The organism is Porcipelethomonas ammoniilytica, assembly GCF_025567485.1.
GTDB classification, from domain to species: Bacteria; Bacillota; Clostridia; order Oscillospirales; family Ruminococcaceae; genus Porcipelethomonas; species Porcipelethomonas ammoniilytica.
The window spans coordinates 115,137-172,807 of the sequence record NZ_JAOQKH010000003.1 but is presented as its reverse complement, the minus strand read 5'-3'; the positions used below and the strand labels follow the sequence as shown (position 1 = coordinate 172,807).

General features: G+C 35.8%; 50 protein-coding genes (1 of these 50 only partly in view). 32 read left to right on the top strand and 18 right to left on the bottom strand.

The features are described from left to right. The 6 genes from murD to OCV67_RS03915 all read left to right on the top strand — a co-directional run. Positions 1-44 carry the 3' portion of a UDP-N-acetylmuramoyl-L-alanine--D-glutamate ligase gene (gene murD, locus OCV67_RS03940; RefSeq protein WP_147642558.1) on the top strand. It extends 1,345 nt beyond the left edge of the window, so the window shows 44 of its 1,389 coding nt (coding positions 1,346-1,389); the start codon falls outside the window, past its left edge; the stop codon is at positions 42-44. A 2-nt stretch (positions 45-46) separates the two neighbouring features. After that, positions 47-1,072, top strand: a complete 1,026-nt coding sequence (locus tag OCV67_RS03935) for a zinc-binding metallopeptidase family protein (protein WP_178084987.1) — start codon at positions 47-49, stop codon at positions 1,070-1,072. Further along, entirely contained in the window at positions 1,065-2,084 is a 1,020-nt protein-coding gene (locus OCV67_RS03930; protein WP_178084986.1) for a M42 family metallopeptidase, read from the top strand. Before OCV67_RS03935 ends, OCV67_RS03930 begins: the two co-directional genes overlap by 8 nt. Further along, a complete protein-coding gene (locus OCV67_RS03925; RefSeq protein ID WP_147642557.1) occupies positions 2,081-2,863 on the top strand; it encodes a GNAT family N-acetyltransferase in 783 nt (260 codons plus the stop codon). The genes OCV67_RS03930 and OCV67_RS03925 overlap by 4 nt, the downstream gene beginning before the upstream one ends. After that, positions 2,856-4,121, top strand: a complete 1,266-nt coding sequence (locus OCV67_RS03920) for a methionine gamma-lyase family protein (RefSeq protein ID WP_147642556.1) — start codon at positions 2,856-2,858, stop codon at positions 4,119-4,121. Before OCV67_RS03925 ends, OCV67_RS03920 begins: the two co-directional genes overlap by 8 nt. 204 nt (positions 4,122-4,325) lie before the next feature. Continuing rightward, positions 4,326-6,218: a protein kinase domain-containing protein gene (locus tag OCV67_RS03915; RefSeq protein WP_147642555.1), complete on the top strand. Its 1,893-nt coding sequence runs from the start codon at positions 4,326-4,328 to the stop codon at positions 6,216-6,218. A 123-nt stretch (positions 6,219-6,341) separates the two neighbouring features. Here the strand turns inward: OCV67_RS03915 and OCV67_RS03910 are convergent, their stop codons facing one another. From OCV67_RS03910 to OCV67_RS03895, 4 genes are all read right to left on the bottom strand, one after another. Further along, positions 6,342-6,521, bottom strand: coding sequence for a FeoB-associated Cys-rich membrane protein (locus OCV67_RS03910; protein ID WP_147642554.1), 180 nt, complete (start codon positions 6,519-6,521; stop codon positions 6,342-6,344). Positions 6,522-6,586: 65 nt separating this feature from the next. Next, positions 6,587-8,749, bottom strand: coding sequence for a ferrous iron transport protein B (gene feoB / locus OCV67_RS03905; RefSeq protein WP_147642553.1), 2,163 nt, complete (start codon positions 8,747-8,749; stop codon positions 6,587-6,589). Positions 8,750-8,809: 60 nt separating this feature from the next. Further along, positions 8,810-9,028, bottom strand: coding sequence for a FeoA family protein (locus tag OCV67_RS03900; RefSeq protein WP_147642552.1), 219 nt, complete (start codon positions 9,026-9,028; stop codon positions 8,810-8,812). Positions 9,029-9,047: 19 nt separating this feature from the next. Then, positions 9,048-9,260, bottom strand: coding sequence for a FeoA family protein (locus tag OCV67_RS03895; protein WP_147642551.1), 213 nt, complete (start codon positions 9,258-9,260; stop codon positions 9,048-9,050). Positions 9,261-9,605: 345 nt separating this feature from the next. On the opposite strand from OCV67_RS03895, the gene spoIIID reads away from it, so the two are divergent. The 8 genes from spoIIID (at position 9,606) to OCV67_RS03855 (ending at position 19,360) form a co-directional block, all read left to right on the top strand. After that, positions 9,606-9,887 (top strand): sporulation transcriptional regulator SpoIIID, encoded by a 282-nt coding sequence (spoIIID, locus tag OCV67_RS03890; protein ID WP_147642550.1) that lies wholly within the window; start codon positions 9,606-9,608, stop codon positions 9,885-9,887. A gap of 257 nt (positions 9,888-10,144) precedes the next feature. Continuing rightward, positions 10,145-10,360 (top strand): hypothetical protein, encoded by a 216-nt coding sequence (locus OCV67_RS03885; protein ID WP_147642549.1) that lies wholly within the window; start codon positions 10,145-10,147, stop codon positions 10,358-10,360. 253 nt (positions 10,361-10,613) lie between these two features. Further along, complete coding sequence (locus tag OCV67_RS03880) at positions 10,614-12,083, top strand: lipopolysaccharide biosynthesis protein (protein ID WP_147642548.1); 1,470 nt, start codon at positions 10,614-10,616, stop codon at positions 12,081-12,083. Beyond that, positions 12,076-13,569, top strand: coding sequence for a lipopolysaccharide biosynthesis protein (locus OCV67_RS03875; protein ID WP_147642547.1), 1,494 nt, complete (start codon positions 12,076-12,078; stop codon positions 13,567-13,569). Before OCV67_RS03880 ends, OCV67_RS03875 begins: the two co-directional genes overlap by 8 nt. A gap of 131 nt (positions 13,570-13,700) precedes the next feature. Then, entirely contained in the window at positions 13,701-15,635 is a 1,935-nt protein-coding gene (locus tag OCV67_RS03870; protein WP_178084985.1) for a cellulase family glycosylhydrolase, read from the top strand. Between the two features lie 77 nt (positions 15,636-15,712). Next, the gene (fliB, locus tag OCV67_RS03865) at positions 15,713-16,714 is read left to right on the top strand and encodes a flagellin lysine-N-methylase (protein WP_147642545.1); all 1,002 of its coding nucleotides are present in this window, start codon (positions 15,713-15,715) and stop codon (positions 16,712-16,714) included. A gap of 63 nt (positions 16,715-16,777) precedes the next feature. Further along, positions 16,778-18,709 (top strand): ABC-F family ATP-binding cassette domain-containing protein, encoded by a 1,932-nt coding sequence (locus tag OCV67_RS03860; protein WP_147642544.1) that lies wholly within the window; start codon positions 16,778-16,780, stop codon positions 18,707-18,709. Between the two features lie 30 nt (positions 18,710-18,739). Beyond that, a complete protein-coding gene (locus OCV67_RS03855; RefSeq protein WP_147642543.1) occupies positions 18,740-19,360 on the top strand; it encodes a C39 family peptidase in 621 nt (206 codons plus the stop codon). Positions 19,361-19,635: 275 nt separating this feature from the next. On the opposite strand, the gene OCV67_RS03850 is transcribed toward OCV67_RS03855, so the two are convergent. The 4 genes from OCV67_RS03850 to OCV67_RS03835 all read right to left on the bottom strand — a co-directional run bounded on the left by OCV67_RS03850 (position 19,636) and on the right by OCV67_RS03835 (position 26,912). Then, complete coding sequence (locus OCV67_RS03850) at positions 19,636-20,403, bottom strand: hypothetical protein (RefSeq protein ID WP_147642542.1); 768 nt, start codon at positions 20,401-20,403, stop codon at positions 19,636-19,638. Positions 20,404-20,598: 195 nt separating this feature from the next. Further along, positions 20,599-22,557 (bottom strand): M3 family metallopeptidase, encoded by a 1,959-nt coding sequence (locus OCV67_RS03845; protein WP_147642541.1) that lies wholly within the window; start codon positions 22,555-22,557, stop codon positions 20,599-20,601. A gap of 196 nt (positions 22,558-22,753) precedes the next feature. Continuing rightward, positions 22,754-24,019, bottom strand: coding sequence for a DUF1015 domain-containing protein (locus OCV67_RS03840; RefSeq protein ID WP_147642540.1), 1,266 nt, complete (start codon positions 24,017-24,019; stop codon positions 22,754-22,756). Positions 24,020-24,074: 55 nt separating this feature from the next. Then, complete coding sequence (locus OCV67_RS03835) at positions 24,075-26,912, bottom strand: RICIN domain-containing protein (protein ID WP_147642539.1); 2,838 nt, start codon at positions 26,910-26,912, stop codon at positions 24,075-24,077. Between the two features lie 246 nt (positions 26,913-27,158). On the opposite strand from OCV67_RS03835, the gene OCV67_RS03830 reads away from it, so the two are divergent. After that, a complete protein-coding gene (locus OCV67_RS03830; RefSeq protein WP_147642538.1) occupies positions 27,159-27,662 on the top strand; it encodes an RNA polymerase sigma factor in 504 nt (167 codons plus the stop codon). Positions 27,663-27,676: 14 nt separating this feature from the next. Further along, on the top strand, positions 27,677-29,710 hold the full coding sequence (locus OCV67_RS03825) for a beta-propeller domain-containing protein (RefSeq protein ID WP_178084984.1): 2,034 nt from the start codon (positions 27,677-27,679) through the stop codon (positions 29,708-29,710). Here OCV67_RS03825 and OCV67_RS03820 read toward each other — a convergent pair whose 3' ends face one another. Beyond that, the gene (locus tag OCV67_RS03820) at positions 29,711-30,721 is read right to left on the bottom strand and encodes a D-alanyl-D-alanine carboxypeptidase family protein (protein WP_147642536.1); all 1,011 of its coding nucleotides are present in this window, start codon (positions 30,719-30,721) and stop codon (positions 29,711-29,713) included. Positions 30,722-30,877: 156 nt separating this feature from the next. On the opposite strand from OCV67_RS03820, the gene OCV67_RS03815 reads away from it, so the two are divergent. Further along, positions 30,878-31,375 (top strand): VanZ family protein, encoded by a 498-nt coding sequence (locus tag OCV67_RS03815; RefSeq protein WP_147642535.1) that lies wholly within the window; start codon positions 30,878-30,880, stop codon positions 31,373-31,375. Here the strand turns inward: OCV67_RS03815 and OCV67_RS03810 are convergent. Then, the gene (locus OCV67_RS03810) at positions 31,366-31,989 is read right to left on the bottom strand and encodes a superoxide dismutase (protein WP_147642534.1); all 624 of its coding nucleotides are present in this window, start codon (positions 31,987-31,989) and stop codon (positions 31,366-31,368) included. The two genes, OCV67_RS03815 and OCV67_RS03810, sit on opposite strands and share 10 nt — an antisense overlap. 143 nt (positions 31,990-32,132) lie before the next feature. On the opposite strand from OCV67_RS03810, the gene OCV67_RS03805 reads away from it, so the two are divergent. After that, positions 32,133-32,603 carry a peptidylprolyl isomerase gene (locus tag OCV67_RS03805; RefSeq protein ID WP_147642533.1) on the top strand — a complete coding sequence of 157 codons (471 nt, stop codon included), beginning with the start codon at positions 32,133-32,135 and terminating at the stop codon, positions 32,601-32,603. A 69-nt stretch (positions 32,604-32,672) separates the two neighbouring features. Here OCV67_RS03805 and lysA read toward each other — a convergent pair whose 3' ends face one another. From lysA to lon, 3 genes are read right to left on the bottom strand one after another with little or no spacing between them, the layout of a single operon-like run. Further along, entirely contained in the window at positions 32,673-33,971 is a 1,299-nt protein-coding gene (lysA, locus tag OCV67_RS03800; RefSeq protein ID WP_147642532.1) for a diaminopimelate decarboxylase, read from the bottom strand. A gap of 32 nt (positions 33,972-34,003) precedes the next feature. Then, positions 34,004-34,603 (bottom strand): ribosome biogenesis GTP-binding protein YihA/YsxC, encoded by a 600-nt coding sequence (gene yihA, locus OCV67_RS03795; RefSeq protein WP_147642531.1) that lies wholly within the window; start codon positions 34,601-34,603, stop codon positions 34,004-34,006. Positions 34,604-34,612: 9 nt separating this feature from the next. Beyond that, positions 34,613-37,042: an endopeptidase La gene (gene lon / locus OCV67_RS03790; protein ID WP_147642530.1), complete on the bottom strand. Its 2,430-nt coding sequence runs from the start codon at positions 37,040-37,042 to the stop codon at positions 34,613-34,615. Between the two features lie 238 nt (positions 37,043-37,280). On the opposite strand from lon, the gene OCV67_RS03785 reads away from it, so the two are divergent. From OCV67_RS03785 to OCV67_RS03770, 4 genes are all read left to right on the top strand, one after another. Beyond that, positions 37,281-37,739 carry an FHA domain-containing protein gene (locus OCV67_RS03785; RefSeq protein WP_262644251.1) on the top strand — a complete coding sequence of 153 codons (459 nt, stop codon included), beginning with the start codon at positions 37,281-37,283 and terminating at the stop codon, positions 37,737-37,739. Then, the gene (locus tag OCV67_RS03780) at positions 37,740-39,026 is read left to right on the top strand and encodes an FtsW/RodA/SpoVE family cell cycle protein (RefSeq protein WP_147642529.1); all 1,287 of its coding nucleotides are present in this window, start codon (positions 37,740-37,742) and stop codon (positions 39,024-39,026) included. After that, on the top strand, positions 39,023-40,366 hold the full coding sequence (locus tag OCV67_RS03775) for a penicillin-binding transpeptidase domain-containing protein (RefSeq protein ID WP_147642528.1): 1,344 nt from the start codon (positions 39,023-39,025) through the stop codon (positions 40,364-40,366). The genes OCV67_RS03780 and OCV67_RS03775 overlap by 4 nt, the downstream gene beginning before the upstream one ends. A gap of 81 nt (positions 40,367-40,447) precedes the next feature. Further along, positions 40,448-42,175: a cellulase family glycosylhydrolase gene (locus tag OCV67_RS03770; protein WP_147642527.1), complete on the top strand. Its 1,728-nt coding sequence runs from the start codon at positions 40,448-40,450 to the stop codon at positions 42,173-42,175. Positions 42,176-42,224: 49 nt separating this feature from the next. Here OCV67_RS03770 and scfB read toward each other — a convergent pair whose 3' ends face one another. From scfB to OCV67_RS03745, 5 genes are all read right to left on the bottom strand, one after another. Continuing rightward, positions 42,225-43,595, bottom strand: a complete 1,371-nt coding sequence (gene scfB, locus OCV67_RS03765; protein WP_147642526.1) for a thioether cross-link-forming SCIFF peptide maturase — start codon at positions 43,593-43,595, stop codon at positions 42,225-42,227. 100 nt (positions 43,596-43,695) lie between these two features. Next, positions 43,696-43,833, bottom strand: a complete 138-nt coding sequence (scfA, locus tag OCV67_RS03760) for a six-cysteine ranthipeptide SCIFF (protein ID WP_147642525.1) — start codon at positions 43,831-43,833, stop codon at positions 43,696-43,698. 107 nt (positions 43,834-43,940) lie between these two features. After that, entirely contained in the window at positions 43,941-44,345 is a 405-nt protein-coding gene (locus OCV67_RS03755) for a TIGR04086 family membrane protein (protein ID WP_147642524.1), read from the bottom strand. 1 nt (position 44,346) lies between these two features. Next, the gene (locus tag OCV67_RS03750) at positions 44,347-45,615 is read right to left on the bottom strand and encodes a glycoside hydrolase family 10 protein (protein WP_147642523.1); all 1,269 of its coding nucleotides are present in this window, start codon (positions 45,613-45,615) and stop codon (positions 44,347-44,349) included. 123 nt (positions 45,616-45,738) lie between these two features. Beyond that, complete coding sequence (locus tag OCV67_RS03745) at positions 45,739-46,716, bottom strand: calcium/sodium antiporter (protein WP_147642522.1); 978 nt, start codon at positions 46,714-46,716, stop codon at positions 45,739-45,741. A 364-nt stretch (positions 46,717-47,080) separates the two neighbouring features. Between OCV67_RS03745 and panB the strand changes: the two genes are divergently transcribed. From panB to OCV67_RS03695, 10 genes are all read left to right on the top strand, one after another. After that, positions 47,081-47,926, top strand: a complete 846-nt coding sequence (gene panB, locus OCV67_RS03740) for a 3-methyl-2-oxobutanoate hydroxymethyltransferase (RefSeq protein WP_147642521.1) — start codon at positions 47,081-47,083, stop codon at positions 47,924-47,926. Between the two features lie 2 nt (positions 47,927-47,928). Next, complete coding sequence (gene panC / locus OCV67_RS03735) at positions 47,929-48,798, top strand: pantoate--beta-alanine ligase (RefSeq protein ID WP_147642520.1); 870 nt, start codon at positions 47,929-47,931, stop codon at positions 48,796-48,798. Beyond that, positions 48,779-49,162: an aspartate 1-decarboxylase gene (gene panD / locus OCV67_RS03730; protein WP_147642519.1), complete on the top strand. Its 384-nt coding sequence runs from the start codon at positions 48,779-48,781 to the stop codon at positions 49,160-49,162. Before panC ends, panD begins: the two co-directional genes overlap by 20 nt. Positions 49,163-49,181: 19 nt before the next feature. Continuing rightward, positions 49,182-49,964 (top strand): type III pantothenate kinase, encoded by a 783-nt coding sequence (locus OCV67_RS03725; RefSeq protein WP_147642518.1) that lies wholly within the window; start codon positions 49,182-49,184, stop codon positions 49,962-49,964. Further along, on the top strand, positions 49,958-51,145 hold the full coding sequence (coaBC, locus tag OCV67_RS03720) for a bifunctional phosphopantothenoylcysteine decarboxylase/phosphopantothenate--cysteine ligase CoaBC (protein WP_147642517.1): 1,188 nt from the start codon (positions 49,958-49,960) through the stop codon (positions 51,143-51,145). The genes OCV67_RS03725 and coaBC overlap by 7 nt, the downstream gene beginning before the upstream one ends. Positions 51,146-51,329: 184 nt before the next feature. Further along, complete coding sequence (locus OCV67_RS03715; RefSeq protein WP_147642516.1) at positions 51,330-52,205, top strand: hypothetical protein; 876 nt, start codon at positions 51,330-51,332, stop codon at positions 52,203-52,205. Between the two features lie 162 nt (positions 52,206-52,367). Beyond that, entirely contained in the window at positions 52,368-54,716 is a 2,349-nt protein-coding gene (locus OCV67_RS03710; protein WP_178084983.1) for an ABC transporter permease, read from the top strand. A gap of 16 nt (positions 54,717-54,732) precedes the next feature. After that, positions 54,733-55,506, top strand: coding sequence for an ABC transporter ATP-binding protein (locus tag OCV67_RS03705; protein ID WP_147642514.1), 774 nt, complete (start codon positions 54,733-54,735; stop codon positions 55,504-55,506). Between the two features lie 37 nt (positions 55,507-55,543). Beyond that, entirely contained in the window at positions 55,544-56,212 is a 669-nt protein-coding gene (locus tag OCV67_RS03700; RefSeq protein ID WP_147642610.1) for a response regulator transcription factor, read from the top strand. After that, on the top strand, positions 56,199-57,431 hold the full coding sequence (locus tag OCV67_RS03695) for a sensor histidine kinase (RefSeq protein WP_147642513.1): 1,233 nt from the start codon (positions 56,199-56,201) through the stop codon (positions 57,429-57,431). Before OCV67_RS03700 ends, OCV67_RS03695 begins: the two co-directional genes overlap by 14 nt. Positions 57,432-57,671 lie beyond the last annotated feature (240 nt).

The window sequence follows — 57,671 nt, the reverse complement described above, 5'->3', positions numbered from 1 at the left end:
AAGCACGTGGAATTCATTATAAGAATCTTGTAAAGGAGCTTTAATAATGAGTCTTGAACTGAAAAATGTAATATTTGATTTATCATCTGCTGACGGGGTGTCCGGAGAGGAAAGATTTGCAGCACAGTATGCTTTGAAATATCTGAAAAATTATACTGATAATTGTTATATTAAAAACGGAAATGTGATTGGTAATTTCGGAAATAGAAAAAACGGTACGCCTCATATATTAATTGATGCTCATATTGATCAGGTAGGATTGATAGTTACAAATATATATGAAAGTGGATTTATTGGATTTTCAAATGTGGGCGGAATAGACAGACGTCTTCTTCCGGCACAGCAGGTGTGTATACACGGGAAGAAAAAACTTGCAGGAGTTGTATGTTCAACTCCTCCGCATTTGTCAGGCAGTGATAATAAAATAAACAAAATTGAGGATTTTTATATTGATACCGGTATGAGCTTTGAAGCAGTGTCAAATATTGTTGAACCGGGTGATAGAATAACCTTTGCATCAATGCCAAAGGAACTTTTAAATGACCGTATTACAGGTCCGGCGCTGGACGATAGAAGCGGTGTGGCTTCAATTTTGTATGCGTTGGAGCTTTTAAGTGATCAAAAATACGAGTGTAGTTTTTCTGTAGTTTTTTCTTCTCAGGAGGAATTAGGGGAGAGAGGCGCTAAAATTGCTGCCTTTGATATTGATCCGGATATTGCGCTTGCAGTTGATGTAAGCTTTGCATACTGTATTGGCGATAAAGAATCTGAATGCGGAAAAATGGGACAAGGCCCTATGATCGGTATTTCACCGTCCCTTTCACGGGAGATATCTGATAAGCTTATAGAAATCAGCATAAATGAAAATATTCCTTATCAGTTGGAGGTCATGAACGGATTGACTTCTACAAATGCAGATCAGTTCAGTGTGAACAAAACAGGCTGCAAGGCATGTACAGTTTCAATACCGCTGAAATATATGCATACTCCGTCTGAGATCATTCAGATCGACGATGTTGAAAATACCGGCAGACTTATTGCCGCTTATATAAGGAGTGTAAGCAATGTTTGATAATTTAAAGGAATTGTGTCTGCTAAACGGTACATCGGGCAATGAAGATGCAGTACGGGAATATATAATTAATGAAATTAAAGAATATGCGGAGTATCACATTGATAATCTGGGAAATATAATTGCATTTAAAAAAGGTAAAAAAGTACCTCAGAAAAAAATTATGCTTGACGCTCATATGGATGAAGTTGCATTAATTGTTACGTCAATTCAAAGTGATGGGACACTGACAGTTGATACAGTCGGAGGAGTAGATGCTTCTGTTGTAATCGGCAGACAGGTAATAGTCGGCAGAGAAAAACTTGCCGGAGTGGCAGGAGCTAAAGCAATTCATAAGCTTTCAAAAGATGAACGTGAGAAAAAGCCTGAGATTGATAGTCTTTATATTGATTTTGGCGCTGAAAATGCAGATGACGCTAAGAAGTATGTAATGCCGGGCGATATAGTTTATTTTTCTTCTGATTATATTGAATTCGGAGATAACATGATAAAGTCAAAAGCGCTTGACGACAGGTTCGGATGCGCTTTGCTAATTGAATTGATAAAATCAGATCTTGAGTATGACGCATACTTTACATTTACGGTACAGGAAGAAATCGGACTGCGTGGTGCAAAAACAGCGGCATTCGGAGTAGATCCCGATATAGCAATAATCGTTGAAGCTACTACTGCAGCTGATATAGAAGGCGTTCCTGACAATAAAAAAGTTTGCAGATTGGGTGATGGCGCTGTAGTGTCATTTATGGATAGAAGTACTATGTATGACAGAGAGCTTTATAATTATGCGTTTGAAATTTCAAAGGAAAAAAATATAAAGTGTCAAACTAAAACTATGATTGCCGGAGGAAATAACAGCGGAGCAGTTCATGTATCGGGAAACGGAGTCAGAACCATTGCCGTTTCCGCACCGTGCAGATATTTACATTCGCCGTCATGCGTTGTTAAAAAGGATGATTTGGTGTCATGCTATGAAATGGTAAAAGCACTGTTGAAAAAGGTGGCTGTTTTATGATACGCCGTATTAGCGACAGGAATGATATTGACTGCAAAGCGCTTTCCAAAACGCATCTGGGGAAAAAAATGCTCAGCTATCTTGAAGCTTATGGAACGGATTACGATTTCTGCCGTTTTTATGTAAATGAGTCGGGTTCGGTATTGCTTATCATTAATTCTACTCTTCTTATAAGCGGCAGCAATTTTGAAAAAGAGGAGCTTTGCGGTTTTGCAGCTATGCATCAGCCATTTAGAATTGAGGGAAATCAGAACGCTTTAAATATGCTTTTTGGAATCGACGGCTATCACAGTCTGCACAGAACATGGTTCAGGCTTACCGGAGATAAAAATATTGATGTAGATGAAAACGATATTGAATTTGATCCGCCGCTTGATGAAGTTTATGAAATACTGTCAGAGGGATTTCCGAATCTTTTAGAATATCCGCTCTGGCTAACAGATACTTCTCATAGAGTGCGTCATGGTATAAGCCATGTATTTGTATATAAAAACAGTACTACAGCTTCAATAGTTTACGATATTGACGGTACTGTTTTAGTGGGACAGGTTGCTACCAGACTTTCAGCCAGAGGAAGCGGATATGCCCGTAAATTTTTAAAATGGCTGGCATGTTATCTTGAAAAACAAAATAAAACGGCATATTTAAATGCGCTTGATACACGGGAAAGCTTTTACCGTGAAATTGGATTTGAAGTAAATGCCAGCGAATATGTTCTTGAGAAGATAGACAATAAAAACGAAAGCGCTGAGAAAGGAAAATTAAATACTAATGACTAATAATTTTTTTGGATTTGATTCAAAGATCATTGAGCTTGCAGATAAAGCGGAGAAACTGTGTGATTTTTCCGTAACTGACAAAATAAAGGAATATAATACGGCTAAAGTTCTGTCGGCATTTATTAATAACAGAGTCAGTGAACAGTGCTTTTACGGAAGCTCAGGATATGGCTATGGCGATATGGGACGTGAAACGCTTGACAAGGTCTATGCACAGGCTTTCGGTACTGAGGATGCACTTGTAAGACATAATTTTGTGTCCGGAACTCATGCGTTGTCTACTGCATTATGGGGAGTTTTAAGAAGCGGAGATACAATGGTATCTGTTACGGGAGCGCCTTATGACACTTTAGAAGAAGTAATAGGTATTGCTGGAACTAAAGGCAGTGGTTCGCTTATAGATTATGGTGTTAAATATAAACAGGTTGACTTAATGTCAGATGGTAAACCTGATTTAGATAAAATTGCTTTAGAAATATCGGACGCTAAGGTTGCATACATACAAAGATCGAGGGGATATTCTCTTCGTCCGGCACTGAGTATTGACGATATAAAAGATATATGCAGGACTGTCAAGAATATAAATCCAAACGCAGTAATAATGGTCGATAACTGCTATGGTGAATTTGTTGACGTAAAAGAACCTACTGAAGTCGGTGCAGATCTAATTGTCGGTTCGCTTATAAAAAATCCCGGCGGCGGTATTGCCAGAACAGGCGGTTATATTGCCGGTAATAAGGATCTAGTGGAATTGTGTTCTTATCGTCTCACATGTGTGGGAATGGGCAAAGAGGTCGGCTGTACGCTATCTCAGAACCGTGAAATGTTTTTAGGATTTTTTATGTCTCCTGAAATAGTTGCGAATGCTGTTAAAACGGCAGACTTTGCCGCTAGTATTTTTTCATTGCTGGGATTTGAAAGCTTTCCGTCAAAAAGTGAAAAACGAAGCGATATTATTACCGCTGTAAAGCTAGGAAATCCTGAACTTTTGAAAGCCTTTTGCTGTGGTATACAAAAGGGATCGCCTGTTGATTCATTTGTGACTCCGGAAGCATGGGACATGCCCGGATATGAAAGTCAGGTTATTATGGCGGCAGGAGCGTTTACAATGGGAGCTTCTATCGAACTTTCAGCAGACGCTCCTATAAGAGATCCATATGCAGTATGGATGCAGGGAGGTATAACTTATTCAAGCGGAAAAACAGGAGTAATGCTTGCTGTACAGGAAATGGTAAATGATGGTCTTATAAAAATATAACTGATATAGTTTTACAAAATTTTCTTTTTTCTATTTATAAATGATTAAAAAAGATTACAGAATTAATACAATTCTTAAACAACTGAAGGTTTAGGCGGCTAAAATATTGACAACTAACCGGATAACTGATAAAATAATTTAGGGTATTGATAAAACACTAGAAATTAAACTGCAATAAATTAAATTTGCTTATGGAGGCTTTTAATGTCTGAGAATAAACTTTGTATGGGATGTATGGAATATAAGGGTACATCACGGGTTTGTCCGAAGTGCGGTTATGTTGAAAACACGCCGTATCTTCCTGCATATATAGCTCCTGAAACTATACTTCATGAAAGATATCTCGTAGGACAGCTTCTTAGTTCAAACGGACAAGGAGCAACGTATATTGCTTATGATACGGCAGTAAGCTGCAAGGTATTGCTTAACGAATATATGCCTGACGGACTTTGCGTGAGAGTAAAAGGGAAACCGACTATCAGTGTTAATTATAATAATCTTGCACAGTATAAAGCATTAATGGCTGAATATACTGAACTGAATAAGTCTTTAGCTAAAATGAGAAGCCTGAGCAGTCATCTGACTCCGACCTTGGATTTGTTTGCTGAAAATAATACAACATATGCGGTTTACGAATACATAGAGGGAGTTAAACTGGTTGATTACTTGAAAGAAAATGCAGGAGAACTTAGCTGGAGTGAAGTATCGGCAATGTTTCCGCCGCTGTTTACAACATTAAGTCTTGTACATAATGCCGGAGTTCTGCACAGAGGAATCAGTCCGGAAACTATTTATGTTACCGATAAAGGCGAGCTTAAGCTGACTGATTTTTGCATATCAGGTGTTCGGACTATAAATACTGAATTGAAAACGGAAATTTTCCCCGGGTACGCAGCGCCTGAACAGTATTCAGCTGCAAGTCGTCAGGGAACGTGGACAGATGTATACGGTATCTGTGCTGTATTGTACAGGATACTTACCGGTTCAAAACCTGATCCTGCAAATATCAGGCTTGAAGGAGATAATCTGTATACTCCTCAGGAGCTTAATCCAAATATACCAAAGCATGTTTCTGATGTTATTATGGACGGTATGAATATCCTCGGCGAAGACAGAATACCGACTATAACTGAGTTAGTAACAAGACTATTTGATCAGCCTGCTGCCGGATTCAGCAAGACTCAGACATTGTCGCTTTCACGTAACGGAATAATGGAAAGCAGTCAGGAAATGGCGAATAATGCTCCTTATGACGATTATAATCAGAATGATGAATATTATGATGACGATTATGATGATTACGATGACTATGATGATTATGACGATGGAGATGTCGAAGGCGGAGATGAAAATTTATCTGCGTTTGATAAAGTAAAAATGCCGATAATTATAGGCGTTTTGTTGGTTGCCATTATTCTTGTAATCATTGTAATTATGGTAAAGCTTTTCGGCGGTGGAAATGAGAATTCAAATATTCGTGATACAGTAAGCAGCATGACTGACAGCAGCTCCGTTACGGATAATATTGTAGAGATAACTGAGGAAGAAACAAAAGAAACGGAAGCTGATAATAAAATGCCTAGCCTTGTAAATAAAAAATATGAGGATATAAAGGAAAATTTTGAAAAGAAATATAATGTAACTTTAGAAGCTACTTATGAAGAAAATGCCGATTATCCGAAAGAAATTATTTTCTGGCAGGAAATTGAAATAGGTCAGCCTATTAAAGAAGGCATGACAATTAAAGTTAAGGTCAGCAGCGGTAAAACCAGAGCTTATGTTCCTGAATTTGAAAATTGGAAGCTTGATGATTATATTAAACTTGTAGAAGAACGTGGAATAGAGTATACTAAGGTTTCTGAAATCAATTTTGATTATGAAAACGGATATGTAATACGTGTTTCACCTGATCCGGGAAGTGAAATAGATTTGGATTCTGATGAAGTTCTGACGATTTATTATGCTGATAATCCTGAAGAAACAACAGAAGAACCTACAGAGGCTCCTACAGAAGAGCCAACGGAAGAACCTACAGAGGCTCTGGCTGATAATCCTGAGGAACCTGTGAACAATGATTCGCAGGCGGTAGTTGAGTAATTAAAACAAGCCCTTTATGGGCTTGTTTTTTTGTATACTATACGTTAATAAACATGAATAACATAAAAAATAGCTTGCAAACATAAATTCCGTAGTTTAGTTTGCAAGCATTTATTTATGATTTTAAGTTTTATCTATTTTATGACATATTCCCGCACTTGGACAATTTTCACATCCGCATCCGCAGGAGTTTTTGCCTTTCTTTTTATCTCTGATTAGTTTTGTTATAATTAAAGAAACGATTATTAAAATAATCAAGGCAACGATAATTGTGCCGATATTATTTACTAAAAAATTAATCATAATCTCACCTCTGAATATATGCTAAACGGACAGTAAAAATTACCGCCCGTTTATATAATTACTGTTTATGATTTGATTCTTACTTTTGCGGTAAGCTTATTGCTTTCCTTATACGGTCTTACTAGCATGTATATAATAAATGCTATAAGGATCAGTGCAACAATTAAACCGAAAACATTTACGTTTCCTGTAAAAATACTGCCTACCTGATAAATTATCAATGAAACAGCGTAAGCAAATACACATTGATATCCGATTGCGAACAATGTCCACTTAGCACTGTTCATTTCACGTTTGATAGCACCCATTGCGGCAAAGCATGGTGCACAGAGTAGATTGAATACTAAGAATGAGTAAGCTGAAAGAGCTGTAAAGTATGTTGAAACTTCACTCCAGATCTCATCACCGTTTTCCGACAGTTCTTCTCCTGCAAAGTGGAATAGCTGACCGAAAGTAGTGACAACATTTTCTTTTGCAATAAGACCTGTAACAGTAGCAACAGCAGCTTTCCATTCACCCCATCCAAGAGGTGCAAATATCCATGCAAATCCCTTACCGATTTTTGCAAGAACGGAATTATCAAGATCTTCGACCATGCCAAAGCCATTTTCCCATCCAAAGCTTTGTAGGAACCAAAGTACAATAGCTGAGAGGAGAATAACTGTACCGGCTTTTTTGATAAAGCTCCAGCCTCTTTCCCACATTGAACGAAGTACGTTTCCTACTGTTGGAAGGTGATATGCAGGAAGTTCCATTACAAACGGTGCCGGATCTCCAGCAAAAATTTTAGTTTTCTTAAGCATAATACCTGAAATTATAATAGCTGCTATCCCCACAAAATATGCAGATGCTGCAATTAAGCCGGAGTTATCGAAAAGTGCTCCTGCGATAAGTCCGATAATCGGTAACTTTGCTCCGCATGGAATAAAAGTAGTTGTTGTAATCGTCATACGACGGTCACGTTCATTTTCAATTGTACGGCTTGCCATGATTCCCGGAATTCCACATCCTGTACCGATAAGCATAGGAATAAAGGATTTACCTGAAAGACCAAATTTACGGAAAATTCTATCCATTACAAATGCAACTCTTGCCATATATCCGCATGCTTCAAGGAATCCTAAGAAAATAAACAGGACAAGCATTTGAGGTACGAATCCCAGTACTGCGCCCACACCGCCGACAATACCGTCAATTATTAAGCCATAAAGCCAGTCAGCACAGTTGAGCTTATCAAGCAAATTGCCCAGAAGTGTAGGAATACTCCAACTTTCTTCACCAAACAAACTGTCATTGGTCCAGTCAGTAGCCCAACCGCCTACTGTAGTAATAGATACATAATAAACGATAAACATAACTACTGCGAAAATCGGCAATGCAAGGAAACGGTTTGTTACTATTTTATCTATTTTATCAGATACGGTAAGTCCGCCTTTATTTTTCTTTTTGTAACAACCCTTTATTATTGAACTTATGTAAATATAACGTTCATTGGTAATAATGCTTTCTGCGTCATCGTCCATTTCCTTTTCGGCAGAAGCGATATCCTCTTCAATATGATTTTTGACATCTTCAGGAATTGAAAGCTGTTCCAGAACCTTATCGTCACGTTCAAATATTTTTATAGCATACCATCTCTGCTGTTCTTCAGGAACATTATGTAAAAATGCTTCTTCAATATGTGCGATCGCATGTTCAACGCATCCGCAGAAACTGTGCTGAGGAACAGTGCTTTCTTTAGCTTTTGCTGCTGCAACTGCTTTTTCTGCAGCTTCCTTAATACCGGTGCCTTTTAATGCGGAGATTTCGCAGACTGCACATCCAAGCTCTTTAGAAAGCTGTGCAATATTAATTTTATCTCCGTTTTTTCTTACAATGTCCATCATATTTACCGCAATGACAACAGGGATTCCCAATTCTACTAGCTGTGTTGTAAGATAAAGGTTTCTTTCAAGGTTTGTACCATCAATAATGTTCAAAATAGCGTCCGGTCTTTCTCCTATAAGGTAGTTTCTGGCTACGACCTCTTCAAGGGTGTAGGGAGAAAGTGAATATATACCCGGAAGGTCAGTAATAACAATATCTTTATGACCTTTTAGCTTACCCTCTTTCTTTTCAACTGTAACGCCCGGCCAGTTTCCCACAAATTGATTTGCGCCGGTCAGAGCATTAAAAAGTGTTGTTTTACCGCAGTTTGGATTTCCTGCAAGTGCAATTTTAATCTCCATAAATCAATATATCCTTTCTAAGTTAGTTTATACTAACTTGATATCAAAAATAAAACGGAATTATTCCGTTTCAATCATTTCAGCGTCTGCTTTTCTAAGCGATAGTTCGTATCCTCTGACTGTTACTTCAATAGGATCACCGAGCGGCGCTACCTTTCTTATGTATACTTCTGTTCCTTTTGTGATTCCCATATCCATAATTCTGCGCTTGACAGCGCCTTCACCGTTTAGTTTTTTTACTTTAACGGTTTGACCGACTTTAGCATTTTTTAATGTCATTTTTTCTCCTCCATTAAAATTATATCATAATTCTGCTTGCCATTTCTTTTGAAACCGCAACTCTTGATTCTTTAATATTAACTATTACGTTTCCGCCGGATTCATTTATCACCGTAACGGTACTTCCGGCAACAAAGCCAAGGTTTTCCAGAAATTTTTTCGTTTCCGGATTGCCGCCGACTTTTTTTATTATATTTTCTTCTCCTGCGTTTGCAAATGTTAAAGGCATCATTTTTTCCTCCTGATACAGCAAGCAAATTAATAGTTAGATTTTGCTAACCTTTGTACTATTTAGATTAGCATAATCTAACCAAAATGTCAAGTCCTGTACATATAAAGTATAATATTTTATATAAACTTTGGAAATTTGCATAAATTTAAAGAGTGTATTTATTAAAATTTTATGAGTTTTTAAAACTAAATATTATTTTAAATTACAATTATTTGGCATGATGATATTTGTGCTTAGGACTGTATTTTATGTTTGCGGACGGAAAGATGCCGTAAATTTTATCATTAATAATAAATTTCAAAACCGATGCATATAATTAACAAAAAGTGCATTGGAGTGAGTTGATTGAAGGGGCAGCCGAATGACAGAGCAATAATATTGGGACAATACATATTGGATAACAATGCTACCGTAAGGGCAACAGCAAAGAAATTCGGAATCAGTAAAAGTACAGTACATAAAGATGTGAGTGAGAGATTGATAAAAATACAGCCTCAGCTTTATTCAGAGGTAAAAAAAATACTTGAAAAAAACAAACAGGAGCGTCATATAAGGGGAGGAATGGCAACTAAGAAAAAATATGAGGAAATTGCAAGAAAAAATGAAAAAAACTGCGGTAATTATTAAATTACCGCAGTAAATATATATCAAAGCAGATGTTCGGTTCCGGACGCCGAAGCTTTTCTAAGGGCATATAAGCCACATCCGGTATCCTGAAGCGGAACGGAATACCTGCTTATTTTTAGTGTATGCTGAAAATCATAAATTGCAACATGGAAATATTTAAATTTTATTTAACAAAAAATTCCAAAAATATATTGTGCTTTTTGCCGAAATATGATACAATATAAAAGTAAGTTATAATTATTACAGGAGTATAAAATATGAATGAAGAAAATATATACTATATAATAGAAGTATGTGTAGGCGGAGAAAAGCTGTATATGTACTCTAAAAGAATAGCGGTTCATTTTCCGGATATATCTAAAAGGTTTGTACATAAAAGATCCGCCAGCCGATATTATAAGGATTCGGAATTTACTGAATGTTATCACCGTATACTTAAGTATGACAAAGAAAAGGATGAAATAATTTTGTGAGTTGTATTTATATATAACCACAGACGATGTCCTCTTGAGCGAGAATGTTTTTGGATTCAGACGGCTTACAGCAGTAAGCCGTCTGCGCTTGCAGGGAACAAAGTTTTAAAGACGGGTAAAACCGTCTTTTTTATTTTCCAAAAACAACATATTCATAATTTCTTGACATGAAAAGATTATATGTGATATAATAAACACCGTAAGTTCTAAATAAAAACAGAAATTTTGATAATATATTTGTATGGAGGTTAAAATGCGGGAGATAAAAAGAAAACAATCCTCAGATAAAACAGATGTCTGTTCTGTTTTATCTGCAAAGGACTTTTTTAAAAAATTAAAAAAGTATTTTATACCGTGGCTCATAGCTGCAATGGTGCTGGCAGCTGCTGTTTTAGGATATAGCATTACAATTAATATTATTAACGGACAGGTATCTGTTTTAGTTAATTTTAGTTATGACGGTATTGAAGCGGGAATGGATCCTTTGGGAAATAAATTTGATGTAAACGAGATAAAATCTAGAACTTTAATTGAAAAATGTTTAGATGATCTTGGAATGTCCGAAGCAGACCCTGAAGCAATCTATAATAATATTGCAATTTCAGGACTTGTACCTTCAGATGTTATTGATAGAATAACCAGTTATACACCGGTTTATGATTCTGATGAAATAGTTTCATCTAAAAATATTCAGGATAGTACATATTATCCTACCCAGTATTCCATTGAATTAGATTGCCGTAAGGCAGGATTGAGCCGTAAGGACAGCGTTTTATTTTTAAATCGTCTTACTGAAGAATACAGTAATCAATTTTTTGAAAACTATGGATATAATAAATCACTGGAAAATGCAGTGATTTCAATTGATTATAACGATTATGACTATGTAGACGCAGTATCGGTTTTTGATTCGTCGCTTAAGTCACTGAAGGAATATATTGATGATCTGGCTAAACACGATAATATTCGTTTTCGTTCAGATCAAAGCGGATATACTTTTGCTGATTTGTCGCAGTCTATTGAAACAATAAGAACAGAAGATCTGGATATGATTCTGTCATATATTGTTTATAATAATGTAACGAAGGATAAAGAAAATCTTATTGCAAATTATGAATTTAAGATTGAGGAGCTTACAAGATCAAAAAATATATATAAGGAAAGGCTTCAGTCAATCAATGATACTATCAGTAATTATGAAAAGAATTCTATTTTGATATTCGGCAATGCTACTGACGGTTCTAATGCGACTCTTAATCAATCGTCTGATACATATGATAATATGATAGATGATAAAGTAAGGGCAGAAACTAATTTATCAACATGCGAGCAAAATATAAGTCTTTATGAAAATCGTATAAATTCACTTAAAAGCGGAACACAAAAATCAGGAGTTTCTGAACTGGTCGAAAAAGATTTTGAAAAGTTGAATAATAAAATTCATACTATGTTGGAAGCCGTTAATATTACAGCTACGGAATATTTTGAAGAAGTTTTGTTTTCAAATGCATATAAAATATTATCGCCTGCTACAGAATCGGTGTTTTATGTAATAAAATCGTCTATAAAAGATTCTGTAAATATAATATTAGCTATTGAATTAATTCTCATAGCAGCATATCTAGTTGTTTCGGCAGCGGCAGTTTATATACCTTATGACAATATTATCGGTAATATTAAAAAGCACAAAAAGCGTAAGGGAGGGAAAAGAAAAAATGGATAATGAAAAAAATATTAGCGTTACCCTTAAACAGCAGGAAGATTCTTCTGATGAAGTAATTTTATCTCTGGGTACTATATCCAAACAGATAAAAAAATACTTATTTATATGGATAGTTATATCAGTGTTTATAGGAGCTGTTATAACAGGCGGAGTGTTGGCATTTAAAAGAAATACAAGTACAAGTAAGATTACCGCATTAGTAGGTTTTAATTATTCCGGTATAGAATCAGGTCTGGCTCCTGATGGGAATGAGTTTGATGTAAATAAAATAAAGTCTCCTAATATAATTGAGTCTGCATTGACAAATATAGACGAACCTTTATCGTATGTAGAAAATGTAAGAAGAAATATTTCCATTAAAGGCGTTATCCCAAGTGATGCACTTGATAAAATTTCATTATATCAAAGCGTATATTCCAAAGGCGGCAGCGCTGCTTTGGACGCTGTTAATTCTCTTTTGGAAATTGGATATTATCCCTCATATTATATTATAACATTTGATTATAATTTAGCGGGTATAGACCTTAATAAAGGCAAAAAGATATTGGACGGTATATTGGATTCGTATCAGGATTATTTCTTTAAAACGTACGGTTTTAATAAGGCTTTGGGAAATTCTGTTGTTGCAGTTGATTATAAAGATTATGATTATCCTGCAGCTGTTGATGTTTTTAATGAAACACTTGATGATCTGGATTTATATATCCAAAAACTGCAAAGAAACGATATGACAAATTTTCGTTCAAATGTAACCGGATATTCATTTAGTGATTTGCGTGCAGCTGTAAATACTATTAAATCTGCTGATTTAAGTTCGCTGTCATCATATATTACAATAAATAATATAACTAATGATAAGGAACAGCTTATTACTTATTATGAATATAGAATTGAACAGTTGGAACGTGAATTAAAAGTCAGTGAATCAAAGCTCAAATCTATTACTGACTCAATTGATGCATACGAAAAAGACAAGCTGCTGATTTTTGGAATGAACGATGAAAATACTGAGAATTCATATACTCAGGCTTCTAAAAAATATGATGACCTCATAGAAGAAAAACTGGAAGTTCAGGATTCTGTTTCCAGAAGCAAACAGAATATATCATATGTGAAAGACAGATTAAGCGCTCTTAAGGAAAATAATTCTAAGAAATCAGAAGATATTGAAAATGTTGAACAAAGACTTGAAGAAATATACAATAAAATTTTAAATATTATTGATATAACAAATACAACATCAGATGAATATTACGAAAATATAGTATTTGCAGAAGCTTACAATATACTTGTGCCTGCCACAGGAGAAGAGCCTAAGGTAGAAATTGGTAATTTTATTATGCCGCTTTTAATTTGTGAAGGTTTAATATTTGTTGTGTTTGCAGCGATAATCATTTTTTCTTCTATATCAATTGACAGTAATAAAAGAAAAGATAAAGTTAATACAGCAGAACAGCCGGAAGTAACAGACGTAAAACAAAAATAAGCAGTAAAGGGTATTATTTTATAATACCCTTTACTTTTTAAAAAGTTATATAAACGCTTGACAATTGTGAGAAAATAATGTACAATATTTATAGTAAAATTGGAAGTATACATTTTATTAAGGGGGAATTTATGATGAGTTTGAAGAAGAAAATTTTGTCGGTTATTACATCTGCTGCATGTATTATGTCTTGCGTATGTATGTTCGGCAATCAGGCAAATGACCAGTATACTGCGGAGGCGGTTGGGTTAACAGGACAGTCGGCATTTGATATTACATCTCAGATGGTAATTGGTTGGAATCTTGGTAATTCACTTGATTCTACAAATGACAATTTGACTATGGATTCTTCACCTAAAAAATTTGCAATGGCATGGGGAAATCCTGAACCTACTAAGGAACTTATTGAAGCAGTTAAAAACGGAGGATTCAATACTATTAGAATCCCTACCACATGGTATCAGCATCTGTATCTTGACGAATCAACAAATACTTATAAAATTGATACTAAGTGGCTGGCTTATGTAAAACAGTTTGTTGACTATGCTTATGATATGGATATGTTTGTAATTCTTAATGTGCATCATGAGAATTGGGTAAACGTAGCTAAATTTACTGACGAAACATATAATGACGCTTCTAAAAAGCTGAATGACATATGGTCGTGCCTGGCTGAAACATTTAAGGATTATGATCAGCATCTTGTATTTGAAGGTATGAACGAACCTCGTGAAACAAATAATCCAAGCAACTCTGAATGGGGAGACGGTGACGCTAATTCATGGAATTATATTAACAGACTCAATAAGGTGTTTGTTGATGCGGTAAGAGGTCAAGGTTCTTCATATAATAAAGAACGACTTCTGATGCTTCCGGGTTATCATGCAGGAAACAGCGTTTCAACTGTAAGGGCAATTGAAATTCCTGAAAATTCAGGAAATGTAGCATTGTCAGTTCATGCTTATAATCCTTATTTCTTCTGTATGGATACAAGTAATATGGCAAATCATACATATCCGGGTGCAAGCGGTTACGGCAGCGATTATAAAACTGAGCTTCAGACAATGTTTAACAGTTATAAAAGCATTATAGCTGAAAAGAATGTTCCAATTGTAATGGGTGAATTCAGTGCTTCTGACTTTAACAACACAGATTCCCGTATAAACTGGGCTAAGGATTATTTGTCAATGGCTAAGGATGCAGGTATTCCATGCGTACTTTGGGATAATAATGTTGTTGCGGACGGTAATAGCGATAATGGTGAGGCTCATGGTTATATTTACAGACTTACAAATACATGGTATCCTAATTCAGCGCCTGTAATTGCGGCTATGATGGATACTGTAGGAGTATCAGACTACAATCTTCCGGAATATAAAGAATATGTAGCACCGGAATTTTCATGGGATAATGTTAAAATAGGCGATGACTGGATCGAGTTGTATTATAATAAAGACGGAAATGCTTTGACTGCATGGACTCCTGATAAGGTATCAGGCTGGCAGCAGTATCTGAATGAGGATTATATGTATGCTATGGTATTTGATGCAATGATTGATCCTGCAATAGTTGCTCAAACAAGCAATGACGGATGGTACTATATATTATCTGATAATGATTTGAATTCTGATTTTGTTTTATATTATACATATGAAGATATAAAAAAAGTTTTTGATTCAAATTCTGCAGATATTGGCAGTATATCTGATTTGTACGTAAGTGCTCATGCCGGTGATGCAACAATTTATGGACTGTATGCTGTTCCGGTTAATTCAGTTCAACCATCTACTGAAGAAACTACAGAGGAGACAACAGAAGAAGTTAAACCTGATATTATTCCGGGCGATGTAAACGAAGACAAAAGGGTTAATGTATTTGATTCTGTTGCGCTTAGAAGAATGTTATTAAATAATTTAAGCCATCCAGTACCTATGGTTGTTCTTCCACCTTCTCCAAGTCCAGCTGATACAAACGGAAACGGAACAATCGAAATTGCCGATTTGGTACTGTTGAATCAGTGGCTTGTCGGAATGGATGTTAAATTAACAACTTATGTTCCTGAATAAACAAATTTACTCCTGCGAATGAACCTCGCAGGAGTTTTATTTTAAAATGAAATAAAAACTTATGAAAGGTAAAATATATGTTTGTAATGATACCGGAGTATTATAATAAATTTAAATGTATTGCGAGTAAGTGTTCTGATAATTGCTGTATAGGATGGGAAATAGATATTGATAGTAAAACATATGAAAAATACAAAAATGTTACGGGCAGTCTGGCAATGAGTTTAAAAAATAATATTGTATTATCAGAAGACGGCAGTTATTTTTTTAAGCTTACTGAAAATGAACACTGTCCGTTTCTTGATGAGAATAATTTATGTAAGCTTATAATTGAAAAAGGTGAGGATTTTTTGTGTGACATATGTAAAGAGCACCCCAGATTTCATAATTGCTTTGGCGATAAAAGGGAAACAGGCATTGGAATAGGCTGCATTGCAGCAGCAGAAATTATTCTGTCACAAAAAAATAAGGTTAAATATATTACATATCAAATTAATGAATCTGAGTATGAAATTGATTATGATCAAAATTTTTTAAAATACCTTACAAAAATACGAAATAAAATTTTTGAAATATTGCAGAATCGTAATAAAAATATGAATAGACGATTGATTGAAATGCTTTTATACGGTGAAAAAATTCAAGCTGAAATTGACGGTTATACTGAATTGGAAATACCAAAAAAAGAATACAAAGAAGCTTTTTTTGATAATTTTAAAAGGATACTTGAAGAACTTATTCCTCTTAATGAGCAATGGAAAAACGCTGTAAAAAACTTAAAATTTCAAAGTACATTGAAAATTAATATTACTGAGTATGAGCAACTAGCAGTATATTTTATATATCGTCACTTTTTGTCTGCAGTATACGACAGAGATATTATTTCAAGAATAAAGCTTACTATAATATTTTGTCTTACAATTTTATGGATTCCGGATAATTACAGTTTAATTGAAAAGGCATGTCTAGTGTCTAAAGAAATTGAATACTGTTCTGAAAATATTGATTTGCTTCTGGACTTTTCCTATACTGAAAAGCACTTGTCTATTGATTGTCTTATGAATATTTTGACAAATTAATTGCAATTTTTTTATTGATATGATATAATTAAAGCAATTGAACTGTAAACGGAGAAAATTACAATGTTAGTAAATTTAATAAATATAAATAAATACTATAATGGAAAACATATTTTAAAAAATATTAATTTAACTGTAAATGAAAAGGACCGTATAGGTCTTATAGGAATAAACGGATGCGGTAAAACAACGTTATTGCGTATTCTCACAGGAAAGGAGCTTCCGGATCGTTCTACTGAAAAAGACGGTATAGTATCATTCGCCTCTAAAACTTCGGTAGGATATTTGGAGCAAATGTCCGGTTTGGACAGGGACAGTACAGTTATAGATGAAATGAAAAGCGTTTTCAGTTATCTTGATTCTGTTTTGGAGAGAATGAAAGAACTGGAACATATAATGAAAGAATCTTCTGAAATCAACGAAGAAATTTCGGAGGAATATTCAAAGCTTTCGGCATATTATGAATCCAATGACGGATATACAATTGACGTTAAAATAAAAACAATTTTAAACGGTATGGGATTCAGCGAAAATGATTATAACCGAATTATCAGCGGATTCAGCGGTGGTGAAAAAACTCGTCTTGCAATTGCAAAACTTCTGCTTGAAGAACCAAATCTGCTTATATTAGACGAACCTACAAACCATCTTGATTTTAAAACTGTGCTTTGGCTTGAGGAATATCTTAAGGACTATAAAGGAGCGCTACTCATAGTATCTCATGACAGATATTTTCTTGATAAGGTAGTTACTTCTGTCTGCGAAATAGAATATGGCGTCCTTACAAGATATAAAGGTAATTATACGGCTTATACCTTATTGAAAAGTGACAGTGTAAAGCGTCAGCAAAAGGAATATGAAGCTCAGCAGAAAGAAATTGCAAAGCTTGAGGAATACATTGCTAAGAATAAAGTAAGAGCTTCAACGGCTGCAAGCGCTAAAAGCCGAGAAAAAGCTTTGGAACGTATGGAGCTTATTGAAAAACCAAGTATTGCGTCAAATAGCGCTAATATTAAGTTTGAATATAAAATTCAGCCGCCTTTTGATATACTTGACGTAAAGGATGTTGATATTAGAGTTGGCAGCGGTACCTCTGAAAAAATTCTTGCAGAGCATATTTCTTTTGAAATTAAAAGGGGAGAGAAGCTAGGAATTATTGGTGATAATGGAATCGGAAAATCATCTTTTCTGAAAGTACTTCAAGGGATTCTTCCTCATTCAGGAAAAGTGAGATGGGCGTCAAATGTAAAGATTTCTTATTTTGAGCAGGAAAGTGCAAATCTCGATCCTTGTAATACTGTAATTGACGAACTGCATAGGCATTATCCTTTGCTTACCGATCTTGAAATACGGTCTTTGCTTGGAAGTGTTGGAATTAAAGGTGAAAACGTTTTTAAGGAAACGGGAGTTATAAGCGGCGGGGAAAGAGCTAAAGTATGTTTTGCATTTATGATGCTTGAAAAAGGGAATGTACTTATTCTGGACGAACCTACAAACCATCTGGATCTGACTTCAAAAGAGTCGATAGAAAGAGCTCTTGACGAGTTTGACGGTACTGTTATATTCGTTTCTCATGACAGATATTTACTTAATAAAATTGCCGGAAAAATTTTGGAAATAAGAAGTGACGGTACAGAAATGTATAACGGAAACTTTGATTATTATCTTGAAATAAATAATAAAAGGGAACAGATTGCCCGTCAGGCGGTAGAAGCTGAAAACAAAGCCAAAGCTGAGCAGGAGTATAAAGAGAAAAATGAAAGAGCATATAAGTCTAAGGAGCAGCGAAGTCTTGAAGCCAAGAGAAGAGCCCGTGTAAGGGAACTTGAAACTTTGATTGAAGAAAAACAGTCTGAACTTGATAATTTGCAGGAGGAAATAACCAGAGAAGAAGTATACAGCGATTTTGAAGTTATGAATAAAAAATGTACGGATATAGAACAGTTAAAAAATGAAATAGATGAAATGTTTGATGAAATAGTTGAATTATGTTAAAATTACTTTTTAATTAATATAGGTGGTATTATGAAAATAAAAAATAAATTATTAATTGCTATATCAGTATTTATTTTATTAGCTATACTGAGCGTTACAGCGCTTTGTTTGTATAGGGACAGAAATGCTAAAACCATTAACTCTTCTGAGGAAATTACTTCCAATCCAATTGCATTTTATCAAAAAGATGATATATGGAAAAATGATTTTCTAGGTGATTCTGAATATCATATGGGTGATTCGGGTTGTTTGACTACGTGTATTGCTTCTCAGCTTTTAATGCAGGGAATATCTGTTGAAGAGGTTTCAGGTATTACACCGGGTACATTAAACGAATTTTTTTCAAAAAATAATGTATATGATTCAGAAGGAAATCTTCAATGGGACATTGCCGGTTCGGTATTAAAAATAAAATATATCAGGAAAGAAACCTCTGAAATTAGTGAAAGTGAATTAGAAACATTGATTAAAAATCGTATATATCCAATCGTTAGTGTTAAAATGCCAAAATCCGGAAACTATCATTTTGTACTTTTAGTTGGCTCTGATGAAAAAAACTTTTTGTGTATGGATCCATTAAACAAATACAATGAAATAGTGTCTTTGTCTGAATTTGGAAATAAGATTTATTCGGTAACGTACTGTGAATAAAAGGGTTATTTGTATATGTAAAATAAAAAATGGCTGACGTTTTTAAGTCAGCCATTTTTATATTAATTTTTTTGATATTCTTCGTAACCGGTCAATTCATTGTTAGAAAACGTTTCAACTTTATCTGCTTTGTTTTCAAAGGAAATATTCTCGGTATATATATAATCGCTTATTTCACCGTTATCATCATATCCAATATACTGAATTAATACACCGGTATTGACGTCCACCATTAGTTCAAAAGTTGATACATTAAACTTGCTGCCATAATCTTCTTAAGCTGTTCCGGAGATATGGTAACATAATTTATCATCAATTACCTTAGTACCATTTACGCTCCATAAATTTTGATTTGCCAAATAGCCGAATGTCATTTCCTGAGGGAAAATGCAGATACTTGCTTCGGGTACATTAGTAGGATTGGTTCGGTAATTATAGCAAGGTTCACCGTCAATTTCAGTGATTCTTTCATCATCGGGAATTTCACAAACAGCCTCTAATCCGATAGTGTCATATGAAAGTGTTTTATATGTTTTTTCTAAACAATTTAAGTTTATACTTTCATCAGCATTACAATAATATTTTTCATCCCAGACCAGATTGTCGGTATTCTTAGCTTCTAATGAAATATTTTCAATACTCTCAGCTGTGATGTTATCTGCATAAGCTTGCGAGTAGTGTGAGTATGCTTTCGTTTCAGACAATACACTTTGAAATTCAACAGTATTTACTAGATTTAAATCTCCCGGTGCAGGGAAATAAATAGTACCGGAAACTTTATCATAATAATCAATAGTATTAAGCATCATATGGTAAATATCATCCTTGGAAGCTATATTATAATTTACAGCAGTATTCAATTTTCTGGCGGATGCATTTACTGTTTCATTTTCGGGTATAGTTTCAAAGATCATATTATCAGTACTTTTTTGATTTCTTGAAGAAAAACTTGAATCAGAAACATTTGCATATGCGACAATGCCTGTTGCTGCCAGACATATTGTTGAACATAAAACAACAATAGAAGTTAATTTTTTTCTCATAATTTTCTCCTTTATGATGTAATAGTAACTTTAATAGCGTCTGCTCCTGTATTATTACCTTTTCCTCCGGAAGGAACAACTTCTGCTGATTCAGAACTATAAAAAGTTACATTTGGAACAGCAATATTTGCTCTTTGTATTGTAGACCAACCAGATGCCGCTCTATCTTGATTGTAATTTTTTTATATTTACATATTATTGTTTTTTATTCTTTTTATGTTTAATTATAGAAGTAATCAGTATTATAATCATAATAAATATTGCCAAAACAAATAAAATTACAATTAGTGAAAACAGCATAGGAATTGCCATTCCTTTTGTTTTTGCTTTGTTTTTTATTGTAGAAATAACCGTATTTGCCGTTTCAGTTTCTTCAGACGGTTCTGTAATTTCAACAGAGGTCTCTTCTTCATCTGACTTTAGAGTACCGTTTTTAAGAACAAGTTCTGTTTCCTCAGCGATTTCGGATACAACGCCGGGTTCAAAAATATTTCTGAGACCGCAGCTTTCAATTGATTCAATATACGGCGTGTATGCACCGCAGTCAATTAATGATTTATATGTGTTTATTGCAGACTCTCTGTCATCTGACGCTTTAATCCATAAATCAAGAGAAGACAGTGCAGACGTTGCATAGCTGATATAATACATAGGCGAGTTATAATTGTGTGAAATTTCTGTCCAGTCATAAGAGTAAGCGACGTCTGTGCTGTATTCTATATTATATTCGCCGCATAGTTCCATATATTTTGTATTGAGTTGTTCAAGAGTACAATCGGGATTTTCATAGGCATATCTTTGAAATTCATCAAGCAAGCAGCCTTCTACAACTGATGATGCCATTGAATAAATTGTGAAGTCTGTAAACGCTTTACCCTGCTTTTCGCCGAAAATATCATCGTGATATTCAGTAAACAAAGCTTCCATTCCCTGAGAATGAATTTCGAGGGTATCGAGTGAATTGCCAAATGTATTATCGTAAATAGCACGGGTCGGATGGGTATAATCGACATTTGCATGACCAAATTCATGGATCATTGTCCTGAAATCATTGTAGTTTCCGTATGGACTGTTAAAAATAAACGGTACGGCATATGAATATAATGAAACGGTATATCCGGCTTCCATTTTATTTGGAAGTGAATCAATATTATAAAGATGATACTTTCTCATGTATTTAAAATTTTCATAAATTTCTGAACCAATTTCAGCAAAATATGGTTCAATCTGATCAAGTATCTCCTCACCGTTATAGGTTTGATTTGCAAGTCCGGTTGTATAAAGGCTCAGACTAAGCTGATTGTAAAGCTTATTATATAGATCCGGAAAGCTTTCCTTGACTTCTTTATAAACCTCATCAATATCATCCAGTGAATAATCTCTCATATATGTGGATTCATAAGCATATTCTGCATAGTTTGGGTATCCGTATAGTTTAGCGATTTTATCTCTTATTTTTATAAGCTTAAGATAAATTTCACCAAGTTCTTTATTTTTTTTACTGTAAATCATATTTGAAATACGGTTATATTCATCTTCGTTTTCAGGCGGATTGTTGTATAAATCATCAGCAGTCCAGCTGCGACCTTTATATTCGACACTGTATTCCTGTGAATTCAGACTTTCATATTCAAGAACCAGTTTAGATTCTTCATTTGAGAGTTCGGTATATTTTTCATCAGTTGTATGAAAAAAAGTAATTGCAGTTATTATATCCTGATCTAGAAGCTCAAACATTAAATCCTGATAATCTGAATTATAAGCTTTATTCAATGCTGAAAAAATAATATCGTAGTATTCAGAATAATTTTGTTCGATTTCAGGGAGTTCCTTTTCAATTGATTCATTTGTCACATCAGTGTAAAAATCATTGTATCTGATATTATAAAGCGTTGCCTGAAGATCGTATTCATCGAACATTATATTTATTAATTCTTCAACTCTTTTTTCTTTGCCGGATATATTTTTTTCAGCAATTTCTGTGAGCTCATCTGCGGCATTTTTTAACTTGCTTTCGTCAAATTCATGATACTGCATTTCCGAGTATGTTAAATCTTTACGCTCATTGCCTTGCAGTTCGGCGGAAACGTTCAGTGCAGGGAATAATGTCAATACCGCAAGAATTGAGGCGGTAAGTTGTTTTAATCTTTTCATTTGTTTCCTCTCTTTATAATTTTGTCGATTTTTGTACAATTATTATACCATTATTATATATTTATGTCAAGACAATCAATAGATGCTTAAAATTAAAATATATTATTTTCTGAATAAATTTAATGAGTGATAAGTCGGCAGAAAAGCCCACAGACAAGGATCTGCGGGCAGTAATAACTCTGAGATAAGATATATATTACTGAATGTCTTTAATTTTGCGGCATTCAATATAGTATCGTTTATCTTGCGCATGACCCATAGAAAATGTTTTTCTTGGCAATGCGCCGTCTTTTATTACGGTAGGGAATAACTGGCTTTTACTCATATCCGGCAGTATAAATCCAATTGAATTTTTTTGATTTGCAAGTTTTTTAACAGTATCCTTACCATGAATATAGTCGATTTTTCCGCTGTTTTCTGTCAAATAGCTGTCAAGAAACTTTTGTAAACTTCCGACTGTAAGGTTGGAGGTTTGATTATGGATATATGCAGTATGTTCTTTACCGTTTACAATATACATAAACGATTGTTCAGACTGTTTTTCGGATATTTGAAGCTCATTGTTCATAGTTTTAATAAGCATATCTGTATCGGTATCTGTAATAATTCTGTGAATGGCCTCAAATTGCAGTGCCGGACTGTGAAGATTTACAATTTCAGCAAGTGCATATCTTGCAGGATGATTTGAAAAATCTTTTTCAGGATTGTTACGTTTCAGCTGTTCATAAAATTCTTTCGCCGTAGCCAGAGAGTGATTACCGTCACCCATAGCATAGAGAAGTACGTCGCTGCAACCGTATTTCCGACTGAATTTTTCAGGATTTCCGAGCATGTCAAGAGAACGGATAATTTCCGAGCATTTTTGCTCATCAATTAAATAACCGCTTATTTTTCCTCCATTTTGCATTAGTTCAAAATTATATAGTTCTTTCATTTCAGATTTCAAATTTGCAAAAGGTTCAATAACAGTATTATTTTCGTCGTCAATAAGTATCATAATATGAGGAAGCTCAAGTAATGCGCCGTCCCGGACTTTTATTCTCGGAGGAATTCTTTCTATTACGGTTGCTTCAGTGGCACGAACTTGTGAGGTACTGCCCTTTGAAAAATCATACTCTTCAAGGTCGATCATTCCAACAATACCTGCTCTCAGAATACCGTTGCTCTGAATTCTTTCAACGTATATCATAGAATTTTTATACTCATCAAATATGTCATCACTTAAATACTTATCCATATTTTTATGAATATTTTCAATTTTTTCTTTAACATTTTCATCTTCAAGATAAATTTCAGGCAGAATCAAATTTAATGATGAATAGTTCTGACCGACTATTTTACTGGTTTGTTTCCAGTATTCAGGTTCACTGGTATATTGATCGCATGCAATAACCGACCACTTATTCATATCAACAGATTTTTTAGGAACAAGTATATCAGTTGGTTTAAAAGCGTTATTCATATTTACCTCCGAAAAATTTAATATAATTATATTATACTCCTTTTGGGTATAAATTTCAACCGCTTATAATAATACGTTTCAGAATAACAAGATCAAATATATTTATTTTATTGTCGTCGTTTAAATCTGCTGCCTTAAATCCAGATTCATTTAACTGTTCAGTCTTTATAAGGTATTTCTGCAATGAGACAATATCAGATACATTTACTGATTTATCAGAATTTATATCTCCTTTTTGTACATCATCGCTTGTTATAGGTGAAGTAGTTGTTATTGGAGATGTTGTAGTTTTTGTAGTTGTTATACTTGTAGTTATTGCACTTGTGGTTACGGTTGTTGTTACAATAGGTGATTTTTCTGCAATCCATTTCTGACAGCTGTTTGAATTCACTTCCCACTGCTGAACATTCGCACCGCTGTTTTTTGAAGCGTCTGCAACTTCAACAGCACACATGTCTTTTGAGGCTCTTGTAAGTATATTATATGTACCGTCAGGATTTTTTACAAACTTAAACAAATGAGAACTTGTTTTATTGTTTGTAAGTATTTCAGCATTTGCACCGTTTATTCCGGAACCGTTTTCAATGTTCAGATAATATGTTTTACCGTCATCAAGCTGAGAAATAATGTAATAGTATCCTCCTCCGAATGATTTCAAGGTCCATGAATTATGCTTTGAAACACCATTTGCGCCCCATTGCTGAATGTTGGAATTGTTTGCAGCAGTACCGCCTTGAACTTCCATATAAAGACTGCTGTTACTGTTTTTGAACATATATACAGCGTTAGTATCCATAACACAGCCGGTATCTTCAACCTGTTCTAAGATCCAATTCTGACAGCTGTTTCCGTTTGCAGTCCATTGCTGAATATTAGCCCCGCTTGATGTACTTGCATCAGCTATTTCAACACATGAAGTATCATTTGATGTTTTAGTTCTGATTTGATATGTTCCGTCACTGTTTTGTACAAATTTAAATTTCTGAGCGTCGGCGTCTGTTGCAGACCATATACCTATGTTTGTACCATTATCTGTCTTGTTTCCGTTAACATCAAGAAGGTAGGTTATTTTATCGTCAATCTGTGAATAAAGGTAGTAATAACCGTCACCGGCTGAAAGAACACGCCATGTATTATGAGAGGCTGATGTGTCTGCTCCCCATTGCTGAACATTAGTACCATCTGCGGCAGTACCGCCTTTAACTTCCATGTACATACCGCTGTTTGCATTTTTTATCATGTACACTGCTCCTTCTTTAAGTACGGCGGCAGTTATTTCAGTTGTCAAAGTACCGTATTGTGAATCAAATTCCTCTGTAAGGAAAGGTGAAAAAATAGTTTTTTCAATAAATGATGAACAGTCTGAGTCATAAATATATTTTAGTGCAGAAGAGGACTTTACACAACCTGAGTACTGTGAGCAGAATGTTTTAACATCTTTTGAGTTGCTTTTGTATGCTGAGATAAGAGAATATCCGTAATTTTCATTTCCGGGATTCCATGAATGAGAAGTATATGAACCTAGATTGTTAGAAAGAGGGTAGGATTCAGATGTCAATGTATCGCTTGTGTATGAACCGGAATCTTTATACTTTGCGTTTTTGTCTATTGCAGCTTCAACTTTTTTTAGTCCCTCAAAGCGGCAGTTTTCGCTGAGAATCACAGATCCTTCACCGGGAATAATTTGTGAAGTTCCGTCGTTTATTGAACCGTCGTTGTTTACGTGGTAGTTGTTGTAAATGTGTCCGGTACCGTTTCCTATCTGAGGACATCTTCTTATACAGGAATCCCACATGTTATACATAACAGAGGTTCGGCATTTGTTTGTTTCGCCGTTTTGAGTACCGTAAGCGATAGTCCAGTATCTGTTTTTGAAAATATTATATGATAATGTAATGCAGTCGGGACTGCGGTTTAAATCTTTTCCGTCAAAAGGCGTATTGATCCAAATGAATTTTCCTACTTCATCACGATTTTTATTTAAATCTGAATTGAAAGTACAGTGGTCGACCCAAATATTTTTTGAGGAATAAATTGCAAGTACCAGCATGTTAGGATTAACCTCTACCTGAAATTTCATATTTCTTATAATTATGTTATCACTGGGATCAAGTTTACCGTAATAATCGTTGGTTCTTAACTTGCAGTCACGCATCTGATTAGCTTGATATGATCCGATAATCGTTTTGTTGTCCTCGATCATCCAGTCATAATTTTCACCGCTGCAATCAATATTTGCAGTCAGTACTATTGTAAGAGGTTCAGTTCTGAGAAGTGCTTCTTTCATTGATTTCATATCCGAAACAAAAACAGTTTCACCCAGAAGACCTCCGATAGTACCGGCCTTTTCGCCTTCGCTCATTTTACTGTTTGCTGCAAATCCCTCAAGACCATAGCAGTTAAGCTTCCATTTCTGAGCGCCGTCATTTGTATATTGAGCAAGAGCTATACTATTATCTTTTTGGTAATATGTAATTGCCTTACCCGTAGAAACATTTACAATTTTATAATACAGATAATTTCCTAAAAAGTCTTTATCAGTACCGATAATGTTCCATTGCTGATTGGAATTGCCACTAGCGGAGGAAGTAATGCATTTTGTTTCGTTTGCAGTAAGATAACTGTTGTCAGACATGTTTACAATATTGTAAACGCCTGAAGAGACGTAATCAATGCGCCAGTTTTCGGTTGTACTGCCCGAAGCAATTTGTGTATTTAATGACGTACTTGATTTGTTAAGATTACGTGCGGTTGTGTAGGCAGTAAAATTTACAGCCTGTGCGGGATAAAGGGCGGTATCGGCGGCTAAAACTATAGATTCATATCCCAGTGCGCCGAAAATTGATGAAAAGATAAGCATGCAGGATAAAATAAATGATTTGATTTTCTTCACATTAAACACTCCTTAATTATTCATTTTTATTACTTTTTATACAAAATTGTTGAATATATTTATATAATATCATATTTCTTTAAAAATTTCAATAAAAATCATTAATTTACAAAATAAATTGAATATGTTATAATTAACAAAAACTAAGCAGGAAAATTGTATAGATTTCCAAAAATATAAAATATTTGCAGCATTTTGTACTTGAAAAAACACTAATATTATGAATCGATTCAAAAGGAGGGAATTATGAAGGATTTTAAAAACGATGTAAGTCTGGCAAGGAAAGGGGATACAGAAGCCTTTGCAAGATTATATTCAATAGTTTACAAAGAAATGTATCATACGGCACTGTATAATTTACGCAATCGTCACGACGCTTATGACGCAGTAAGCGAGACGGTAATCGACGCTTTTGCTTCAATTGGCAAATTAAAAAATGAAGACGCATTTAAAAGCTGGATTATGAAAATACTTTTTTCTAAAATAAAGAAAAAGCAAAGAGAATATTATAAAGATAATTCAGAACTGAACGAAGATATTTTATATAATTCAGAATTTGATTTTAATTGTTCAGAGCTTAAGGAGGCAATGGATAATCTTGATGACGAATCAAGAGGAATACTTTCTCTGTCGGTACTGGGCGGTTATAAAAGTGAAGAAATAGCAAAGATATACGGACTAAAATCATCGTCGGTACGTTCCAGACTTTCAAGAATAAAAAAAGAATTGAGACTGAGCTTAACGGTATGAAAGGAGAGGCAAATATGAGTGAGAACTATAACGATAAAAATATAAAAAAAATACTGGAATCGGAAAATGTTCCGCAAGAGCTTAAACCTGAATCAATAAAAATTATGCTTGATAAATTTTCCGGCGAAAGAAAAAATAAAATTAATTTTAAGCGTACGGCTATGAGGGTTATTCCGATTGCAGCGGCATTTGCTGTTACTGTAAGTGCTGCATTTGGCTATATGTTGAAATATAATCATGACGGTGATAAATGTCTTGTTTCGGAATCTTCTTTAAATGATGCTGATTCTGTCGATTCAATGAAATATGCAGCTGATTACAGTGAGGTATACAATTATTTCAAACTTGCAGAAAAGAAAGCGTCACGTATAAAATCAAACGGTTATGATGAAGTTATGGCGGACGGAGTCATTGCAGAGGACTCTGTTGAGTACTCTGTTCAGGAAGAAGAGGTTAATCAGAATTCCGTAAATGTTTCGTCACAACAGAAAAAGGCTTATTCGGATACTTACAATCAGGAAACGGGAGTTCTTGAAGCAGACATAGTCAAGACTGACGGCAATAATATTTACTATGCCTGCGGAAATGTAATCAATGCTGCCAATGTTAAGGACGGAAAGTTTCTCAATACAATACAGTTCCACAAAGATGAGGAAGCTATTAACGATATGTATTTATATAATAATATACTGATTGTAATATCTTCGGCAAATAATTTTAGTGAGAATGTTAATTACGGTGAAGAAAACGACTGCTGCGGATTGATTTACAATGATATTTGCATTTCGTTCTATACTTCCGGAGAGTATCCTCAGCTTATCGGAACTTATACGCAGGAGGGATCATATAATGATGTGCGCCTGACGGATAACGGTTATTTATATCTTGTTTCAAATACAGAAAAATATTATAGCAGTAAAGATTTTACATCTGAAGAATTTGAAAAATATATTCCCAGATATTCGGTAAACCAAGAGGTTAAGTATGTAGAACCGGATTGTATAATGATCCCTGAATATTGTCCTGATGTTCTTTATTCCAGTTCTGCATTTGCAAATATATCGGCGTTTAATTTAAATGCTGAAATCCCTTATGAACCGACTGATATACAATCCGTTGCAGGATTTTCCGGTACTGTTTACTGTTCTTATGAAAATCTTTATTTAACATTTGGATATGAAGATACTGAAATAACAAGATTTTCAATAAACAGCGGTAAAATTACTCCTCAGGCGTCAGGGAAGGTTAAGGGATATGTAAACGATCAGTTTTCAATGAGTGAATATAACGGATATTTAAGAATAGCGACTACTGTTAATATGCGGAATAATTCGTGGAATGGTGTGTTTGGGGATTCACAGGATTACAACAATTATCTGTATGTACTTGATATGGAGCTGAGAGAGGCGGGAAAAATAAAAGACTTTGGTCTTGATGAAACTATAAAATCAGTAAATTTTCAAGGTGATACAGCTTATATTGTAACTTTTCGTCAGACGGATCCTCTTTATGCAATTGATCTAAGCGATCCTCATAATCCTGTTATTATGGACGAATTCAAAATAAACGGTTATAGTTCTTATATGCAGAAATGGTCTGATAATCTTCTGCTTGGCTTTGGTCAGAGTGCAGATAATGACGGAACATTAACAGGTGTAAAGCTTACGATGTTTGACAATACTGATCCGGAAAACTTATCGGCTCTGGATACTGTGGAAATAAATGCTGATTATGAACATGAATATGTATCATCTGAAGCTGTATGGGAACGTAAGGCGATGCTTATTGATCCGGAAAAAAATATTATAGGTTTTCCTGTAACTGAAGATAGCTATTATTCTTCCGAAAATAAAAATGAATCATATTATATTTTCTATTCATATAAAGACGGGCATTTTAATTATTTGAATAAAATTCAAAACGACATGGAATATGATGCGTTTAACCGAGCAATAATAATAGGCGACTATGTTTATATGCTTTCAGGCTTACAGTTTAAATCGGCAGATATGGCAACACTTTCAAATGTTGAATCAGTAGAATTCTAATTAAGGAAGATATTGTTCGTATATGTCAAATGCATCGTAAACCGAACCCCATTTATCGTCTTCCATTGCTGTTACAACAATATATTCTTTATTATTTTTTATTGCAAAGGACGCCATACAGTGCTGTGCTTCAGAAGTAAATCCGGTTTTTCCTCCTTCAATGGTGACGTTTTCAACTTCGTCGCCGTACATTCTGCTGAACATAGTACTTTCCAAAAGAATACCCTTTGGGTGTTCTTTTGTTTTTGAGGTAGTATATTGGTATGTAGATAAAATTTCACGGCATAAATTATTCTGTAATGCGTATTCAAGAATTACAGCCATATCAAGAGCGGTACTGTAGTGATTATCATCGTGCAGACCGCTTGTATTGGTAAAATGAGTATTTTTAAGTCCCATTTCTTCGGCTTTTTCATTCATCATTCGGACAAAGTTTGTTTCAGAACCGGCTATAGCTTCTGCCAGACCTACCGTAGCTTCCGCTCCGGAGGGAAGTATAGCTCCGTAAAGCATGTCCTTTATTGTTATAGTTTCATTTTCTTCAAATCCGGCAAGAGAAGCGTCTTCATTGATCAGAGGATTTAAAATGTCATAAGTCATGGTAAAAGTATCGTCTGGTGATTCCATATTTTCCACAGCTACTATTAAAGTCATCATTTTTGTCATTGAGGCGGGATACATTTTTTTGTCTGCATTTCTTTCAGCCAGAATTTTATTATTTTCTATATCTATAAGAACACAATATCTACTGGCTATTAATTTATCGAATTTTTTTGCCGTCTCAAGACCGTCAGGATATTTTATATTGATTATATTGTTTTCTTTTTCCGTAGGACTTTCTATCGCTATTGTTTCTGTACGCATATTTTGAGTTTTTTCAGGAGTAATCGTTTCTTCTTTTGCTGATCTGACAATTAGATAGAGTCCGAACAAAATGCAAATACTGACAATTAAAGACAAAAGGATATAAAATATTCTGAAACTAAATTTGAAATTATGAAATTTTAACATTATTTTAACCTCTGTTTCGTATTTACTTTTTTTATTTTATTACATTAAGAAATATATGTCAATATGTTACAAAAGAAATTTTAGATTCTGTTTACATTTCATGAAAAATGTGATAAAATAGTTATACATTTATCACTGCTGAAAACGGAGGAAAAAATGAAGGTAAAAAAAATCTTATTATTTATTGTTGTTATACTGTCAGTATTATGTATGTGTATTATATTTTATTTTTCTTCACAGGATAGCGGCAGTACAAATATATTAAGTAAAAATGTAACTCGTAAAATTGCGGAAACTATATTTTCAGACTATAAAACAATGAATGCAGATATTCAGAATACTATTACAAGTCAGCTTAATTTATTTATAAGAAAAACTGCTCATTTTTCTTTGTACTTTCTTATGAGTATGACCATATATTTTGTTTTTGCAGTATGGAAAAAAAGATACTTGATTTCCGGAATAATAAGCGTATCTTTTAGCTTTATATACGCGATTCTGGATGAATTTCATCAAAGCTTAGTCCCCGGCAGAACTCCGCTGGCAAAGGACGTAATAATTGATACGTCCGGAGCAATACTGGGGACAATTCTATCTTTTATGATTATATCCTCTGTTATGTTTATTGCAGATAAAATAAAGAATCATGAGTAATAATTTTTTTCTACCTCTTTCCAATTGATCACCTTACAGAAATTATTTATGTATCTGTCACGATGATATTGAAACTGAAGATAATAAGCGTGTTCCCACATGTCGATAGGCAGAAGAGGATTCAGACGCTGTTCTATGGGAGTTTCCTGATTTTTAAGCATAATAATATGCATTTTTCCGGACATATCAGAAGCAAGGTAAGCGTATCCTGAACCAAAAACGGCTTTTGCAGCTTCTTTTAAATTATTAATCAGATTTTGCATGCTTCCGAAATTGTCGCACACTATTTTTTCAAAGGAACAGGTGATTTTACCCTTTGACGGATGAATAATACTGCTGAAATAAAGCTGATGATTAAACGCTCCTCCGGCGTTTATTTTTATGTCGGTTCTTATTTCCGGAGGCAGAAATGCCTGTTTTAATATCAATGCTTCAAGAGGAAGATTTTGATATTGGGGATAATTTTTCAGAATATCGTTTAATTTTTTTACATATGCGGTATAATGACCATCGTGGTGTATTTTCAGGGTTCTTGCGTCCAGCCATGGAGAAAGTGAATTTGCAGGGTAGGGAAGCGGTCTTACAGAAAACGGGAAATGTTCCGGTGCATTCAAAATTTATCACTCCTTATGAATATATGTATTATTTATATGAAGTGATAAAAAGAAAAATGCTAAAATAAAAATGGGTTTATTTAAACTTGCTCTTGTTTTAAAAATATGCTATAATAATAACAGTAAAATTCTGGAGGTTAAAAATGATTATAATTGAAATGCTAAACGGTAAGGAAATCAAATTAGAACTTTATCCTGAAATAGCTCCGATTTCCTGTGAAAATTTTGAAAAGCTGGTAAATCAGGGATTCTATGACGGTTTATGTTTTCATCGTGTTATTCCCGGATTTATGATTCAAGGCGGCTGTCCTGAAGGTACCGGAATGGGCGGTCCTGGCTGGACAATTAAGGGGGAATTTGCCTCAAACGGAGTAAAAAATAACTTAAAGCATACAAGAGGCGTAATTTCTATGGCACGTTCTATGATGCCGGATTCAGCCGGTTCACAGTTTTTTATCATGCATGAGGACGCACCTCATCTTGACGGTGATTATGCAGCATTTGGTAAGGTTATTGACGGTATGGAGACTGTAGATGAAATTGCTGAAGCTAAAACCGATATGTCGGACAAACCGATTGAACCGCAGATAATTAAAAGAATGTATATAAAATAAGAAACTGCGATATTTCACAAAGGTGAAATATCGCAGTTTCTTTATAATTAATTTTAGTATTTTTAATACTTACATGTCATTTCTGATAATATCGTCAAGAGTTTCTCTTTTAATAACAACTCTCGATTCGCCGTTATTTATAAAAACTGTTGCCGGCTTAGGTATTCTATTGTAGTTTGAGGACATTGAATAGTTGTAAGCGCCGGTTGCACATACTGCGATGATATCTCCCGGTTCGGCTTCCTGTAAAGGCATTCCTTCACCGATCAAATCGCCGCTCTCACAGCACTTTCCGGCGATAGTGACCTTTGTATCTCTTGGCTTATCTGCTTTATTGGCTACTAGTGCTTCATATTCAGACTGATAAAGAGCATATCTTGGATTATCTGTCATACCACCGTCAATTGATACATAAGTTCTTATATTGGGAATATTCTTAATTCCACCGCATGTGTAAAGAGTAATTCCGGCGGGAGCTACCATTGAACGTCCCGGTTCGATAAGTATAAATGGCTGTTTGATTCCAAGCTTTTCACAACTTTCCTTAACAGCAACAGAAACCTTTTCCATATAAGCTTCATAAGGAACCGGATCGTCATTTTCAGTATACTTAATACCAAAACCGCCGCCCAGATTCAGTTCAACAACCTCATGACCTGTTTCGTTTTTTATATCTGCAATAAATTTCAGCATAACTTCGGCTGCTTCAACAAAAGGATTTATGGAGAAAATCTGAGATCCGATATGGCAGTGCACACCCTTTAAATTGATATTAGGACAGTTTATCGCCATTTTAACTGCTTCCATGGCTTCTCCGGTTTCAAGTGCAAAGCCGAATTTACTGTCTATCTGACCTGTTCTGATAAAATTATGAGTATGAGCGTCAATACCCGGTTTGATCCTGAACATGATATTTGCCTTAACACCCTTGTTTTCAGCAATTTTATCAAGTCTTTTCAGTTCGTAAATATTATCAACAATAATTCTTCCGACTTTTAAATCAACTGCATATTCTAGCTCTTCATCAGTTTTGTTATTGCCGTGGAAACAAATCTTATCACAGTCAAATCCGGCTTTTTCAGCAGTATAAAGCTCTCCGATGGAAACTACGTCCAGACCGATTCCCTCGTCCTTCATAACTCTGCACATTTCCATGCAGCAAAACGCCTTGCTTGCATAGCATACAAGTCCCTCGCCGCCGTAGAATTTATCAATGCTGTTTTTATAACTTTGACAGTGCTTTCTTATCAAAGCTTCGTCCATGACATAGAGAGGCGTGCCGTACTGCTTTGCAAGTTCAACAGTATCAATTCCGCCGGCAGTCAAATGACCTTTTTCATTAACTCCCAGATTTTCAGATACAAACATTTTCAACATTCCTTTCAATTTGGTTTAATACTTCAGATTTCTTCAGAATCTTCACTAGCAATTTCCTCTATAATACTCCTTACTTCTTCTACGCCCTCAAAGGTCTGAGATGAAAACGGAATAATATGAATATCATTAAAGTATGGAATTTCTGTTTTAAAAGCTTCCATTCTTTCAATACGCTGCATTTTTTTCAGCTTGTCCGCCTTTGTCAGAATAATAATGAACGGAAGCTGAGCTTCAACTAGATAATTGATCATATGAATATCGTCTGCCGATGGTGCATGACGCATATCTATGAGCTGAAAAATAAGTCTTATATCTCTGTCAGAATTAAGATAACCCTCAATCAATTCAGACCATCGGCGTTTTTCAGATTTTGCAATTTTCGCATATCCGTAACCAGGCAAATCCACAAAGTAAACATTTTCCAGACCGTAAAAATTAATAGTTGCAGTCTTTCCGGGTACTGAGCTTACTCTTGCAAGATTTTTTCTGTTAAAGATTTTATTTATTAACGTGGATTTTCCAACATTTGAACGTCCTGCAAAAGCAATTTCAATACGCTCGCACGGAGGAAGCTGTGAAAAAGTTCCGTAAGCCGCAGAAAATTCCGCTTTATTATAATTCATCAAATCCTCCTATGACCTTACTGATATTGTCTGATTTCCTATTGATTCGTCAGGAGGTATAATAAGGTCGGACTGTATATTGTCATCTTTCTTTTTATAAAGAGCAGCGTTGAGAACATCTTCCAGATTTGAAGCAAAAATAAATTCTGTTGAAGCTTTTACGGCATCGTCAACCTCGTCAAGGTCTCCCTTATTGGCTGACGGAATAATAACCGTATGGATTCCCGCCTTATACGCCGCCATTGTTTTTTCACGAAGTCCGCCTATAGGCAGTACTTTACCGTGAAGAGTGATTTCTCCTGTCATTGCAACATCGCATCTTACCGGAATACCGGAAAGTGCGGACACCAAAGCTGTCGCCATTGTGACCCCTGCAGACGGACCGTCTTTCGGAACTGCTCCCTCAGGCGCATGAATATGGATATCCTTGTTTTTATAAAAATCAGGTGCGATATTATATTTATCGGCAACGCTTCTTGCGTAGCTTACCGCAAGCTTTGCGCTTTCCTTCATAACATCTCCGAGCGAACCCGTAGTTTCAATAGTTCCCTTGCCTTCCAGTATAAGCACTTCCAGAGGCATTAAAACACCGCCTACAGATGTCCATGCAAGACCGTTTACAACTCCGATTTCATTTTCAGTTGATCTTTCATCGTCAAAATATTTTTTTGCGCCGATATATGACTCAAGATTTTTTGAAGTGAATGTGACCTTTTTAGCGTTTCCGGATACAATTTCCTTTGCCGCCTTTCTGCAAAGTCCCGCCATCATTCTTTCTAAGTTTCTGACTCCGGCCTCTTTTGTATAATAATCTATCAGGTCATATATGACGGCGTCGTTTATTTTGATCTGTGTGCCCTTCAGACCATGTTTTTTCTGCTGCTTCGGAACAAGATGCTCCTTTGCAATATGAAATTTTTCTTCTCTTGTATAGCTTGTAAGTTCAATTAGCTCCATTCTGTCAAGAAGAGGCTTAGGGATAGTGTCTGTAGTATTTGCGGTTGTAACAAACATCACCTTGCTCAAATCAAATGGCAGTTCAATATAATGATCTCTGAACTCCTTATTCTGTTCACCGTCAAGAACTTCCAGCATAGCCGAAGCCGGATCTCCTCTGAAATCATTGCCCATTTTATCGATTTCATCAAAAAGTATCAGTGGATTGTTAGTACCAGCCTGTTTTATTGCATTAATAATTCTGCCGGGCATAGCCCCGATATATGTTTTCCTGTGTCCTCTGATATCTGATTCATCGCGGACACCGCCTAAAGATACCCTAACATATTCTCTACCAAGTGCCTTGGCAATTGATTTTCCTATTGACGTTTTACCAACCCCGGGAGGTCCTGAAAGACATATTATCTGACCCGTCACCTCCGGCGCCATTGCATAAGCCGCAATGCTTTCCAGAATTCTTTCCTTTACCCTTTTTAGTCCGTAGTGGTCTTTATCCAAAATCCTTGCCGCTCTTTTAATATCTGTTTTGGTTTTTGAGGAAGTGTTCCAGGGAAGCTCTAGTACTGTATCAAGATAATTTCTTATAACAAAGGATTCCTGAGATGATGACGATGTTTTCAGCAGTCTGTCAGCTTCTCTGATAAGCTTTTCCGTAATTTCAGGTGCGAGATTCATCTCATAAATTCTGTCCATGTATTCATAAGCTTCTTCCTGAGAATCGTCTTCTCCAAGCTGAGATGAAATAACCCGCATCTGTTCTCTGAGATAGTATTCTCTCTGATTTTTATCAAGATTGCTTCTTACCTCATCATGAATCTGTTTTTCAATTTCAAGTACTTCGACCTCATGCACAATATTTGCATAAAGCATGCCCAGTTTTGAAAGAATATTTGATTCTTCAAGCAGCATTTGTTTATCCTGAAAATCCAGATTCATATTATATGCGATATTTTCAAACAGCTTATAAGGATCATTCTGACACATAATTGAATTGATAAGCTCTTTAGGCATTCTGGGTACAAGCTCTCCGTATGTTTCAAAAATATCCTTTATAGAACGCATTATCGCAGTCAGATCCACAGGATCAGGCTTTTCACGGCTGTAATCCGGAAGCTTTTTAACTGTACATACAAACATACCGTTTTCATTTACAGTCTCTTTGATCTTTGCTCTGTAAAGCCCTTCGACCAGAACTCTCATTACGTTATCCGGTGTTTTTAAAGTTTGTCTGATTTCTGCGACAACACCGATATTATATAAATCCTTTTCCTGCGGTTCTTCAACATAAACGTCTTTCTGAGCAGTAAGAAAAACCAGCCTGTCATTCTTCAGAGCAGCTTCAACAGCCTTGACGGACATTTCCCTTGCAACATCAAAATGCATTACAAATCTCGGGAAACAAACAAGACCTCTCATAGCGACCGCAGGCAATATCAAATCCTTTGTCTTAGTATTTATATTTTTAATTGCTTTTTCTTCCATATTCTATTAGCAGTATTTATAATAAATACTTTCTCCTTTCAGTTATAATACTATGGCAATCAGCAGAAATTGCTGAAAGACAGGTTTTTTTTCACTGTGTCACAATATATTATATCTTATTTCGTCATAATTTGCAAGCCTTATAAAGAAACAAAAAACAGGTTTATTTATATTGAAAATTTCTTTGAAATATATTATAATTATTTAAATACGATTAATTAGAAAGGAATGAAATTTTATGTTTGACAGCTTTACGGAATTTGTAAGTGAAATGGCGGAAGAACTTTCCGCATTTAAGGAAATTATTTCTGCCGCCGGACTGATTGTTATTGATATATGTGCGCTCGTTATTATCTGTTTTTGTGCAAAGGAAAAAAAGACAGTGCAGAAGCAGTGGAGCAGAGCAGCTAGACATATGGTTCTTATGGATCACAGCGGAGAATTTAACTTCACTCTTAATTCACAGGAAGTACTTATGGGACGTCATATTTCAGCGGATCTGCGCTTTTCGGATATGTCCGTATCCAGATATCATGCTCTTTTAAGCCTTGAGGACGGTATATGGACTATTACCGACCTCGATTCAACATCAGGCACGTTTGTAAACGGTCAAAGAGTAAAACAAAAAAAGCTCAGGAATAACGATGAAATAAAAATCGGTAAAAAAGCGCTTTACATAAGGAGGGTTAAAGCTTAAATGTATAAAAACGGATTATCTTATACGATTATTACACTTTTGTCTCTGCTGACTCATATTTCAATGCTTACTATTGTATTTATCAAAGGACAATATGACAGCATTATGTCACCTATAATTCTTTCGGCAATTATACTTGGATCGGATATACTGTATTTTTTTATTTTAAAATATTTAAAACAAAATACATATACTTTTGATATTCTTCTTATTACGGTACTGAATATGAGCGTTATATTTCAGTCATGCTTCGGAAAAGTCGGGTTTGCAGTAAAACACTTTATTTTTTCCGTATTGGCTCTTGTATTTTGTCAGATAGGCTTTAAACTTGCGCAAAATTATAAATTTATTGAAAAATATAAGTATATTTTCTACGGTATTATAGGAGCGCTTGTAATATCTATATTACTGTTTACCGGCAGTAGGGGCATGTGGATCGATTTAGGCTTCATAACGATTCAGCCGTCTGAATTTATAAAACCTTTCTTTGCTCTTGTTTTTGCCACTTCTCTTGCGGCACAGCAAAATAAGAAAAAAATACTTGGAATAAGAATCGTTTATGATAATTGGATACTTCTTGGGATTACAGCTCTGATCGTACTTCTTCAATGGTGGTGCAGAGATCTGGGAAGTCTACCGACATTTGCAGCCGTGGCGGCATGCGGATTTATAATGCGTATCTGCTACCCAAAAGCCAAGCTTTCCAAAAAACTTCTTATCGGAATCGGCGCCGCCGGACTGGTTGTTGTCATAATTGCTCTTAAATTTGCGCCAAGTTACGTTCAGGACAGACTGCATGTTGACATCTGGAGTGATCCTACCGGAAATGGCTGGCAGCAGTGTCAGGCGCTTATTGCAATCGCAGAGGGAGGTTGGTTCGGAAAAGGTCCGGGATACGGAGTACTTTACAAAGTTCCGGCGGCTGACACAGATATCGTATTTTCTTCGATCAGTGAAGAATGGGGACTTCTTACCGCTCTTCTTGCAGTATTCATGATATTGCTTATTATTGTATCAGCTCTGATAAACACTCCTCGCTCTTATTTCCACACAACGCTTTCAGTTGGAGTTGCAGCGGTATTTATAGCGCAGATGTCTCTGAACATATTCGGTTCATGCAATATAATTCCGTTTACAGGAGTTACTATACCGTTTATATCCCAAGGAGGAAGTTCTATGCTGTCCTGCGGATTGATGGCAGGATTTCTTAAAGCCGGTCAGGCTATGGTTTATCCGGTACCGCAAAAACCGCAGATGCAAAGCTCAGGCAGGAGGACTACAGTATGAAAAGTTTAAAAAGAGGAAGCCGGCTTATTACTCTTATGATTTCTGTATTTATCATAGGAATGATAGTTTTGATTGCCAAAATACAAATGGAAGCTTCATTTTATATAAGTAATTCGGGATCGAGAAATTTAGGATATATTTACGATAGAAACGGAGATATCATTTTTGATGACAATGCAGAAAACGGACAGTATCCGGACGGATATTTTAAAGATCTGGGAAATCTTATCGGCGACGCCAGCGGTCAGATGACCAATACTTTGGTAGCTAAAAATATTGAAAAGCTCAGCAATTACAGTTTTACATCAGGTATAACATATAAAGGCGGGAAGGCGGCAATTTATTCCACTCTCAGTCATGAAGCCAACGAAAAAGTTTACAGCGCTTTCGGGGATAAGGACGGTTGTGCTATAGCCTATAATTATAAAACAGGTGAAATTCTTGTTTGTGTAAGCCGTCCGTCTGTTGATCCTCTTAAAGGTTATGAGGATCTTGCCGAGGGTAGTCTTTTATGCAAGGCATTTTACAAAACCGTGCCCGGTTCTACACAAAAAATTGCTACACTGATTTCCGCAGTGGAAACTATGGGTATGGATGCACTTATGGAAAAATCCTTTACCTGTAACGGAGTGTATACAAACAATACAGGTCTTGATATAGTATGTCATAATGAATACGGTCACGGTACACAGAATATCCGTGAAGCGTTTGCAAACAGCTGCAATCCGTTTTTTGCTCAGCTGGTTGAAGACTCCGGTTGGTCTCTTGCCAATATTGAAGATTGTTATAAAAAATTAGGATACTCTGTTAACGGTTCTGAGGAAACGGAATTTTCTATTAACGGAATTATAAGCGCTAAGGCCTCAACAACTCTTGAAGATAAAAATGAATTTAATACCCAGTGGAGCTGTATCGGTCAGGGTACAAGTCTTGTAAGCCCGTGTCAGCTTATGATGTGGCAAAGCGCTATAGCAAATGAATCCGGAAAATCTACTATGCCTTATCTGATAGATCATGTAACTAATGTAAACGGCAGGACTGTTGAAAACGCATCTACCAATTATTCGGAACAACTGTTTTCTTCTCATACCGCTTCGGAAGTAAAGGACATTATGCTTGAAAACGGTCTGAATTATACCGGTAAAATTCCGGGCTATACATTGGGTATTAAGAGCGGTACGGCACAAGTCAAGGACGGTAAAGAAGAAAATTCTCTACTTACAGGATTTGTTGATGATAAGGATTTTCCCATTGCTTTTGCAATTCTTATTGAAAACAGAGAATCTTATGATGTTTCAACTGAATATATAGCTTCTGTTATTTTAGATAGTTTGAGTTAAACTTCTTGACATTTTTTTATTTATAGCGTATAATTAAATTGTATATTAATGCGGTTTTTTATTTTGAATAGGAGGTATAATATGAACTTTAAAAAGAAGCTTATTGCTGTTGCTACTCTTCTTACTGTCGCTGCAGCAAGTATGACATCCGCTTTCGGCGGATTTACATCTTCAGCAGCCGTTGACGATAACAATGACGACTGGCTTCACGCCGTAGGCAGCAGACTTTACGATAAAGACGGAAATCAGGTATGGCTGACAGGAGCTAACTGGTTCGGTATGAACTGTACTGAAAATTTTCCTCACGGACTTTGGAGCGCTGATGCTGACGAATTGCTTTCTTCTGTTGCTGATCACGGTATTAATATAATTCGATTTCCTATTTCCACAGAGCTTCTGCTCTCATGGATGAACGGAGAACCTTATAAACCGGTTGGTCTTACGGCATCAAAAGATCCTTACTATATGTTTAATCCGGACTTCTGCGATGAAAACGGTGATACAATGGATAGTATGGGAATTTTTGACGTATTAATGAAAAAATGTAAAAAATACGGTATAAAAGCCCTGATCGATATACACAGTCCTGCGTCTCATAACTCTGGTCACAATTATAATTTATGGTACTATGAACCAAGCGCCGCAGATGCTGACAACATGGCAGCAAATTCAAAAACCGGCGAAGAAATAACTTATGATATGTGGATCGAATCGGTTACATGGCTGGCTGAAAAATATAAAAATGACGATACCATTATTGCATACGATCTAAAAAATGAGCCTCATGGAAAACGCGGATATAACGGTACCACATGTCCTACAGATATTGCCAAGTGGGACGATTCAGAGGATCTGAATAACTGGGCGTTTGCAGCGACGGAATGCGGAAATTCCATACTTGACGTAAATCCAAATGCTCTTATTCTTATTGAGGGTGTTGAGCAGTATCCGAAAACGGAAAAGGGCTATACTTATGATACTGCGGATATTTGGCAAGCTTCCGCTGATGTTTCACCTTGGTACGGCGCATGGTGGGGCGGCAATCTCAGAGGCGTTAAGGATTATCCGATTGATTTCGGTTCGAAAAGCAGAAACAGCCAGATAGTATATTCACCTCATGACTACGGTCCGTCTGTTTACAATCAGACATGGTTTGATAAGGATTTTACTACTCAGACTCTCCTTGATGATTACTGGTATGACACATGGGCTTATATCAACGATCAGGATATTGCTCCGCTGCTTATCGGAGAATGGGGCGGTCATATGGACGGTGGAAAAAACCAGAAATGGATGGAACTGCTTCGTGATTATATGATTGATAACCATATTAACCATACTTTCTGGTGTCTTAATCCAAATTCTGGCGACACAGGTGGTCTGCTCGACAGCAGTTTTACAGTCTGGGATGATGAAAAATATGATTTGTTTGAACCTTCATTGTGGCAGACAAGCAAAACAGGCAAATATATTGGTCTTGACCATCAGCAGCCACTTGGCGTAAACGGAACGGGTATTTCTGTAGCTGAATATTATAAATCATATAATGATACGGAGGGCAGTAATCTTGACTCTGACGGTTCGGTTAATCCTCTTCCTACCGAGCACACTACAGGCTCTCAATCATCTGACCTTAAGGGAGATGTGAATCTTAACGGAACTATTGAAATAGCCGATGTAGTACTCCTCAATAAACATTTGATCAAGGCTTCGGTACTTAAAGATCAGGCGTTGGAAAATGCCGATGTAAATGATGATAAAAAACTTAACGTATTTGATTCCATAGCAATTAAAAGAATATTATTATAAATAAAAACTTCCATTCAGTATTAACTGAATGGAAGTTTTTATTTATATATTAATCAGCGTTCTGTTCCAGTCTGGCAGCCTTCATCATGATAGCGCATTCAAGACGCTTTTTCTCAAGCTGACACGAAAATTTATGCGCATTATGTATATCTCCTGCATAAATATAATTATTCGCATTACAGCCGCCGCTGCAATAAAATTTTGCCCAGCACTTTTTACATTCCGGTTTTGTATAAACATGAGACGCTGCAAATTCGGCTTTCATATCAAGGTTAAAAGTACCCTCGTCAAGATTACCCATTTTATACTCTTCAAGACCAACAAACTGATGACATGGATAAATATCTCCGTCAGGCGTAATAGCGACATATTCATTTCCGCAGCCACAGCCTCTCAGACGTTTTATTGCACAGGGTCCCTGATCAAGATCCAACATAAAGTGAAAGAAATTAAACTTGCCTCCATGCTTTTCATTTTCAAGTATTCTGGCGGAGAGTCTTTCATATTCGCTGAAGATCGCCGATAATTCTTTTTCTGTAAGTGCATATGGCGCTTCCGGTTCACAAACAACCGGTTCAACCGAAATCTGATCAAATCCCTCGTCGTAAAGACTGAATACGTCTTCGGAAAAATCTAAATTATGCTTTGTAAAAGTACCTCTTACATAGTACTCCTTGTCGCCTCTTTTTTCAACCAGCTTTTTGAATTTAGGTAGAATAACATCATAACAACCTGATCCGTCAACTCTCTTTCTTATATTGTCATTGACTTCTTTACGTCCGTCAATTGAAAGAACAACATTAGACATTTCTTTATTGATAAAATCAATTTTATCATCGTCTAAAAGCATTCCGTTTGTAGTAATTGTAAATCGGAATCGTTTACCGTATTCTTTTTCTCTGGATCTTGCATACTCGACAATTTGCTTTACTACCTCAAAGTTCATTAAGGGTTCTCCGCCGAAAAAGTCCAGTTCAAGATTTTCTCTGTCTCCTGATTTTTCAAGGAGAAAGTCAATTGCCTTTTTACCGGTTTCAAAGGTCATAAGCTTTCTGCCTTTGCCGAAATCTCCTGTAGACGCAAAACAGTATTCACATCTCAGGTTACAGTCGTGTGCAATATGCAGACACATTGCTTTAACCGGAGAAGCTACTGAATATTTTGCAAACTTTTCATAATCGTCTTCAGAAAAAAGAATTTTATCATTATAAAGCTGAACGATTTCTTCATAACAAGAATTTATATCCTCTTCAGGATAAAATCTTGAAAGCTTTTCAACAACGTTCTGCGGACATTTTTCTTCAAACGGTGCTTCTACATTGTCCAGCAGATCATATGTTATATCGTCAACAACATGTACTCCGCCGCTATTAGTATCCAGAACTATATTATAACCGTTTAATTTATACTTATGTATCATTGATTTCACCTCATAAAAAATTTAAAAGGGACACTGTTTAAATGTCCCTTTTAGAACCCATGCTTGTAAAGACAGGTTTTCAAAATCAAACCAGCAGAAATTATCTTTCACATTTCTGATTTGCTACTGTGCAGGAAGTTTTACAAGCCGACTGACAAGAAGCCTGGCACTTTCCGCAGCCGCCCTTTTTAGCTGTTTCCTTCAGGTTAGCCTTATTAATAGTTTTAATATGCTTCATAAAAAACCTCCAATTATTTTTAAACTATTTTTTATTATATCATATGTTTTTGCTTTTTTCAATAGGTTTCTGCAAAAAATTCATAAAAATTCCTGTTAATTGATTTTTTAATACGGAGGTCTGCGAATTTTAGTATTTACGCCAAAAACTCCGCCGATCGCTCCTGAAATACATAAAAAAAGTAAATTTTTCAGCATTGTTAAAAGCACTAATTTTCTCGCATAAAATAATCCGAAAATTGTTACTATTAAACCAAGCCATATGCCGCAAAGTAAACCGTCTGCTATGCCCTTACGGCGTTTAACCTTGCCAAACTGAAATCCTGAAATAAAACCTCCGGCGCACAACACAAAATCAATCATAATAATAACTGCGCTTTCCGGCATATCAATTTTGCTTATACAGTATGAACAAACGCAGCTAAGAGATATTATTACCAATATACCGGATGATATTGATGTTATAAGATTGTAATATTTTGCTTTACGGATCTGTCTTTTATTTCGCTTCATTTCACTCCCCCTGATTATTTTTAATCAATACTTCAGTTAACTTATTTTGTTCTTCCTTTATACTGTCTGCAAAAAGCGATTCATAACTGTAAACCGCTATGCCGTCAGTTTTGTTTTTAAAAACAAATTCAGCTTGCTTTGCGGGTATACCTTTGGTTTCTTTCCATTCATTTTTTCCGCTGCCAGCCCATTTATCTTCCTTGCCGATCTTGTATGTACATATTCCGATTATCAGCTTTACATTATCACACGTATTAAGCTTCAGCCATTCATTAACTGTATTTTCAAAGGGCAGACTTTCATTTTCGAAACCATAATAAATCTGCGGTACTATATAATCGCAGTATCCTTCCTCACTACACCACTTTTTTACATCTGCATAAAGAACGTTACAATCTGAATCAATGTTTCCCTGGGGACTTATTCCGAAAATTATATTGGGATTTACGTTTTTTATAGTATTATAAACGCCTTTAACCAGATTATCAATATTTTCAGTTCTCCATTGCTTTAAATCAGAATTACCCGATTCTTTAAATGCTGCCGTGTCAAATGATTCTTCCTGTGTAGGATAAAAATAATCATCAATATGAATACCGTCAATATTATAATTTTCTGCTATTTCCCGTACTCCGTCAGCTACATAATTTCGCACTTCCTCATAAGCCGGATTAAGATACCATCTGTCATTGATTTTTATAATGTAGGTACCGTTTTTTGAATTATCATCATACCATTGCTTTATAATATATTTATTATCCAGTTCTTTGAGCTGTGCGTCCGTCTGACATCTGAGGGGATTGATCCAGCTATGTACGGAAAGTTTAGCTTTATGTCCTTCGCTTATTATTATTTCAAGAGGATCATAATTCATTTCATCTGAATAATAATCCGCTCTCGGAAAAATTTCCGATTTGTAATATGCATCATTATATGGACGTACATGAACATAAATTGTATTAAATCCGGCGTCCTTTATTTTTTTAAGAATTGATACTGCATTATCTGTAAATTCTTTTTCGCTTTTTCCTTCCAGAATATTTTTGTAATCCATCATAGTAAACCATATGGCTTTCGGATTTTCGTAATTTAGAGGATCATAATCAGATTTTACGTCTTGTTCCGCAGTTTCCTTTATTTGAAGCTGTTCGATGGTTTGTACTCCAAGGGTTACCGTCGCTTCTGATACTGCGTCAGTTCCGGCTTTCTCTGTACAGCCGCACGTTATACCGATCAATATGCATAATATTATTAACAATCTTCTTTTCACTATAACACGTCCTTACTGTTTTGTATATAAATATTCAATACAGTAATTTAATATGCATGCTTGCGGACATACAAATACCGTCTTACAGCTTCAATGCTGCAAGACGGTATTAAATTATATTATTCAAATTACATCTCTGGCAATTATATAAGTCAGGTAAACTGCATATGACAGTATAAATACCATTCCCTCGGCTCTTCCGATTTTTTTTCTTGTTGCTGCAAAAACATAACATATTATACTTGCAGCAAGTACGCACAATGAATCAATAACATTTTTCATTGTAACGTCAAACGGAGCAATTATCATTGACAGTCCCATTACCATCAGTATATTAAATAGATTTGAACCAATCACATTCCCAAGTGCCAGATCGCTTTTACCCTTTCTTGCGGAAACAACAGATGTAATAAGTTCGGGAAGAGAAGTTCCCAAAGCAACAACGGTAAGACCTATTAACGATTCGCTTATTCCAATTCCATGAGCTATGTCTTTTGCACAATAAACAGCAAGCTGACCTCCGCCTATTACCACAGCTAGTCCTCCGACTGCATAAATAATACTTTTCGGCACTGAAAGAGGTTTTTCATCAGGCTGCTGATCTTCCCGCCTGTCAATAACTGTTTTACGGCTTGTATTAGCATTAATAACAGTCCATACCATAAATATAATAAACATTATTTCAAGTACAAATCCACTGAAACGTGTACCCCTCATACCACCTGTAATAAACAGCAAGGGGACTATAATTGCTGAACCCAACAAAAGCGGAAAATCCTTTTTCAGCAGTGACGACTGTACAGATATCGGAACTATAACAGCGCTGACTCCAAGAATAATCAATATATTTAAAAGATTTGAACCTAACAGATTTCCTACTGTAATACCTGCATTTTCAGAATTGGAAACTGCACTTGAAATACTCACAGCCGCCTCAGGAGCGCTTGTCCCCATAGCAACAATAGTAAGACCAATAATTAAATCAGGAACCCGAAGCAGACGTGCAATAGAAACACAACCGTCTACAAAAAAATCAGCGCCCTTTACAAGCAGAATGAAGCTTATAATCAGTCCGGCAATCATAATAATCCAGTGTAACATAATTTTTGATACTCCTCAAAAAAATATAATTTTACATTATTTGACTTATTATATTAGAATAACACACTGTAAGACTTTCGTCAATATTAAAAATAAACAAATTGTTTTCAAACATTATCCGCATTATAAATTTCTATAAGAATATGATTGGTTAAAATTAAATAAAAATACATAAAATCTAATTGCCTGAATCTACAATTAGATTCTTTTAACGTTTTATTATTGTAATAATTTATAAAATATGTTATAATAAAATTTAATCGTTCTGATGTGTGAATGCGACCGTTTAAATAAACGGCGTATATCATTTAAAATTTCAGTACGGTAAAAAAACAACGCTGAAATGCGTAAAAAGGAGAAATTTATGAAAAAAACGGTTGCAACAATTCTGAAGCAAAAGTCTGAACATGACCGTATCACTATGTTGACTGCCTATGATTATTCAACAGCAAAACTGATTGATGAATCCGGTATTGACATAATTCTGGTAGGGGATTCACTGGGTATGGTTATGCTGGGTTATGAAGACACACTTTCTGTTACTATGAATGATATGATTCATCACACCGCTGCTGTCAGCAGAGGTACTCAAAACGCTTTGGTAGTTTCAGACATGCCATTCATGTCTTATCAGACTTCTGTATATGATGCTGTTTTAAATGCAGGCAGACTTATGAAGGAAGGCAGAGCAAATGCAGTAAAGCTTGAAGGCGGACTTGAATTTGCTCCTCATGTAAAGGCAATCACCGACGCTTCAATCCCTGTTATGGCACATATAGGAATGACTCCTCAATCAGTCAATAAATTCGGCGGATTTAAAGTACAAGGACAAGATGAAAAAAACGCCGCTAAAATCATTAAAGACGCACGAGCTATGCAGGATGCAGGAGCATTTGCAGTTTTAATGGAATGCGTACCGGATAAGCTTGCAGCTTATATTACCAAAATTTTAGACGTGCCTACAATTGGTATAGGCGCAGGTAACGGCTGTGACGGTCAGGTACTTGTTTATCAGGATATGTTGGGTATGTATTCAGATTTCACTCCAAAATTTGCAAAAAAGTATGCTGAAATCGGACAATCAATGAAAGATGCTTTCAGCAGTTATATAGACGAAGTTAAGTCCGGAAACTTTCCGGAAAGCAAACATTCCTTTGCTTTAAAGGAAGATATCGACTTTAATAATCTGGACAAAAAAAGCGAGGCATAAAGATGAAAATAGTAAAAACTATAAATGAAGTCAGAGAAATAATCAAAGATTGGAAAAAGCAAGGCTGTACAATTGGATTCGTACCTACAATGGGATACCTCCATGAAGGTCATCAAAGTTTAATACATGCCGCTGGAGAAAATGACAAGGTAGTTGTAAGTATTTTTGTAAATCCTATTCAGTTCGGACCAAACGAGGATTTCGCTTCATATCCACGTGACATTGACAGGGATACCGAAAAATGCCGTGAAGCCGGAGCAGATCTTATTTTTGCTCCGGAAGCTTCTGAGATGTTTGAACCGGATTTCTGTACGTTTGTGGATATGAACGGTCCTACAGACGAACTTTGCGGAAAAAGCCGCCCCGGACATTTCAGAGGAGTCTGCACTGTGGTTTCCAAACTTTTTAATATCGTGAATCCTGACAAGGCATATTTCGGTCAAAAAGACGCTCAGCAGCTTGCTGTTATTCGCAGAATGACAAAAGATTTGAGTATAGGTACTGAGATTGTAGGCTGTCCTATAATTCGTGAAAAGGACGGACTTGCTAAGAGTTCAAGAAATACATATTTAAGTCCGGAAGAACGTAAAGCGGCGCTTGTAATCAACAGAAGTCTTAATGAGGGCAGAAAAATTATTGAATCAGGAGAAACTGATTTAAATAAGGTAACGGAACAAATTAAATTACAGATTCAAAAAGAACCTCTTGCCAAAATTGACTATGTTAAAGCAGTAAACGCCGATTCAATAAAGCTTGTTGACAAAGCAGACGGCAGAATACTTGTAGCTGCGGCTGTTTATATCGGAAAAACAAGACTTATCGACAATTTTATTATAGAAAGGAATGCGGCTGATGACAGTAACAATGCTTAAAAGTAAAATTCACCGTGCAACAGTAACTGAAGCTAATTTAAACTATGTAGGCAGTATAACGATTGATTCGTCACTAATGAAAGCGGCAGGAATTTTTGAATATGAAAAGGTACAGATTGTTGATGTTAACAACGGAAGCCGCATCGAAACATACGTTATCAGCGGCGAAGCTGATTCCGGAGTTATCTGCTTAAACGGTGCGGCTGCCAGATGCGTACAGCCTGGGGACATAGTAATTATTATGGCTTACGCTCAAATGTCTTCTGAAGAAGCTCAAAAGCATGTTCCTAATGTTATTATGGTAGACGAAAATAATCACTGTAAAAGTGTAGAACACTGTGAAAAACACGGTCAAATAGTCTGATACATCGGAGGACAATATTATGATACTTGCTGTTGATATTGGAAACTCCACAGTAGTAATGGGACTTATAAATAACAGCGAACTTATTGCCAGTAGAAAAACGGTGACTGACATTTCAGAATTAGAAGTAAATTACAAGGAAGAAATAAAAACTCTTCTTAAAAGCCACAGTATTTCCGAAAGTAAAATTGAAGGTGCAATTATTTCTTCCGTAGTACCTCTTCTGACAGATATTTTAAAAGAAGCTGTTTCCGATATTTTTAAACTTGAACCAATAACGGTCAATTCAGAAAGTATAACAGGTATTGAAATTATCACTGACAATCCGTCACAGCTTGGCAGCGACCGTATTGCGGATGCCGCCGCAGGTATAAATGAATACGGAGCGCCGCTGGTAATTATAGATATGGGAACAGCTACAACTGTTTCAGTAATAAATCCGCAAAACCAATTTTTAGGAGGACTCATACTTCCGGGTGTGAGAACATCCCTTAACTCCCTAATAAACAATACCTCCCAGCTGCCAAGAATAAAGCTTGGTACGCCGTCAGAAAGAATTATCGGTACAAATACCGTAAGCTCAATTGAAAACGGTATTGTTTATGGAACTGCCGCACAAATTGACGGTCTGATCCAACGTATTTCAAACGAGCTTGATTTTGATCCAAAAATAATTGCAACAGGCGGAAATGCAGGAGCAGTAATTCCATACTGTAAGTCAAAAATTATTTATGATAAAAATCTTTTGCTGAAAGGACTCTATATCATATATAAAAATGAAAAGGAGGAAATGAAATGCTGAAAGGAAAATCCGTTCTTATAGGAGTTACGGGCGGAATCGCTGCATATAAAATGGCGGGAGTATGCAGCAGTCTGATAAAGCTTCATGCCGATGTAGACGTTATGATGACTGAAAACGCATGCAATTTTATTACACCGATCACCTTTGAATCACTAACTTCAAGCAAATGCATGGTTGACACCTTTGACAGAAATTTTCAATTTGATATTCGTCATATTTCAGCCGCCCAGAAAGCAGACGTACTGCTGATAGCTCCGGCAACCGCAAATGTTATCGGTAAGCTGGCAAACGGTATTGCAGACGATATGCTGACTACTACTGCACTTGCATGTCGGTGCGACAAAATTATTGCTCCGGCTATGAATACTAATATGTTTGTAAATCCTGTTGTACAAGATAACATTGAAAAACTAAAAAAATACGGCTGGACAGTTATTCCTCCCGAAAGCGGACGCCTTGCATGCGGAGCGATCGGAACAGGAAAAATGCCCTCAGAAGAAGTACTGATTTCATATATTTTAAGATCAATCGCATGCAATAAAGATTTATCGGGCAAAAAAGTACTTGTAACTGCCGGACCTACCTGTGAAGCCATAGATCCTGTAAGGTATATTACCAATCACTCGACAGGCAAAATGGGATATGCCATTGCAAACCGTGCAATGCTTAGAGGCGCAGACGTGACTCTTATTACAGGAAAAACGCAAATTCAGCCTCCGCCGTTTGTTAATGTGGTACCCGTTGTAAGCGCCGAAGAAATGTACAATGAAGTAATAGAAAATGCTGATTCTGCGGATATAATTATTATGGCGGCAGCTGTTGCCGATTACCGTCCGAAAAATGTTTCTGACCAAAAAATAAAAAAATCCGATAGTGATATGGAAATAAAGCTTGAACGTACTAAAGATATTCTTAAGGAAGTCTGCAAGCACAAGCGTAACGGACAATTTATCTGTGGTTTTTCAATGGAAACAGAAAATTTAATTGAAAATTCACGTAAAAAGCTTGAAAAGAAAAATTGTGACATGATCGCAGCGAACAACTTAAAATGTGAAGGCGCCGGATTCGGTACGGATACCAATATAATTACACTTATTACAAATGACTCAATAAATGAACTTCCTTTTATGACAAAGGAACAAGCGGCAGACCGTATTCTTGACGCTATAATATCAATATAAAAGCAACCGGACGTTTTAAACGTCCGGTTTTATTTGTCATTTTTAATATTTTTATACAATAAGTTACAGATTAATAACAATATTTATATAAATATTGAAAAATTATATGATAGGAAATATAATGTAATTGTAGCTAGTTATTAATACGTTTATTTATTAGTCATAAAAGTAAGGAGTGATTTATATGAAAAAAATAATCAGTATATTAATTTCTGCAATATACTTATCATGCTTAAATACAATTGCGTTTGCTGATGAGTCCAGTACAAATGAAATAACTCAGACCGATTCTATAAGTTCCGACGAATTAGATCAAGCTGAATCAGCCCTTGATTATTATGCCGACAATTTACAAGATAAAGATGCCGTTTCATATTCCATAAAAAGCGATATTGAAGGATACTTCGATGGACTGGAAAATTATGATTTAAGCAAAGCCTATAAAAGCTATTGTATAGATGGCTATATGATAGACACATATAAAGAAAATAATAACTTTGCTTCATTGATTACTGATGATTATCGAATATTTGTTCCAACAGAAAGACAGTTGGTAACTTTGTATCCTGTAGACGGAAAGCTTAAAGCAATAGGATCTGAAAGCATAGACAATCCTGATGAATTAATAGATTTTAATGCTGAAACCGAACGTGCAAAGGAACAGATAAACGGAGAAATAATTGATATTATACATGCAAATTCCTTTGTATATTATCTGGATATTATATATATTAAAACAACTGAAAATGAATATGTTGTACCATACTTTTCTGCGCCTCTTATGTTGGAAGAAATAGGAAACAGAATTGACAACGGAAAAGTTTACAAAGCTTCTGATTTTATGGAAGCCATGGATAATACTTTTGATATAGATGTTATTGATCCGATGACAATGGGAGGTGTTCCTATAAAGCCTATCGAAGAAGTAACAGTTGAAAATAATAATGATGATACTATGAATAATTATTTAATTATATTCAGTATTGCTGCTGGTGTAATTGTTATCGGAATTTTCAGCGTGGTACTAATTGTTAAAAAAAGAAAACATAATATGGAATAACCGGACGTTTTATGCGTCCGGTTTTATGCATTATTACAATTGCAGCCAATTTATCAGCATAAATAAGAACTGAATGTTGCTGCGATTACTATGATCAGATTTAAGGATTATTTAATAATTTTCATGCTACAATTGAATCACAACGATGAAAGGGGTATGAAAATGTATTTGCGAATACTTAAAAAAGACCTGAAAAGAAAAAAGACCATGAATGTCATTCTTTTGATTTTCATTACTATGGCGGCAACGTTTATTGCAAGCAGTGCAAACAATTTGTTTACAATTTCAACTGCGCTGGACAGCTATTTTGAAAAAGCAAACGTACCCGACTATTGGTTTGCAACGTCAGATGAAAAAGCAATCAAAAGCTTTGAGACTTTCGCTGAAGACAATGATTATTTTTACAGCTGTACAGAGCTTCTTCAAATTGATCCTGTCAATGTTAATATCAGCGGGGATCAGTTTGAATACGGAAACAGCCTGTGCCTATCGACCGTAAACGGTACAAAGGTATTTGACAGGAATTCCAATGAGCTGACTCAAGTAAATGACGGCGAAATTTATGTTACCGCCGAAATTTTCAATTCTGATGAAAATAATTTTTATGAAGGCTGTAAAATTGTAGTAGAAGCAGACGGCGTTAAAAAGGAATTTACTTTAAAGGGGTATATAAAGGATGCTCTTTTTGGTTCGGCGATGATTGGGATGACGCGTTTTCTGGTAAGTGAAAACGACTTTAAGCTGTTTTGCAGTGAGCAGGCAGATATCATGGATTCTATTGGAGTTTATACTGATGATACTGAATTTATGGATAAGTTTTATAATCTTGATTTGCAGATGATTATGAATATGAACTATTCGGGAATCAAGCGGATGTACATTATGGATATGCTCATAGCGGCCGTTGTTCTGATTGTCAGCATATGTCTTATTCTGATTTCTATGGTTATTCTTCATTTTACAATCAACTTCACGATGAGCGAGGAATTCCGTGAAATCGGCGTTATGAAAGCTATTGGAATTACAAACAACAAAATCAGAGAGCTTTACATAGTAAAATATCTTGCAATATCTGTCATTGGCGCTTCAATCGGACTTGTACTCAGTTTTCCGTTCAGCAAACTCCTGATAGAAAATGCTTCTCAAAATATCATTATTTCAAGTGATGGTAAATTTATTCTGAATGCTGCCTGCGCTGTAAGTACTGCGGTTGTTGTTGTTTTGTTTTGTTATTTCTGCACAAGAAAGATCAGGAAATTTTCGCCGATCGACGCAATTAGAAGCGGTAAAACAGGCGAACGTTACAAAAACAAGGGATTTATTCATCTAAGCAAATCAAAACTTTCTCCCGTACCTTTTATGGCAATAAATGATATTCTAAGCGGTCCCAAAAGATTTTTTTCAATGATCTTGATTTTTACTGTGGGACTGCTACTGATCATTATTCCTGTAAATACTATCAATACACTAAAATCGGATAAATTAATTACAATGTTCAACATGGCAGACTGTGATCACGTAATTTCTCAGGAACTGTTATTTTCTGCTGACGGAAGCAATGAACGAATGATCAGCGGCAGACTTGACGATGTCAGGAAAAAACTTAGTGAAAACAATATAGAAGCGGATGTATTTCAAGAGGTAATGTTCCGGTTTAGTATTGCACATGGAGATAAAAAAATGTCTTCTCTTGCTTTTCAGGGTAAGGGAGAGGTTACTGCGGATATGTATTCATACCTTGAGGGAACCCCTCCGCAGAATAACGGCGAGGTAGCAATTTCCTATATTGTGGCAGACAATATTGGTGCAGAGATCGGCGATGACGTCAATATTCAAATAGGTGAAGAAGTAAAAACCTACACTGTAACTGCTATCAATCAGTCCATGAACAATCTGGGTGAAGGCATACGCTTTTACCAGGACGAGCAGCTTGATTATAACTATGCGTCAGGAGGTTTCGGCATTCAGATAAAATATACTGATGATCCCGACAGCAAAACACTTATAGAAAGAAAATCTCTGCTTAAGGAATTATATCATGATGCAAAGGTTTATAATGCCGGTGAATATATCGACTATATGATTGGCGATGTTGCCGGACAGCTGGAAGGTGTAAAAAAACTTATTCTAAGTATAATTCTGTGCATCAATATACTGGTTGTTTTACTTATGGTAAAAAGTTTTATTATAAAAGAAAAAGGTGAAATTGCAGTACTGAAAGCCATAGGCTTTAAAAATTCTTCTCTTGTTGCATGGCAGACCATACGAATTGGAATTGTTTTGCTGATATCAATAGTTTTGGGTACGTGTCTTTCCACACCTCTTTCAAAGTTGACAGTTGAGCCTGTATTCCAAATGATGGGAGCATACAGCATTCATTTTGATATAATGCCTCTGGAGGTTTATGTGCTCTATCCGTTGATCGTGCTGATCGTAACGGAACTTGCCGCATTTATTTCAGCGCAGAATTTAAGAAAAGTTTCTGCTGCGGAAGCCTCAAATATTGAATAATCAAAGGAGAACAGCTATGAATACAAATACAGTTTTAAACGTTAAAGATTTATGTAAAACATATATCGTAAATAAACGCCAGAATAACGTTCTGAAAAATGTAAATTTTACTGTTTCTGAAGGAGAAATGGTGGCAATTATGGGACCTTCAGGTTCGGGCAAGTCCACGCTTCTTTATGCCGTTTCGGGGATGGACAGTATCACTGCCGGTGAAGTGGACTTCTGTGGAGAGAATATTGCTAAATTGGGTGAGAAAGAACTTGCAAGTCTTAGGCTTGATGAAATGGGATTTATCTTTCAACAGATGTATATGCTGAAAAATCTGACCGTACTGGACAATATTATTCTTCCTGCCTGCCAGTCGAAAAAGAATACTGAAACACGCAAAGAGACCGTACAGCACGGTCAGGATCTTATGCGCAAGCTGGGCATTATTGATATTGCCGACAATGACATTAATGAAGTCTCCGGCGGACAGCTTCAGCGTGCCTGTATCTGCCGCAGTATGATAAACCGACCAAAAATGATATTTGCCGATGAGCCGACGGGTGCATTGAACCGCACCTCCTCCGACGAGGTAATGGAGGAGCTTTTGAAGCTTAACGATGAAGGTACGACAATAATGCTTGTCACTCACGATGTAAAGGTTGCAGCGAAATGTACAAGAGCGCTTTACATAGTTGACGGAAACATAAAAGGCGAGTATAATTTAGACAGATACGAAAACGCTTCTCAGATGAGAGAGCGTGAACGATCACTGAATAACTGGCTGCTGGAACTTGGATGGTAAGATATTATCAGCAGTCATATCTTTGAAAGGATTTATTATGACTGATATTCTTATTGTGGAAGATAACAAGGAGTTGAGTGGATTGCTGTGTGATTTTCTTCGTGCGGAAAATTACACAGTATCTATGGCGGAAAGCGGTGAAAAAGCCTTGTCGATTTATGAAAAGTACGGCGCAAGGCTTGTTGTGTTGGATATTATGCTGCCGGGTATGGATGGCTTTGCGGTGTGCAGAAAAATTCGTGAGGAAAGTAACACACCTATTCTTATTGTAAGTGCAAAAACAGAAAAGGAGGATAAGCTTAACGGACTTATTCTTGGTGCGGATGATTACATTGAAAAGCCATATGATATTGACATCATGCTTGCAAAGATAGGTGGAATATTTAAGCGGAGATATGCTGTCTCCGAATTGACCGACGGCAATATCCGCATAAATAAGATCAGCCGTACAGTGTACAAAAACGGTACACTCGTTGAAATGACATCAAAGGAATTTAACCTGCTTGTGCTTCTTATGGAAAACAAGGGTAAGGCTCTGAGCAAGGAATATATTTTCAATCAGATCTGGGGCAGTGACAGCTTTTCGGAGCAGCAGACCCTTACTGTACATATCAAATGGCTTCGGCAGAAAATTGAAGATGATCCGAAAAATCCGAAGAAAATTTTGACCGTTTGGGGCGTAGGCTACAAATATGAAAGCGTTTAATAAGATATTCGCCGCTGTAATTGCAATGATAATTCTGATTTTTGCCGTATTCAATCTGTTATTTGCTTCTTCGGATAATACAGACAGCGGCAGGCCATATCGTGTAGAGATAAACAGGCTTGTATTTGAAATTGAACAAAGCGGTTTTGACAGTGTGGATATGTCAGGCTGCGAATATGTCACGCATATTGAAAAATACAGCGACAAATTTTATGATTCCGACAGCGACTATACGATCCGTGAAATAAATGGTGTGCTTTATCGTTTCGACTATACAACGGATATGGAGTCGGACAAAAGCAGCGTGATGCTTATGGTAAATATTATTCTGGGTATTCTATCTGCGATGATTATAGGAGTTCTGATATTTATACGGATAAAGATTCTGCTGCCTTTTGAAAATCTGACAAACGTTCCTTATGAACTGTCAAAGGGGAATCTTACGTGTCCGATAAAAGAAGATAAAAGCCGCTTTTTCGGTAGATTTATCTGGGGTGTTGATCTGCTTCGTGAAAATATGGAGCAACAGAAACAGCGTGAGCTTGATTTGCAGAGGGATAAGAAAATGCTGCTTTTATCTTTGTCACATGACATCAAAACGCCGCTGTCTGCGATAAAGCTTTATTCAAAGGCACTTTCAAAGGGGTTGTATGACGGCAGAGAGAAACAGATTGAAATTGCCGAAAGCATCAATACCAAAGCTGACGAGATAGAAAGCTACGTTTTGCAGATCATTACTGCCTCAAGGGAGGATTTTCTAAGCCTTGAAGTGGAAATGGGCGAATTTTATCTGTCGGAGCTTATCAGTAAGATTAAGCTGTATTATACGGAAAAGCTACGGCTCATCAGAACGGATTTTTTCGTGGGAAGTTATATGGATCGTCTGCTGAAAGGAGACCTTGACCGCAGCGTTGAGGTCTTGCAGAATGTGATGGAGAATGCAATCAAATATGGTGACGGAAAAAGCATAGATATACAGATTTCAGAGGAGGACGGCTGCTTGCTTATTACAGTCAGGAATAGCGGCTGTACCCTTTCTGAAAACGAATTGCCTCACATTTTTGAGAGCTTCTGGAGAGGAGAAAATGCTGAGAACGAAAAAGGCAGCGGTCTGGGACTTTACATCAACCGACAGCTTATGCATAAGATGAACGGAGAGATTTTTGCTGAAATAAAAGACGGCTTTATATCGGTAAGTATGGTATTTTCCAAGGCATAAAATTATGCTGAATGCTGAACTCGGTTGTAACCATGGGATTTTCGGTATTGGTTTGAGGGTCATCTGCATATTCATATTCCTTCACAGCACGTCCGGTTTTATGCATTATTACAATTGTACCCAATTTATCAGTAAAGGAATTTTATGCAATTATACCTTTGAAAATCAATTTCAAATATGGTATAATATTATTAGTAAAGTTTAACATAAATCATACCTTAACTGCAGTTAGCGAGGTGC

Excerpts from the sequence above, each read along its gene's own strand:
- OCV67_RS03820 (WP_147642536.1), bottom strand. The coding sequence starts at position 30,721 with ATGTTAAAATTTCATAATTTCAAATTTAGTTTCAGAATATTTTATATC.
- OCV67_RS03875 (WP_147642547.1), top strand. The coding sequence starts at position 12,076 with ATGGATAATGAAAAAAATATTAGCGTTACCCTTAAACAGCAGGAAGAT.
- OCV67_RS03700 (WP_147642610.1), top strand. The coding sequence starts at position 55,544 with ATGACTGATATTCTTATTGTGGAAGATAACAAGGAGTTGAGTGGATTG.
- panD (WP_147642519.1), top strand. The coding sequence starts at position 48,779 with ATGACAGTAACAATGCTTAAAAGTAAAATTCACCGTGCAACAGTAACT.
- OCV67_RS03900 (WP_147642552.1), bottom strand. The coding sequence starts at position 9,028 with ATGACATTAAAAAATGCTAAAGTCGGTCAAACCGTTAAAGTAAAAAAA.
- coaBC (WP_147642517.1), top strand. The coding sequence starts at position 49,958 with ATGCTGAAAGGAAAATCCGTTCTTATAGGAGTTACGGGCGGAATCGCT.
- feoB (WP_147642553.1), bottom strand. The coding sequence starts at position 8,749 with ATGGAGATTAAAATTGCACTTGCAGGAAATCCAAACTGCGGTAAAACA.
- OCV67_RS03825 (WP_178084984.1), top strand. The coding sequence starts at position 27,677 with ATGAGTGAGAACTATAACGATAAAAATATAAAAAAAATACTGGAATCG.
- OCV67_RS03725 (WP_147642518.1), top strand. The coding sequence starts at position 49,182 with ATGATACTTGCTGTTGATATTGGAAACTCCACAGTAGTAATGGGACTT.
- OCV67_RS03915 (WP_147642555.1), top strand. The coding sequence starts at position 4,326 with ATGTCTGAGAATAAACTTTGTATGGGATGTATGGAATATAAGGGTACA.
- OCV67_RS03845 (WP_147642541.1), bottom strand. The coding sequence starts at position 22,557 with ATGAAAAGATTAAAACAACTTACCGCCTCAATTCTTGCGGTATTGACA.
- yihA (WP_147642531.1), bottom strand. The coding sequence starts at position 34,603 with ATGAATTATAATAAAGCGGAATTTTCTGCGGCTTACGGAACTTTTTCA.
- panC (WP_147642520.1), top strand. The coding sequence starts at position 47,929 with ATGAAAATAGTAAAAACTATAAATGAAGTCAGAGAAATAATCAAAGAT.
- OCV67_RS03850 (WP_147642542.1), bottom strand. The coding sequence starts at position 20,403 with ATGAGAAAAAAATTAACTTCTATTGTTGTTTTATGTTCAACAATATGT.
- OCV67_RS03710 (WP_178084983.1), top strand. The coding sequence starts at position 52,368 with ATGTATTTGCGAATACTTAAAAAAGACCTGAAAAGAAAAAAGACCATG.
- OCV67_RS03885 (WP_147642549.1), top strand. The coding sequence starts at position 10,145 with ATGAATGAAGAAAATATATACTATATAATAGAAGTATGTGTAGGCGGA.
- OCV67_RS03805 (WP_147642533.1), top strand. The coding sequence starts at position 32,133 with ATGATTATAATTGAAATGCTAAACGGTAAGGAAATCAAATTAGAACTT.
- fliB (WP_147642545.1), top strand. The coding sequence starts at position 15,713 with ATGTTTGTAATGATACCGGAGTATTATAATAAATTTAAATGTATTGCG.
- OCV67_RS03895 (WP_147642551.1), bottom strand. The coding sequence starts at position 9,260 with ATGATGCCTTTAACATTTGCAAACGCAGGAGAAGAAAATATAATAAAA.
- OCV67_RS03880 (WP_147642548.1), top strand. The coding sequence starts at position 10,614 with ATGCGGGAGATAAAAAGAAAACAATCCTCAGATAAAACAGATGTCTGT.
- scfA (WP_147642525.1), bottom strand. The coding sequence starts at position 43,833 with ATGAAGCATATTAAAACTATTAATAAGGCTAACCTGAAGGAAACAGCT.
- OCV67_RS03770 (WP_147642527.1), top strand. The coding sequence starts at position 40,448 with ATGAACTTTAAAAAGAAGCTTATTGCTGTTGCTACTCTTCTTACTGTC.
- OCV67_RS03935 (WP_178084987.1), top strand. The coding sequence starts at position 47 with ATGAGTCTTGAACTGAAAAATGTAATATTTGATTTATCATCTGCTGAC.
- OCV67_RS03745 (WP_147642522.1), bottom strand. The coding sequence starts at position 46,716 with ATGTTACACTGGATTATTATGATTGCCGGACTGATTATAAGCTTCATT.
- OCV67_RS03910 (WP_147642554.1), bottom strand. The coding sequence starts at position 6,521 with ATGATTAATTTTTTAGTAAATAATATCGGCACAATTATCGTTGCCTTG.
- OCV67_RS03755 (WP_147642524.1), bottom strand. The coding sequence starts at position 44,345 with ATGAAGCGAAATAAAAGACAGATCCGTAAAGCAAAATATTACAATCTT.
- OCV67_RS03785 (WP_262644251.1), top strand. The coding sequence starts at position 37,281 with ATGTTTGACAGCTTTACGGAATTTGTAAGTGAAATGGCGGAAGAACTT.
- OCV67_RS03925 (WP_147642557.1), top strand. The coding sequence starts at position 2,081 with ATGATACGCCGTATTAGCGACAGGAATGATATTGACTGCAAAGCGCTT.
- OCV67_RS03815 (WP_147642535.1), top strand. The coding sequence starts at position 30,878 with ATGAAGGTAAAAAAAATCTTATTATTTATTGTTGTTATACTGTCAGTA.
- OCV67_RS03920 (WP_147642556.1), top strand. The coding sequence starts at position 2,856 with ATGACTAATAATTTTTTTGGATTTGATTCAAAGATCATTGAGCTTGCA.
- panB (WP_147642521.1), top strand. The coding sequence starts at position 47,081 with ATGAAAAAAACGGTTGCAACAATTCTGAAGCAAAAGTCTGAACATGAC.
- OCV67_RS03780 (WP_147642529.1), top strand. The coding sequence starts at position 37,740 with ATGTATAAAAACGGATTATCTTATACGATTATTACACTTTTGTCTCTG.
- lon (WP_147642530.1), bottom strand. The coding sequence starts at position 37,042 with ATGGAAGAAAAAGCAATTAAAAATATAAATACTAAGACAAAGGATTTG.
- OCV67_RS03930 (WP_178084986.1), top strand. The coding sequence starts at position 1,065 with ATGTTTGATAATTTAAAGGAATTGTGTCTGCTAAACGGTACATCGGGC.
- OCV67_RS03830 (WP_147642538.1), top strand. The coding sequence starts at position 27,159 with ATGAAGGATTTTAAAAACGATGTAAGTCTGGCAAGGAAAGGGGATACA.
- OCV67_RS03860 (WP_147642544.1), top strand. The coding sequence starts at position 16,778 with ATGTTAGTAAATTTAATAAATATAAATAAATACTATAATGGAAAACAT.
- lysA (WP_147642532.1), bottom strand. The coding sequence starts at position 33,971 with ATGTTTGTATCTGAAAATCTGGGAGTTAATGAAAAAGGTCATTTGACT.
- OCV67_RS03840 (WP_147642540.1), bottom strand. The coding sequence starts at position 24,019 with ATGAATAACGCTTTTAAACCAACTGATATACTTGTTCCTAAAAAATCT.
- OCV67_RS03715 (WP_147642516.1), top strand. The coding sequence starts at position 51,330 with ATGAAAAAAATAATCAGTATATTAATTTCTGCAATATACTTATCATGC.
- OCV67_RS03855 (WP_147642543.1), top strand. The coding sequence starts at position 18,740 with ATGAAAATAAAAAATAAATTATTAATTGCTATATCAGTATTTATTTTA.
- scfB (WP_147642526.1), bottom strand. The coding sequence starts at position 43,595 with ATGATACATAAGTATAAATTAAACGGTTATAATATAGTTCTGGATACT.
- OCV67_RS03705 (WP_147642514.1), top strand. The coding sequence starts at position 54,733 with ATGAATACAAATACAGTTTTAAACGTTAAAGATTTATGTAAAACATAT.
- OCV67_RS03775 (WP_147642528.1), top strand. The coding sequence starts at position 39,023 with ATGAAAAGTTTAAAAAGAGGAAGCCGGCTTATTACTCTTATGATTTCT.
- OCV67_RS03695 (WP_147642513.1), top strand. The coding sequence starts at position 56,199 with ATGAAAGCGTTTAATAAGATATTCGCCGCTGTAATTGCAATGATAATT.
- OCV67_RS03870 (WP_178084985.1), top strand. The coding sequence starts at position 13,701 with ATGATGAGTTTGAAGAAGAAAATTTTGTCGGTTATTACATCTGCTGCA.